This window comes from Cellulosimicrobium sp. RS, assembly GCF_046159675.1.
GTDB classification, from domain to species: Bacteria; Actinomycetota; Actinomycetes; order Actinomycetales; family Cellulomonadaceae; genus Cellulosimicrobium; species Cellulosimicrobium funkei.
Window position 1 is genome coordinate 401,991 of the sequence record NZ_JBJXVU010000001.1, and the last position, 57,671, is coordinate 459,661.

Here is a 57,671-nt window from a genome sequence, read left to right on the forward strand (position 1 = left end):
GGTCTGCTGCGCGAGCTGGACGGCGCGGCCGAGCTTGACGGTCGCCGTCGCCTCGTCGCCCGACGCCTTGGCCGCGAGGCCCTCCTGGATCGCCGCGGCGAGCTCGGTCTGGCCGGTGTAGTGCGCGACCTCGGGGTTGATGCGCGTGGTGAGCGACTCGTCGTCGGACCACTTCGCCTTGACCAGGCCCGAGGACACGACCTCGCCGTTCACGGCGAGCTGGACGCGCGCCGCGAGCTGCTCGGAGCCGACGGGCTTCGAGGCCACGCGCACCGCGACGTGGTAGTCGCGCGACTCGTCGCCCCACGACCCGGTGGGGTAGGCGCCCGTGAGCGGGTTGACCTCGGCCCGGCGGTGCGTGAGGTCCTCGACGGTCGGGGCGACCTGGCGCACGAACAGCACCTGCGAGCCCTGCGGGGCCCACACGCGCAGGTCGGCCGCGGCGACGCCGCGCGCCATCGACGTCTGCATGAGCTTCTCGAAGTCGGCGGCGATCTCGTTCGGGTCCGCGATGAGGTCCACCGTGCCGAGCAGCGCGGTCGAGATCTCGCGCAGCTCGTCGACCTGCCAGCGCGAGCCGACGCCGCGCGCGTCGCACTGGAAGTGGCCCGTGACGTCCCGCACCGCGGCTGAGAGGTTGGCGCGGGGCTCGGACTCGTTCTTGCCGTCGGTGAGCAGGATCGCGTGCCGCTGCGTCGCCTGCGGCACCGTCGCGAAGAGCTGGTCCGCGAGACGCAGCCACGTGCTCATCGCCGTGCCGCCGCCGGGCGTGAGCATCGAGATCGCGCGCTTCGCCTCGGCGCGCGCGCCCGGCTCCATCTGCACCATGGCCATGCGGGCGTTCGGGTAGGGGAACGCACGGTTCGCGACGTGGCTGCCGCCGACGATCGCGAACCACGTGCCGTCGAGGATCTGGTCGACCGCGACCTGGGCCGCGTGCTTCGCGGCCTCGATGTTGCGCCCCGACATCGACCCCGACGTGTCGACCATGATGATCTCGGCCACCCCGCCCGCGCCGCCGGCGCTCCCCGCGCTCCCGGCGCCGCGGCACGTCACGGTGACGATCGCGTGGACGTCCGTCGCGCCCTCGGACAGGAACTCGTTCTGGTAGACCTCGGCGGCGAACTCGGCCATGGGGGCTCCTTCGGTGGTGCGGGTGTTCGTGCAGGCTATCGGGTCGTCGGGGCCCGACGCGCGGTGCGCGTCAGGCGGTGGCGGGGTCCGCCGGGGGCTGCGGCGGGGTCGCGGACGACGCCCGGGAGAACCGGGCGAGCGTCGCCGTGATGTTGTCCCGGCCGCCCCGGGCGTTCGCCCAGTCGACGAGCGCGCCCGCGAGCACCTGCGGGTCGTCGCCGACGCGGTCCTGCGTGCTGCGCACGAGGGCCGCCAGGTCGGCCGCGGGGGAGCAGTAGTTCCACAGGCCGTCCGAGCACACGAGCAGCCAGCCGTCGCGGTCGGGCAGGGTCGCGGCCGTGCGGGCCACCGGGTCGGGGGCGTCGGGGCCGAGCCAGCGCGTGATCGCGTGCGCCTGCGGCGACGTCTCCGCCTGGGCGCGCGGCACGCCCTGCGCGATCATCTCCTGCGCCCACGAGTCGTCCACGCTGAGCTGGTGCGGGTCGCCGTCGTCCGGGATCCAGTAGGCGCGCGAGTCGCCCACCCAGCCCGCCACGACGAGCGGCCCGTCGACGACGGCCGCGACGAACGTGCACGACGGCGGGTTCTCGCGGTCGGCCATCGTGCCCACGGTCGCGAGGATCGCGTCCTGCGCGGCGCGCGACGCGTCGCCGAGGAGCGCGGACCACGCGCCCATGCGCGCCGAGGCCTCGCCGGTCACGGGGTCGGGCCCGTCGGGGCCGCGCGCCGCGAGCACGTCGCGCGCGGCGCGCGCCGCGGCGAGGCTCGCGACGTCGGAGTCGGGCGCGGAGGACACGCCGTCGCACACGACGAGCGCCGCGAACGACCGCTCGGCGGTCGCGGACGGGCTCGCCGCGAGGGCCATCGCGTCCTCGTTGCGCGAGTGCCGCACGCCCCGGTCGCACACGCCCGCGACCCAGCTCGCGGGCCGCTCGGCCCAGTGGTCGCGTTCCGACGCCGCGGGCTCGCCGCACTCGGTGCAGTACCCGTCCTCGGCGACCCGGCCGCCGCAGCGCACGCAGGGGCGCGCGCCGCTCTCGGTGCCGTCGGTCTCGGCGGAGGCCTCGCCGGACGGCACGGCGGTCCCGGTGTCGGTCCCGTCGTCGGGACCGGGCCCGCCGTCGCCGGTCCCGGCTCCTGCGGGGTCCCTCGCGGCGTCGGTCGCGAGGTCCGCGGCAGGTCCGGACCCGGGGGCCGGGTCCGTCGCCGTCGGGAGCGGGGCGAGCGGGGTGCCGCACGCCTCGCAGAACCGGGCGCCCTCGGGCGACGGCTCCCCGCACGCCGGGCACGCGAGCACGCCGCTCGGCTCCGCGACCGTGCCGCCGGGCGCGGGTGCGGGCGCGGGGGAGTCGCTCATCGGATCGTCCACCGGCGCACCTCGTTCGCGCGGTCCACGAGCGTGATGCGCTCGTCCCGCGAGTCGGTGAGCGACGCGAGCTCGCGGTACGCGCCCTCGAGCGCGTCGCGCAGCGCGGGCTCGTCGGCGGGCACGCCCGCGATGCGCGTGGTCGGCTCCGGGCCGGAGGCCGTCACGGTGTCGAGCGCGGAGCGCAGGACGCCCACCGCGAGCTCGGCCCGCTCGCGCGGCGCGATCGCGACGGTCGAGACGCTCGCCATGGCGTCGGCGAGCGCGGGCAGCCCGCGGCCCGAGGCGGCGAGCAGGTGCGCGCGGAGGGTGCGGGACTCGACGTACGACCCGCGCGTCGGGCCGACGAGGTCGAGCGCGTGCAGCGCGCCGTCGAGGTCGCCGCGCGCCTCGCGCACGCGCATGAGCCCGAACGCGGCCGGCGCGGTGTAGTTCGCGTCGGTGCGCGCGCAGATCACGTAGAGCGACTCCGCGATGTCGGGCTCGCCGCTGAGCTCGCAGGCCGCGGCGAGCGCGAGCTTGGGCGCGAGCTCGCCCGGTACCTGCCCGTAGACGGCGTTGAACGACGCGCGCGCCGCGACCGGGTCACCCTGCGCGAGCTCGCCGAGGCCGCCGATCCACGCGGCGCGCCACTCCCACGGGTCGTCCGCGAGGATGGTCGCGATCGTGTCGCGCAGCACGTCGAACCGCTCCGCCTCGATCGCCGCGCGCGCCCGGGCGAGGCGCACCTCGACCGTGTCCTCGGGTGCGTCGGCGAGCGCGGCGAGGCGCGCGTCCGGGTCCACGACGTTGACCCCGGCGAGCCAGCTCGCCATGGGGTCGTGGTCGTCGCGCCGCAGCGTCGGCAGCTCGTCCCAGGCGAGCGGGCGGGACGCGACGTCCGCGACCGGCGCCTCGAACAGGACCGAGGCCGCGGAGTGCAGCGCCGGGTTGCCCGGGCCGGCGTCTGCCGCCACGACCTCCCGCAGGACGCCGAGCAGCTGGGTGCGCATCTCGTCCGCGGTCGCGAACCGGTCGGCCGGGTCGAGCGCGCACGCCTTGGCGAGCAGGCGGTAGAACGAGTCGTACTGCTGGAACACCGGGGTGTCCGCGACGGGCGGGAGCGACGCGACGTACGTCGTCGTGTTCCCACGGAAGTCGAGGACGAGCGTCGCGAGGGTGCGGCCGATCGTGTAGATGTCGGACGCGACCGACGGCCCGACCTCCGCGACCTCGGGCGCCTGGTAGCCGACCGTGCCGAAGATGGCGGAGGTGAGGTCGTCGGTGCGGCGCACGCCGCCGAGGTCGATGAGCTTCACGCCGTCGCCCTGCTGGATGACGTTCTCCGGCTTGAAGTCGCAGAACAGCAGGTTGTGGTCGTGCAGGTACGCGAACGCGGGCAGGATCGCGAGCACGTAGGCGAGGGCCTGGTCCACGGGCATCGGGTCGATGACGCCGTTGTTGTCCTCCCGGCGCTGCTGGAGGATCTCCTTGAGCGACTCGCCGCCGACGTACTCCATGACGGTGTAGCCGGCGCCGTCGTGCATCGCGAAGTTGTAGATCTCGACGATGAGCGGGTGCTCGACCTCCGCGAGGAACTGGCGCTCCGAGATCGCCGCCGCGTAGGCGTCGGGGTCGCCGGAGTTGAGCAGGCCCTTGAGCACGACCCACCGGCCGGACACGTTCTGGTCGCGCGCGAGGTAGATCCAGCCGAGGCCTCCGTGCGCGAGGCAGCCCACGACCTCGTACTGGCCGCCCACGAGGTCGCCCGGCTTCAGCTGCGGCGTGAAGTCGAACCGGTTGCCGCAGTGGGGGCAGAACCCGGAGGTGCGGCCGGGCTGCCCGTCGCGCCCGCGGCCCACCTTCTCGCCGCACGCGGGGCAGAAGCGCTTGCGCTCGGCGACCTCGGGCACGGCCATGACGGACTGCAGCGGGTCCCGGACGGGCACCGACGGGACCGTCGTGAGGCCCGCGCCGAGGCCGCGGCCACGCAGCCGCGTCGAGGACGTCCCGACGCGGCGGGTCGCCTTGGAGCCGGTCGCGGCGGTGCGCGCGGAGCCGAGGGCGGTCGACGCGAGGCGGCTCGAGCTCGTGCGGCCGGTGCGCGTGGAGCGCTCGGCGTCGGGGTCACCCGCCCCGGCGGTGCCCGGGCGGCCCTGCACGAACCCGGTGCCGAGCATGGCGGACGGCGAGGCGGCGGCCGCGCTCCCGGGCGCGGGCACGCCGGTGGTGCCGCTCGCGGCGGGCGTCGGCGTGGTGCCGGAGCCGCCCGCGGGCGCGCCGCAGACGTTGCAGTAGCCGTCCTCGATGGTGCCCGGGCAGCCGGGCTCCGAGCACGGGACGGTCGCGGTGGTCGTCACGACGACGCTCCTTCCGGGGTGGGCAGGTCGCGGGTGAGGAACTGGTACTGCTCGACGAGGAACCGCGCGAGCGTCACGTCGCACGGCGTCGTCTCGACGGCCTCGCGCGCCTCGGCGAGGCCCGAGCGCACCGTGGGGGACGCCGAGCGGCCGTTCGCGTCGGCCCGCGCGGCGAGCCGCTCCAGGCTGTACCGCAGCTCGGCGCGGGCACGCAGGGGACGGGTGTAGGCGTCCTCGATGGTCTCGACGGCGCGGGCCACGGTCGCGAGCCGGGCCGCGTAGGCGTCGAGCTCGAACCGCGAGTCGGGCACGGGGCCGAGGCGCGAGACGTCGGGGACGGCGAGCCGCGGCGGGTGCGCGATCTCGCGGCGGCAGCGCGCGACGAGATCGCGCAGCGCGGGCTCGCGCGCCTCGAGCGCGGCGCGCTGCTCCTCGGTGCGGGCGCGGTCGCGGCGCAGCTCGCGACGCTGCGCGGACGCGACGATGAGGTCGCGCTCGGCGCGCGCGACCTCGGTCTCGAGCTCCGCCAGCGGGCCCGACACGTCGGCGCCGCGCGCGGCCTGCGCGACGAGATGGTCGAGGCGCCCGCGGAGGGTCTCGACGCGCCCGCGCGCGTCGGCGTCCGCGCCGGCGAGGTCCTCGCAGCGCACGAGCTCGGCGCGCACGCCGCGCAGCCGCGCCACCTGGTCGGCCGTGTGCGGGTCGAAGGACAGACGCGTGCGCAGCTGCACGACGAGCGCGTCGCACAGCTTGACCGCCTCGACGAGCGAGACGAGCGCGGCGCCCGAGCCCGAGTCGAGCCGGCCCCACAGGAGCTGGGAGATCTTCTCGCGCGCGACGGCGTCGGCCCGGCCCGAGTCCCACACGGGCCGGATCTCGTCGGCGCGCGAGCGGATCGCCTGCCACAGCGACAGCGCGAGCACGAGGTCGGCGGTGTAGGCGTCGGGCGTCGCGGCGGCCTGCGCGGCGGCGTCGAGCCGGTCGAGCTCGGTGCGGCGCTCGTCGAGCCAGGTCTCGAGCGCGCCGAGGTACGCCAGGAGGTCGGCGGCGGGGATCGCCTCGCCGAGCCGTCCCGGCGCCTCGGGTGCGGGGGAGCGCGTCACGGCGTGCGGCCGTACACCGCGGCCGGCGGGGTCGGGGCCGGGCCGAGGCCGCCGAGCCACTCGCCGTAGATCGCGGCCCAGCGCCCGTCGGCCTTCATCTGCTCCAGCACGCCGTTGACGAACCGCACCATGTCGACGTTCTGCGCCGGGATGCCGATGCCGTAGGGCTCGTCGCTGATCGCCTCGCCGACGACCTTCGCGTACGGGTCCTGGGCCGCGAAGCCCGCGAGGATCGTGTCGTCGCCGGTGATCGCGTCGACCTTGCCCTGCTGGAACAGCACGAGGCACTGCGTGTGCGTGGTCGCCGGGACGGGCTCGATGCCGGAGAACTGCTCGAGGCGCGTGAGCGTCGTCGTGCCCTCGGGCGCGCACACGCGCTGTCCCTCGAGGTCGGCGATCCCGTTCGCGGTCGAGTCGCGCGTGACGAGCACCTTCTGCCCCGCGTGGTAGTACTCCGCGGAGAACGCGATGGACTCCCAGCGCTCGCAGTTGATGGTGAACGCGCGCGCGACGAGGTCGACCTCGCCGTTCTCGAGCACCTCGAGCCGCTGCCCCGACGTGATGACGCGGAACTGCAGCCGGTCGGGGTCGCCGAAGATCGCGCGCGAGACCTCGTGCAGCACGGCGATGTCGAAGCCCTCGATCTGGCCGGTCAGCGGGTTCCGCGCGCCCATGAGCAGCGTGTCCGCCGAGACGCCGACGACGAGCGCGCCGCGGTCGCGGATCGCGGCCATGGTGCTGCCGCCGGGCAGGGCGTCCGGGCCGGGCAGCGCGCCCTCGGGCGCGTACGAGGCGAGCGGGTCGGCGCACTCGGCCGGTGCGGCGGGCGCCGCGGGGGACTCCGTGGCCGACTCGTCCTGCGGGGTGGTCGTCAGGCGGAGGTCCTCCGCGCCGGACGGCCCGGAGCACGCGCCGAGCGTCAGCAGCGCGACGAGCGCCGAGGCCAGCCCGGTCGTGACGACGCCGGCGCGGCGCGCGCGCGTGCCGGTGCGGCGGGTCCCGGCGGGCCGGGCGTGGGGGGCGGGCGTCGTGGTCACCGGTATTCCTCCAGTCGTGCCGTCACGCCGCGCCACGCGAGCAGCGCCGCGACGAGCCCTGCCGCGAGCAGCAGCCAGCCCGCGACGGTGGCCGTGGTCGCCGCGCTGTCGAGGCGGTCGCTCGTCGCGGCGGCGTGGGTCTCGATGTCGTCGCGCGCCGCGGCCGAGAACGCGTCGAACGCGGCGTTGGGGCTCTCGGGGTCGGTCGCGGTCGCGAGGGCGACCGCGTCGTCCCACTGGCCCGCGTCGTCGAGCGCGCGGATCTCGGCGTGCCGCGCGACCCAGGCGTCGAGCGCCTGCGCCGTCGTCCCGTCGAGGTTGCCCTCGGCCGCCGCGGTGTCGAGGCGTGCCGCCGCGTCGTCCGTCGCGGCGACGAACGACTCCTCGTACGTCTGCCCCGAGCCGCGCTTGATGAGCGTGAACGCCTCCATGGACTTCGCGTCGTTCGCGAGCGAGTACGCCTGCGACGCGGCGAGCGTCGCGGCGTACGGGCCGGTCCGCACGTCGTGCGCGCGGGCGCTCGCCTGGGACAGCAGGACCGTCGAGACGACGCCGACGACGAGCAGCACGGCCGTGGCGACGGCGAGCCCCACGTTGAGCACGCGGTGCGTGCGCCGCGCGAGCCAGACCTGGCTCGCGAGGAGCACGGCGAGGGCCAGCAGGCCGGCCGCGAGCACCCACAGCGCGTTGCGCACGCCCGAGAAGTCCGCGGCGACGCGGTCGGCGTCATCGAGCACGACCTCGTCGAGCGCGGGGAGCATCTGCTCGCGCAGGATCGTCGAGGCCTGGTCGAGGTACGCGGACCCGACGGGGAAGCCCTGCCGGTTGGTGGCGCGCGCCTGCTCGACGAGGCCCGTGTAGACCGTGAGGTCGGCGGCCACCTGACCCAGCAGCGCGGCGTCCGCCTCGTTGCTGCCCGAGAGCGTGGCGAGGCGGTTCGCGGCCTGGTCGACGAGCTCGTCGTACCGCGCGCGCTGGTCGGCGGGCTCGAGGCCCCCGACGAGGAACGCCCCGGTCGCGGTCGCGTCCGCGGCGACGAGCGCGTTGCGGACCTCCTGGACGCCGACGAGCTGGGCCGCGTCCTCGCTCGCCGCGGCGAGCGCGCGCGACTGGAGGCTGCCGGCCTGGAACCCGAGGACGCCGAGCGCGAGCGCGGCGAGCACGCACAGCGCCATGACGAGGCGCAGCTTGCCGGGCGTCCGTCGCAGCGCGCCGCGCGCACGGGACACGGCGGCGCCCTGCGACCCCTGCGGGACGACGGCGCCCCCGCCCGGGGCGGTCAGGGCACCGCCCGGCGCGGGGCCGCCGGCCGGGACGATCTGCTGGCCCGCCGGGCGGACCGGGGTGGTCGTCATGCGTTCTCCTCGGCGCTGGAGGGTGCGGTGTCTGGTGCGTCGTCGGTGCCGTCGGTGGTCTCGGTGGCAGAGGGCTCGGCCGGCGCGTCCTCGGGTGCGGGCGGCTCGAGCGTCGCGAGGAGCGCGGGAGCGCCCTCGCCGTCCACGAGGTCGACGGGCAGGAGCAGGCGCAGCTCGTCGATCGTCGGGGCGTCGACGTCCTTGAGCCGCCACGCGTGGCGCGCGATCGCGGCGTCGAGCACGTTGCGGGCCCAGCGGGCGTTGCCGAACCCCTCGGTGCGCGGCTGCGCCGCGGCGAGCCGCGCGAAGACGTCGAGCGCCTCGGGGGTCGGCTCGAAGTCCGCCCGGGAGGCCATGCTCGCGAAGATGTCGCGCAGCTCGGCGTCGGCGTAGTCCTCGAACGTGATGGTCGTGGAGAACCGCGACTCGAGGCCGGGGTTCGTCGCGAGGAAGTCGGCCATCGGGCCGGGGTAGCCCGCGACGATGACCACGAGCTCGTCGCGGTGGTCCTCCATGTCCTTGACGAGGGTGTTGATCGCCTCGGCGCCGTACTGGTCCTCCGCGAGCCCGTACGCCTCGTCGACGAACAGGACGCCGCCGAGCGCGGTCGCGACGACCTCCGACGTCTTCACGGCCGTCTGCCCGAGATAGCCCGCGACGAGCTCCGAGCGGTCGACCTCGACGAGGTGGCCCTTCTCGAGCAGCCCGAGCGCGCGGTAGATGCCCGCGACGAGCCGCGCGACCGTCGTCTTGCCCGTGCCCGGGTTGCCGAGGAACACGAGATGGCGCGTGAGCGTCGGGCGGGTCAGGCCCGCCTCGGTGCGCAGCTTCTCGACGCGCAGCAGCTCGGTCTGGCGGTGGATCTCGTCCTTGACGCGCGTGAGACCCGTGAGCGCGTCGAGCTCGGCGAGCAGCTCCTCGATCGAGCGCGCGGGCTCCTCCGCGACCGCCGCCTCGCCGGCGGTCTCGGTGGCCGTCTCCGCGCTCCCGGCGGTCGCGTCCGCCGTCGTGCCCGACGCCGGGGCGTGCGTCGTGCCGGACGGCGCGCTCCCGGGCCCGCTCCCGCGCGCCCCGAGCGCGTCGAGGATCGACGCGACGGACGGCACTTCGGGGGCCGGGCGGCGCAGCGCGTCGAGCGAGCCCTGCGCGGCGAGCAGGTCGCCGAGGTCGAACGGGTCTGCACCGCCCGTCGTGCGGGGCGCGGCGAGCGGGCCGCCCGCGGCGGGCGTCGGGCCTGATGGCGCGTGGGTCGCAGCGGGGGCGGCCACCGGGCCGGCTCCGGCCTGCTGGACGGCGGCCGTCGCGGCGGCGGCCCCGGCGACGTGCGGGCCGGGGGAGCCGAGGCGCGCGGCCGCGCGGGCGACGTCGGCGAGCGCCTGCCCGTACGCGGTCGCGTGCTTCGAGCGCGCCGCCCCGAGGGCGGCGAGGACGTCGGTCGGGGACGTGCGCCAGCGCCGGGCGCTCGACGCCGCGGTGAAGAACGCGCCCGTGGCCGCCGGGTCGTGGCCCAGCGCGGCGAGCCACGCCGCCGGGGCGCCGGGGGAGGACTCGGCGACGGCCGCGGCGAGGCGCGCGCCCTCGTCGCGGGCGGCCTCCTCGTCGACGCCCGCGGCACGCGCGGCGGCGTCCAGCGCGTCGAGCGCCGCCGCGAGGGTCGGGGTGTCCGGGGTGGTCACGGTGCCTCCAGTCGTCCGGGCTCCGACGGCGGACCAGGCTGCGGCGTGCCCCGGCCGGCGCCGGGGTCCAGCGCGATCGACGAGTCGCGGAACTTCTCCGCGAGGAACGCGCCGTGCGCGACGAGGGCCGCGGCGTCGGCCCGCGAGACGGCGTCGGAGATCTTGTCGAGCGTCACGCCGAGCAGGTCGAGCTGGTCGCACAGCAGCATGAGCGACGTCTTGCCCTGCGCGACGACCCGCCGGTCGGCGAAGTCGCGCGGCAGGCGCAGGTAGGCGCCGACGGCCTCGGGCAGGTAGCTCGTCGCCGTCGCGACGACCGTGTGCGCCTGCTGCGACCCGCCGCCGAGGCGGTCGAGGCGCGGGACCATCTCCTCGACCGTGCCGGTGATGCGGTGCACGCGCGCCGTCACGGCGGGCGGCACGCGCCCCTCGATCTGCTGCTCGACCCGCTCGACCGACGCGAGGATGTCGGTCGACGTCGGCGGGGCCGGGAGCTCGTGCTCGGGCTCGGGCGCGGAGGACCGGCCGCCGAGGCGGCCGATCACGTCGGAGAACCAGCCCATCTAGCTCGGGGTCCGATCTGTGGTGCGGGGAGGGGTGGTCGGGGGACGGCGCGTCACAGCCGACCGATGTCGAGCGAGCCGCTGCCCGCCTGCGACTGGTCGGAGCGGCGCGCGCGGTCCAGGTACTCGTTCGCCTTCGTCGTCTCGGTCTCCAGGACGCCGATCGTCTGCGCCATGGAGTCGAGGGCCTGCGTCTTGAACGTCGAGATCGAGTCGAGCGTCGCGTAGATGTTGGCGAACGCCTGCTGGAGCTGCGGGAGGCCGACGGTCGCGCTCGCGGCCTGCTGCTGGATGCTCGCCGACTGGTCCGCCAGCATCTTCGAGGTCGACGCGATCATGTTCGACGTCGTCGTGTTGAGCGCCGTGATCTGGTCGAGCACGAGCTTCTGGTTCGCGAGCGCCTGCGCCACGATGACGGCGGTGCGCAGCGCCGAGATCGTCGTGGTCGTCGCGCGGTCGACGCCCTTGATGAGCTCGAGGTTGTTCTTCATGATGATGTCCATCGCGAGGTAGCCCTGGATGGACACCGCGAGCTGCGTGAGCAGGTCCTGGTGCTTCTGGCGCACGTAGAACAGCACGTCCTCGCGCAGCGCCTGGGCCCGCTCCGGGTCGCTCGCCTCGATCTCCGCGATCTTCGTGGACAGCTCGGTGTCGAGGCGCTCGGCGATGAAGATGTACTGGTTGAGCCGCGCCATCGTGTCCCAGAGGTTCTGCTTCTCCAGGTTGAGCGCCGCGTTGTCCTTGCGGAGCTCGTCCTGGCCGTTGTACAGCGACTGGACGATCGCGTTGAGCTGCTTCTGCGAGCTCTCGTAGCGGCGGAAGTAGTCCTGGAGCTTCCCGCCGAACGGGATGAGGCCCAGGAACTTCTTGCCGACGCTCGCCTCGCTCGGGTCGAGGTCCTCCACGGTGCGGCGCAGCTCGAGCAGCGACTTGCTCACCTTCGAGCTGTCGGACACGCCGCCCTCGCGCAGCTCCTTGACCGGCATCTCCAGCATGCGGTTGGAGACGTCGGCCGCGGCGCGGATGTCCTTGTCGCCCATCTTGCGGACGTCGTCCGCCTTCGCGCCGAACTCGGGGGAGCGGGTGTCCGTGGTCAGGAGCTGGTCGAGGTAGGACGACACCTTCGACTCGAGACCCGGGATGGCTGCCTCGTCGATGCGCGGCGCGAGCGCCGGTGCCTGGGTCGCCGCGACGGGCTTGACGGGCTCCGGGGCGCTGAGCGTGAGCGTCTCCGTCGGGGCGGGGGGCTGGAGCGGTGCTGCCTCGGTCATGTCGGTCCTTCGCTCGTGCGTGCCGTCGGACGCCGTCGGTGGCGGGTGGAGGACGCCCTCGCGGGCTCCCCCTCGACCCGGGCGAACCGGGTGGAACCGGCCTGCGCCGGTCGGGCGAGTATATCTACGACCGGTGGCCGGATCTTTACCCTTTCCGGGGATCGGGAGGGTGAGAACTCCCCATGTCAGACCAACGTTCGGGCCGTCCGCGAGTTCCGCCCCTCGGCTCGTGCGTCGGTGCGTCGGGGTGCTCGGCGAGAGCGTGCGCGCGTCCTCAGCCGGGCGGCCGAAGGAAGTCCGCGGCGAGCTCTGCGGGGGTGGCGCCGGTGAACCCGGTGCCGTCCAGCGGTCGCGTGAGCTCCTGGGCGCGGGCGCCGTCGGTGATCGTCACGTGGAGCGTGTCCTCGTGCCAGCGGATCCGCGCGTAGGCCAGCGGCTGCCCGAAGTCGCGGAGCAGGTCCTCCCAGGTCCCCAGATCGACCAGGTAGGCGGCCCATCCGAGGCGCCGCGACCAGGGCGTGAAACCGCTCGCCCCCACTCCCGGGGCGGTCGGGCGTAGCCCGGGGACGCCGGCCGCGAGCGCGGCCCGGACGGCCCGCGAGTCCTGCGCCACGAGCAGGTCCACGCTCCCGCCCTGCACGGTCCGGACGCGCACGCCGCCCGGGAACGGCTCGAGCGCGAGCGTGACCGGGTCGGGGCCAGGCTGGCCCGCCTCGATCCGGCCGACCGTGGCGATCAGATCCCCGAGCGTGCTCACGTCCCTCTCCGTCCTGCGCCTCGCGCCGTCGCCGACCATGACCGGGTCCCGTGTCCCGTGTCCCGTCGTCCGTTCGGCGTCGGTGACCGCATTCTCCGCCTCGCCGGCCGAGGGTGAGTCCTGTCGCTGCGGGCTCGTGAAGGCCCCGATCACGAGCTCCGCCGCGCGCACGTTCTCCTGGGGCACGTGCCCGTCGTAGAACCAGGTGCGGCCTTCCCCGTCGAGCACGTGGCCGAGCTAGTGCCGCACCGTGGTGCGAACGTGCTGCTCGAGCATCTCTCCGTCGACGGTGTCGCCGTCGTCCGTAGGCGGCGACGTCCTCGACGATCCAGACCCGCAGCGCCTCCCCGGGCCGCACGGTCGCGTCGGAGAGCCCCACCACCCGACGCCGTGCGGGACGAACCGCCACCGCGTGTCGCACACCGGCAGCCCGCGTGTCCAGAGCCGCTCGATCTCCTCCCACGCGATCGCGTTGACGACTCCCGCGACGTCGTCGGGCACGCACGACGTCCCGGGCGTCACGGGGGAGTAGGCGGCGAAGCGGGGGACGGGACGGTCGCGGGCAGATCGGCGCTCGCGGTCGAGCCGACGGTCGTGGCCGGGACAGCCAGGACGAGCTGGCGCAGGCTCTGGGAGTGTCCCGGGTGCGGGGCGACCGCCGCGGCGGGGTGCGCCGACATCGGCCGATAGCAGTCCCACACGACCCCGATCGGCGGCCCCTTCGCGGCATTGGTCCGTCCGTCCAAGGGCGGCTAGATGAGTGCGATGAGTGCCGCACACACCGCACCGCATGTGCCGGCCCCGAGAACGGCCCATCGCTCGAAGGCCTCTCCGGTCGCCGACGCCACGTTTCGCCGACCCGATCTGCTCCTTCTCTCGAGGAGCTCAGTGACGAGCACAAGCACGGCGAACGCGCCGCAAGAGGCCCAGGCGAAGCCGCGCCCGAGTGGGGATCCCAGCAGGACGGCGAAGCCGACGAGCCATCCTCCAAGGCCTACGAGGATGAAGAGCGCCCCGACCACGTACATGGCAGCGACGGAACGTGGCCCGCGAAGCGACTTGACCCAGTAGCTTCCCACCCCGAAGAAGCCGAGTCCGCAGAGCGTCAGCCCTGTCACGGCAACGGCCTGGACGACGACCACCGACGACTTCCTCACCACATCAAACTCGCACGTTGCAGAAGGTCCTAGCGCGTCTGCCGAACACGATCGTGGTCCGTCCGTCCGTCCGCACGAGCACGGCTAGACCTCGGTGCACTCCTCGCCGTTCGACGTAGCAGATCGCCAGCAGCGGGCACTCCTGCGTGCCTCAGTGGTTCGGTGCTCGAGCCCTCGAACTGCTGGGATTCCGACGGTTCCGCGTGGTGCCCCGAGCAGGACTCGAACCTGCAACCTACGGATTAGAAGGCCGTTGCTCTATCCATTGAGCTATCGAGGCGCGCGCCCATCGTAGTGGGAGCCGGGCGTGCTCGGGAGGTGGGGCCGCGGTGGTGGAGCCGCAGGTCGGGTGGTCGTGCGTCGTCCGGCGCGTGCGTTTGGCGGGGCCCTCGACAGCGGTCACTATGAACCAGTGAGAACCCCAGACGCCGCCACGAGCGACGCGAGCGCCACCTCGGCCGGCCGGTCGCCGGGCTCGTGGCGTCCCGCTCAGGCGACCGAGGAGCTCGGTGTCACGGTCTTCGACGTCGCGCGCGACCTGCGCCGCGACGTGGCGGACGTGCGCCTCCCGCTCGCGATCGACGGCGCGACCGAGGCCGACGCCTCGCGCCGCCGTCTCCTCACCCAGCTCGACGAGCACCTGCTGCCGCGGCTGCGGGAGCTGTCGTCGCCCGCGATCGTGGTCATCGCGGGGTCGACGGGGGCGGGCAAGTCGACGCTGTACAACTCGCTGCTCGGCGAGGAGGTGTCGCAGGCCGGCGTGCTGCGGCCCACCACGCGCGAGCCGGTGCTCGCGTTCAACCCGCTCGACGCGGACGTCATCGTCGAGGGTCCGGTAACCCGCGTGGCGCGCGTGATCGACCACGACGGCGTGCCGCGCGGCACGGGCCTGCTCGACGCCCCGGACCTCGACTCGCTGCTGTCGGAGAACCGCGACACGGCCAGCCTGCTCCTCGAGGCGGCGGACCTGTGGCTGTTCGTCACGACGGCGTCGCGCTACGGCGACGCGCTGCCGTGGCAGGCGCTGTCGCGCGCGAAGGAGCGCGGGGCGAGCGTCGCGATGGTCCTCAACCGCGTCCCGCGCGAGACGCTCACGACGATCCGCGGCGACCTGCTCCAGCGGCTGCGCGACCACGGCATGGACGGCGTGCCGCTGTTCGTCGTGCCCGACGTCGGCCCGCACGAGGGTCTGCTCGACCGCTCGGTCGTCGCGCCGGTCGCGCGCTGGCTGACGATGCTCGCGGGCCCGGACCGCTCCCGCGCGGTGATCGTGCGGACGCTCAAGGGGTCGCTCGCGGCCCTGCCCGACTGGGTCACCGGCGTCTCGGACGCGGTGGAGGAGCAGGTCGAGGCCGCGGCGGACCTGCGTTCCGCCGTCGAGCGGGCGCTGCCGCCGGTGCAGGACGCCGTGCGCCGCACCGCGCTGGACGGCGCCGTCGCGCACGGGTCGCTCGAGGCGCGCTGGGCCCAGGTGACGGGCGCCGGGCGCGTCGACCGCGTCAAGGTGCGGGGCGGCGTCGTGCGGTCGTCGCGCCGCCGGGGCCGCGCGCGCGACCTGGTGCTCGCCCCGCTGCTCGACGAGACGCGCGACGCGGCGCGGCGCACGCTCGCCGCGGACGGCGTCCTCGCGTACGAGGCGCTGCGGGCGGCGCTCGACGGCGACCGCCCGCTGCCCGGCGGGGCCGACGTCCTGCCCGCCGAGGACGCCGCCGCCGCGCGCCGTGAGGCGTCCGCGACGACCCAGGTGCAGCAGTGGGCGACGCGCGCCGAGCACGTGGTGGCCGCGCTCGGGGCGCCGTCGGCGTCGGAGGCGGGCCGTGCCGCGGTGAAGGCGTTCGGGGAGACGGGCGTCGCGGCGCTGCTCCTCGCCGGCGCGGCAGGGAACGACGACGCCGCCCGGCTCGTGCGGACCGTGCTCGCCGACGAGGGCGACGAGGCGGTCGCCGCGCTGCGCGACGACATTGCCGACCGGGCCGCGACCATGGTCGAGCGGGAGGCGGAGCCCGTCCTCACGACGCTCGCCGACCCCGCGCTCGCCGCGGACGCCGCCGTCGGCCTGCGCCTACGACTCGCCGAGCTGAGGAGGCTCATGTGACGTCACACGACGCCCAGCTGCGCGCCCGGGTCGACGACCTCGCGCGCGCGGTGGACCTCGCGGGCGACCGCCTCGACCCCGCCGTCGCGGCCCAGGTGCGCGACGCGATCGGCGGCGTGCGCGAACGCCTCGCGCTCGGCGTCGACCACACCGTCGTCGCGCTCGCGGGCGGCACCGGGTCGGGCAAGTCGAGCCTCTTCAACCGGGTGTCGCGCCTCGACTTCGCGGACGTCGGCGTCAAGCGGCCCACGACGGCCCGGGTCACGGCGTGCTCGTGGAGCGACGCCGCGACAGCGCTGCTCGACTGGCTCGACGTCGACCCCGAGCGTCGCATCACGCGCGACGGCGAGCTCGACGCCGAGGACGAGTCGGCGCTCGGCGGCCTCGTCCTGCTCGACCTCCCGGACCACGACTCGATCGAGCCCGCCCACCGCGCGGTCGTCGACCGGGTGCTGCCGCTCGTCGACCTGCTCGTGTGGGTCGTCGACCCGCAGAAGTACGCCGACGACGCGCTGCACTCGGGCTACCTGCAGAAGTCGACGGGGCTCGAGGGCTCCATGGTCGTCGCGCTCAACCAGATCGACACCGTCCCCGGGGCGCGCCGCGCGTCGCTCGTCGAGGACATGGACCGCCTCCTGCAGGAGGACGGGCTCGACGGCGTCTACGTCACCACCGTCTCCGCGCGCACCGGCGAGGGCCTGGACGAGCTGCGCTCGCTGCTCGAGCAGGCGGTCGCGCGACGCAGCGTCGCCGCGAGCCGCGTCGCGGGCGAGCTCGACCGCGCCGGGGCGCTCCTGCTGGAGCAGCTCCCGGGCGACGTCCCGTGGACGATGAGCACGGCCGTCGAGGAGGAGGTCGACGCGCTCGCCGACGCGACGGGCCTCGCCGCGGTCGCGGGTCAGGTCGGCGCGGCCGTGCGCAACGGGTACGGGCGGCCCGAGTTCTCGCCGCCGCAGCCCGACGCCGTCGCCCTGTCGCGCTCGCGCTGGCTCGCGCGCGCGGGGCGCTCGCTGCGGTCCGGCTGGCAGAAGGCCCTCGACGAGGCCGTCGCGCCGTCTCCGCGCGTCGCCGAGGCGACGCGGTCCGCGCTCGCGAAGATCCCCCTCGACACGCGCGGGCCGTCGTCCTCGCGCCCCACGCGGCGCGCGGCCTGGTCGGCGCTCGCGGTCGGGGTCGTGGCGGGGGTCCTGGCGGTGCTCGGGTCGCTGCGCGTGCTCGACCTCGGGCGCACGCTCGTCACGGTGTGCGCGGTCGTGGCGGCGGTCGCCGTCCTGGGCGCCGTGGTCGCGTTCCTCGTCGCGCTCCAAGTGCGGCGCACGCTCGCCCGACGCCGGGAGCAGCAGGTCCTCGCCTCGGGGCGCGGTGCGATCGAGCGCGTCGTGCAGGACGCGATGGGCCGGCCCACCCAGGAGCTCCTCGACCTGCACCGGCAGGTGCGCGAGCTGGCGCAGTCCGCGCGGGACAAGACGCCCGCCGCGCCGCTCACCGGGGCGCTACGGCTACCCCCAGGCATGGACGGCGCAGGCTCGTCCACAGGCGAGGGCCCGACGCCGGACGGCACCGCCGCTCCCACCGCACCCTGAGGCGGTGGCCGGGACCAGCCCGGCCGTCGACCTCAGGAGGAACCATGCCCGGTGACGTCACGGTCACGCTGTCCGGCTTCGTCGCGACCACGCCCACGCTGTTCCGCTCGCAGTCGGGCAACGACTTCACGAGCTTCCGGATCGCCCAGACCCGGCGCTACCTCGACCGCGAGCGCGGCGAGTGGGTCGACGGCCGCACGCTGTGGTTCACGGTCAAGGTGTGGAAGAACACCGCGCGCAACGTCGCGCTCTCGCTCCACAAGGGCGACCCGGTCGTCGTCACGGGCCGGCTCTCGCTCGACGAGTGGGACGGCCCGGACGGCCCGCGCACGAGCCTCGTCGTCGAGGCGACGGCGCTCGGCCCCGACCTCACGCTCGGCGAGGCGCGGTTCACCCGCACGGTGCACCGCCGCGACGACGACGCCACGCGCCGCACCGAGGGCGGCCCCGCCGACGCGGTCGACGGCGTCCCACCCGCTGCGGCCGGCACGCTCGACCCGAGCGGCGTGCCTGACGCCGCGGGTGGGGGCGAGGCGGGCGCGGGGCCGGGCGCCGGCGGCGGTGAGCTCGATCCGGGTGATCCCGTGCGCGAGGAGCCCCCGGCCGACGACCCCTGGGCGACGGCGGACGTCGCGGCGGCGCTGGGCGGGGAGCCCGACGCGTCGGGCGCCCGTGCGCCGCGTGCTCGCACCGCCCGGAAGGGGAGCGCGACGGCGGCCGCCTGAGCCGTGGGACGGGGCGGCGTCGTGACCTTCGACCGGTCGCGGCGCCGTCGGGCGCGTCCCGGCGGCCCGACCGCGTAGGCTGAGTGGTCGACGAATCCCGTACCTCTCCCGACCGAAACGGTGGAACGACAGGCTGTGGCTGAGTTCATCTACTCCATGTACAAGGCGCGCAAGGCGCACGGAGACAAGGTCATCCTCGACGACGTCTCCCTGAACTTCCTGCCCGGCGCCAAGATCGGCGTCGTGGGCCCCAACGGCGCCGGGAAGTCCACGATCCTCAAGATCATGGCCGGCCTGGACACGCCGTCGAACGGTGAGGCGCGGCTCTCCCCGGGGTACAGCGTCGGCATCCTGCTCCAGGAGCCGCCGCTCAACGAGGAGAAGACGGTGCTCGGCAACGTCCAGGAGGCCGTGGCCGACATCCTCGCCAAGAAGCAGCGCTTCGACGAGATCTCCGCGCTCATGGCGGAGCCCGACGCGGACTTCGACGCGCTCCTCGCCGAGATGGGCACGCTCCAGGAGGCGATCGACGCCGCCGACGCGTGGGATCTCGACTCGCAGCTCGAGCAGGCGATGGACGCGCTGCGCTGCCCGCCGCCGGACGCCGACGTGTCGGTGCTCTCCGGTGGTGAGCGACGCCGCGTCGCGCTGTGCAAGCTCCTGCTCGAGAAGCCGGACCTGCTGCTGCTCGACGAGCCCACGAACCACCTGGACGCCGAGTCCGTGCTCTGGCTCGAGCAGCACCTCGCGACGTACCCGGGCGCGATCCTCGCCGTCACGCACGACCGCTACTTCCTCGACCACGTCGCGGAGTGGATCTGCGAGGTCGACCGCGGGCGCCTCTACCCGTACGAGGGCAACTACTCGACGTACCTGGAGAAGAAGCAGGAGCGTCTGCAGGTCCAGGGCAAGAAGGACGCCAAGCTCGCCAAGCGCCTGAAGGACGAGCTCGAGTGGGTCCGCTCGAACGCGAAGGGCCGCCAGACCAAGTCGAAGGCGCGTCTCGCCCGCTACGAGGAGATGGCTGCTGAGGCCGAGCGCACGAGGAAGCTCGACTTCGAGGAGATCCAGATCCCGCCGGGCCCGCGCCTGGGCAACCTGGTCCTCGAGGCGTCGAACCTCCAGAAGGGCTTCGACGGCCGCCAGCTCATCGACGGCCTCAGCTTCACGCTGCCGCGCAACGGCATCGTCGGCGTCATCGGCCCGAACGGCGTCGGCAAGACGACGCTGTTCAAGACGATCGTCGGGCTCGAGCCGCTGGACGGCGGCGAGCTCAAGGTCGGCGAGACCGTGTCGATCTCCTACGTCGACCAGTCGCGCGGCGGCATCGACCCGAAGAAGACGCTGTGGGAGGTCGTGTCCGACGGCCTCGACTTCATCAAGGTCGGCAACGTCGAGATCCCGTCGCGCGCGTACGTCGCGTCGTTCGGGTTCAAGGGCCCGGACCAGCAGAAGCCCGCGGGCGTCCTGTCCGGTGGTGAGCGCAACCGCCTCAACCTCGCGCTGACGCTCAAGCAGGGCGGCAACCTCCTGCTGCTCGACGAGCCGACGAACGACCTCGACGTCGAGACCCTGGGCTCGCTCGAGAACGCGCTGCTCGAGTTCCCCGGCTGCGCCGTCGTGGTGTCCCACGACCGGTGGTTCCTCGACCGCGTGGCGACCCACATCCTCGCGTACGAGGGCACCGAGGAGAACCCGGCGAGCTGGTACTGGTTCGAGGGCAACTTCGCCTCCTACGAGGAGAACAAGGTGGAGCGTCTCGGCGCGGAGGCGGCCCGTCCGCACCGCGTGACGTACCGCAAGCTCACGCGCGACTGACCACCGTCGTCGCACGGCTCGGCCACGACGCCGGGCGGGACCCGTTCCCGCCCGGCGTCGGCGCGTCCGGGCCCGTCCTGGCCGCCGCCCGAGGAGGTGCTGGGGCGTCACCCTCTGCCGCGCGACGTCGAGCCCGACGCCGTGACCTCCTACCTCGCCGCGCTGACCGGCTACTTCCTCAAGTCCTCGCTCGACCCGGCGCCGCCGGGCATCCCGCACCTGCGCGCGTTCCAGCGGGCGCAGGCCGAGGTCGGGGTCGCGTGGCTCCGGCACCGCCTGGGGGAGTGACCCTCCGCGAGACCGGCTCGTGCGGTCGCGGTCGACCCTCGCAGGGGCGGTCTCGACCCTTGCGCGTCGATGTCGGGGGGTGCGGGGACGGTCCTCTCGTGTCCCATCGGGCCTGGCCAGCGGCATTCCGGCAGACTGACGGGATGACGGCCAGCGGTGACTCCGGAGACGACGCGGTCCGTCCGGACGCGCCGACCCCCGACGGCACGCGCCCCGACGGACCGCGCGCCGGCGGGGTCGCGGCGAGCGCCTCGGCGACCACGGGGCTCGTCGAAGCGCTGGAGATCCTGCGGGGGCGGCTCGCCGCCACGCGGCTCCCGCTCGACCTGCCCGGCGCGGCGCTCGCGCGCGAGGACCTCGGCCTCGCGGTCCACCAGCTCGACGACTACCTGCTGCCCCGGCTGCGCTCGCACGCGGCGCCGCTGCTCGTCGTCGTCGGCGGGTCGACCGGAGCGGGGAAGTCGACGCTCGTGAACTCGCTCCTCGGCGAGCACGTCTCAGCGCCCGGCGTGCTGCGCCCGACGACGCGCGCGCCCGTCCTCGTCCACCACCCGCTCGACGAGCGCTGGTTCTCGACCGACCGCGTGCTGCCCGGGCTCGCGCGCGTGAGCGAGCACGGCACCCGGTCCGCCGCCCCCGGCACCCCGACCGGCACCGCGACCGGTCCCGGTACCGGGACCAGGCCCGGCGAGCCCGCCACGCCGCCCGACCCGACGCGCACGCTGCGCCTCGTCGCGAGCGACGCGCTGCCGCAGGGCCTCGCGCTCGTGGACGCGCCCGACGTCGACTCCGTGGAGACGGCGAACCGCGAGCTCGCCGCGCAGCTCCTCGCCGCGGCCGACCTGTGGCTGTTCGTCACGACAGCCGCCCGCTACGCCGACGCCGTCCCGTGGGACCTCCTGCACCGTGCCGCCGAGCGCCGCGCGCAGGTCGCGATGGTCCTCGACCGGGTCGACCCGGGCACCGAGGCCGTCGCGGACGACCTGCGCCGGATGATGGACGAGAACGGCCTCGACGCCGCGACGCTCTTCGTCGTGGGGGAGTCCGAGCTCGTCGACGGCTTCCTCCCCGAGCGGGCGGTCGCCGCGGTGGCGTCGTGGCTCTCCGCGCTGGGTGCGGACGGCGACGAGCGGGACCGGGTCGCGACCGCGACGCGCGACGGGGTCGTGGACGACCTCGTGCGCCGGGCGGTCCTCGTGGCGGGCGCGGCCGACGCGCAGGCGGCGTCGGACGCGCGCCTGCGCGGCGTCGTCGAGCGCGCGTACGACGAGGCGGCGACGACCGTGGACGCCGCGACGAGCGACGGCGCGCTGCTGCGCGGCGAGGTGCTCGCGCGCTGGCAGGACTTCGTGGGCACGAGCGAGCTGTTCCGCTCCGTCGAGCAGGGCGTCGGCCGGGTCCGCGACGCGCTCGCGGCGTTCTTCCGCGGGCGTCCGGCGCAGGCGCCGCAGGTCGAGCAGGCGATCGCGCACGGGCTGGAGGCGGTGATCCTGGACGCGACGGACGTCGCGGCCGAGCGCGCCTACGGCGGGTGGCGCGCGGACCCCGCGGGGTCGGCCCTGCTCGACGGGCTCGACCTGGCGCGGTCGTCCGCGGGCGTGCGGGCGCGCGTCGCGGAGGAGATCCGGGGCTGGCAGTCCGACGTCCTCGACCTCGTGCGCGAGCAGGGTGCGGGCAAGCGCGGCGCCGCGCGGGCGCTGTCCTTCGGGATCAACGGGCTGGGGCTGAGCCTCATGGTCGTCGTGTTCGCCTCGACCGGCGGCCTGACGGGCGCCGAGGTCGGGATCGCGGGCGGGACGGCGATCCTCGCGCAGAAGCTCCTGGAGGCCGTGTTCGGCGACGACGCGGTGCGGCGCCTCACGCGGACCGCGCGCGAGCGGCTCGCGGAGCGGGTGCGCGTGGTGCTCGACGACGAGTCGCTGCGCTACACCGCGCAGCTCGACGCCCTCGGGACGGCCGACGCCGACGAGACCGCCCGCTCGGTCCTCGAGGCGGCGCGCGCGGTCGAGGCCGCGGCCCGGGTCGAGCGGTCCGCACGCCCCGCCGTCGCGGCCGGTGCGGACGGCGGCCGGACCGCCGTGGGTCGGCACGCCGCGCGTCTCCTGCGCGGCGCGGGGTGGACCCCGCCGCCTCCGGACGAGTCCGCGGTCGCGCCGGGGGACGAGGCGGCAGAGCCGGCCCGGCGGCCGGGGTTCTGGCGCCGCCTGCTGGGGGGTGAGCAGGCATGACGATCGACCTCGCGGCGCGCACGACCGCGCTGGAGACCGCCGTGCGCGCGGGGGAGGGGCGCGTCGACGCCGACCTGCTCGCCGACGCGCGGACCGTCGTCGCCCGCGCGCGCGAGCGGGCCGGGCTGTCGGCCGACCACACCGTCGTCGCGCTCGCGGGTGCGACCGGCTCCGGCAAGTCGTCGGTGTTCAACGCGCTCGCGGGCACCGAGCTCGCGACGGTCGGGGTGCAGCGGCCCACGACGTCCCACCCGCTCGCCGCGGTGTGGGGCGCGTCGGGACCCGCCGCCGGCCCGGCGGGACCGGCCGCCCTCCTCGACTGGCTCGAGGTGCGGCGACGGCACGAGATGGGCACCCCGCTCACCTCCGGGGACCCGGGCGACGCGCGCGCGGGCGGCGGCCTGCGCGCGCTCCTGCGCGGTCGCCGCGCGGGCGAGCTGACGAGCGGCCTCGTGCTGCTCGACCTGCCCGACCACGACTCGGTCGTCGTCGAGCACCGCGTGCGCGCGGAACGCCTCGTCGAGCGCGCCGACCTGCTCGTGTGGGTCGTCGACCCGCAGAAGTACGCGGACGCCGCGCTGCACGAGCGCTACCTGCGCCCGCTCGCGGGGCACGGGTCGGTCGTCGTCCTCGTGCTCAACCAGGTGGACCGGCTCACGCCCGCCGACGCCGACGCGTGCCTCGCCGACCTGCGCCGGCTCGCGGCCGAGGACGGGCTCGCCGACGCGCGCGTGCTCGGTGTCTCGGCCCGCACCGGCCAGGGCCTGGACGAGCTGCGGGGGCTGCTCGCGGACGCCGCGGCCCGGCGTCGTGCGTCCAACGACCGGCTCGCGGCCGACGTGCGCGCGGTCGCGCGCCGCGTCGCGGCGGCGTGCGGGGAGCCCGTCCCGGAGCGCGCGGCGCGACGGGCACGTGACGGCCTCGTCGACGCCCTGGAGGCCGCGGCGGGCGTCCCGACGGTCGTCGCCGCCGTGCGCGGCTCGGCCGTGCGGGACGCGCGCGCCGCGACGGGCTGGCCCGTGACGCGCTGGGTCGGCCGGTTCCGGCCCGACCCGCTGCGCCGCATCGGGCTGCGCACCGGGCCCGCCCCGGGCTCGGCGCGCGCGCGGGCGGCGAAGGAGCTGGGCACGGCCGAGACCGCGAGCCGGCCCGAGCTCGCGCGGACCTCGCTCCCGGCGGTCGGTGCCGCGCTGCGGGCCGGCGCGCAGACGGCGGTGCGCGACTACGCGGCCGAGGCCACCGCGGGCGTGCCGGACGACTGGGCGCTCGCCGTGCGCCGTCGGGCGTCCGAGGGCGCGGCGGACCTCGCCGACGCGCTCGACCAGGCCGTCGCGGGGACCGAGCTCGAGGCGGCCCGCCGTCCGGTGTGGTGGCGCGTCGTCGGCGCGTTCCAGTGGCTCGTGCTCGCGGCGCTCGTCGTGGGCCTGCTGTGGCTCGCCGCGCTGTGGGGGTTCACCTACCTGCGCCTGCCCGAGCCGCCGACGCCGGTCCTCACGCTCGGCGGCCCGGGCGCCCCGGAGCTGCCGTGGCCGACGCTGCTCGCCCTCGGCGGGATCGTCGTGGGCGTGCTCGTCGCGCTCGTCTCGCGCGCCGCGGCCGCGGTGGGCGGACGACGGCGGGCGGCGCGCGCCCGACGGCGGCTGCGCGACGCCGTCGGCCAGGTGGCCGACCGACTCGTGCGGCTCCCCGTGGGCGAGGAGCTCTCCGCGCTAGCGAGCTGCCGCGCCGCGGCTCTCGTCGCCGCGTCCTGACCGTCCGACCTCCAGTCGCCGAGCACGAGGTTGCTGTCGTCCTGGGCGCCAGGACGACGGCAACCTCGTGCTCGGCGCGGAGGAGCCTCGTGGTCGGCGGGCCGGTGGAGAATGGACCCGGTCCGGTGACCGGGGCACCTGTCCCGCCGGTCGCGCCGGGCCGCACCGTCGAGCGAGAGGACCCTCCATGACCCGTCTGCACGTCCCCGTCTCCCTGCGGTGGTCGGACCTCGACGCGTACGCGCACGTCAACAACGTCGAGATGTTCCGCCTGCTGGAGGACGCCCGCATCACCGCGTTCTGGACCCACCCGGACGCGGGCGAGGACGCCTGGCCGACGGCCGTCCTGGAGACCGGCCCCCACGCGACGAGCCACACGCTCGTCGCGCGCCAGGAGATCGAGTACCTGCGCCCGCTCGGCTTCACGCGCACGCCCGTCCGCGTCGAGCTGTGGATCGGGCACCTCGGCGGGGCCAGCCTGGAGGTCTGCTACGAGGTGCACGACGGCGCAGCGCGCTTCGAGCGTACCGGCCCCACCTCGGGCGGCGCCCCGTACGCGAAGGCCGCGACGACGATCGTCGTGGTCGACGCCGCGACGGGCTCGCCCCGGCGCATCAGCGAGGCCGAGCGCGCCGCGTGGGAGCCGTTCGTCGAGGAACCGCTGACGTTCCGCCGCCGCCGCTGAGCCCCCGGAGCGGCGGCGTGCGTCGCCGCTCCGGTCAGCCCGGCTCTCGGTCGTCCCGCGGCCGGTCCGCGGAGGGGCGACCGCTGCGCGCGGCGCGCTCGGCGGCCTCGGCGACGTTGCGCTGCATCCCGCCGAACACCACGCCGTGGAACGGCTTGACGGCCCACCAGTAGAGCTGGCCCGCGAGCCCGTGCGGGTGGAACAGCGCGCGCTGCGCGAAGTAGGTCCGGCCCGGCCCGCTGGCGTCCTCCGGCGAGGGACCCGGCGCGTCGGGGTCCGTCGCGTCGGGGAGCTCGGCCGCCGCCTCGTCGACGCGCAGCTCGAGCCACGCGAGGCCCGGGAGCCGCATCTCGGCACGCAGCAGGAGCCGGCGCCCGGGCTCGATCGCCTCGACGCGCCACCAGTCGAGCTCGTCGTCCACGCGGAGGTAGCGCTCGTCGCGCCGGCCGCGGCGCAGGCCCGGCCCGCCGACGACCCGGTCCATGAGGCCCCGCACGCGCCACGCGAGCGACCACGAGTACCAGCCGCCCTGCCCGCCGATCTCCTCGATCACGCGCCAGAGCACCTCGCGCGGCGCGTCCACGACGGTGCGGCGCTCGTCCACGTAGAGCGAGCCGCCCGCCCAGTCCGGGTCGCTCGGCAGCGGGTCCGACGGCGCCCCGGGCACCGACGCGGACGACCAGCGCGTCGTGACCTCGCCGTCGTGGATGCGCTCGAGCGCGAGCTCGACGGCCCGGTCGAACCCGATGAGCCCTTCGGGCGGGTCGGGCACGTACTGCGCGATGTCGTGCTCGTGGCACACGACCTCGTGCTGGAGCGACTCGACGAGGGGTCGGGCGATGCCGCTCGGCACGGGCGTGACGAGCCCGACCCAGTGCGACGACAGCCGGGGCGTGAGCACCGGCACGCTGACGATGCGCCGCCGGGGGAGGTTCGCCACGCGCGCGTACCGCTGCATCATGTCGCGGTAGGTGAGCACGTCGGGGCCGCCGATGTCGAAGCCGCGCGACACGTCGTCGGGCATCGAGGCCGAGCCGACGAGGTAGCGCAGCACGTCGCGGATCGCGATCGGCTGGATGCGGTTGTCGACCCACTTCGGGGTCGTCATGGCCGGGAGCCGCTCGGTGAGGTACCGCATCATCTCGAACGACGCCGAGCCCGAGCCGAGGATGACCGCGGCGCGCAGGACCGTCGTCGGGACGCCCGACGCGAGCAGGATCTCCCCGACCTCCTTGCGCGACGCGAGGTGCGGCGACAGCTCGCCCTCCGGCACGTCGGGGAACAGCCCGCCGAGGTAGACGATGCGCCGCACGCCGGCCTCGCGCGCCGCGCGCGCGAACGTCAGCGCGGTGCGCCGGTCGCGGACCTCGAACGTGCGCCCGGTGCCGAGCGAGTGCACGAGGTAGTACGCCACGTCGGCGCCCTCGAGCGCCGCCCGGATCTGGTCCAGGTCGCTCGCGTCCGCCTCGACGAGCTCGACGTCGTCCGCCCACTCGCGGCCCGCGAGCCGCTCGGGGTGCCGGGCGAGCGCACGGACCTCGAAGCCGGCGCGGAGCAGCTCGGGCACGAGCCGCCCGCCGACGTACCCGGTGACCCCGGTGACCGCGGCCCTCATCCGAGGAGCTCCAGGACCTCGCGCTCGGCGCGCGTCTGCGAGCGCGTCGACCCGATGGTCTCGCCCCGCTCCCACAGGTCGAACAGCCGCGGGTCGATGTACGACGACCGCGCCACGGCGGGCGTGTTCCCGAGCTCCTCCGCGACGTCCTTGACGACCCCCGTGACGACCCGGCGCCGGGCGCGATCGGACGCGGGCGCCGTGCCGGCGTCGGCCAGGGCACGCGCCGCGAGCACCGTCGCGTGCCACGTGCGGAAGTCCTTGGGCGTCGCGTCGTCGCCCAGGCGCTCCTTGATGCCGGCCTGGACGTCGGCGCTCGTGACGTCGTGCCACACCGCGCTGCCGGTCGCGTCCGCGTCGCGCCACGCGAGCAGCTCGACGCCGCCCCGGCGTCGCTTGAGCGTCGTCACGAGCTCGGCGACCACCGGGTCCTCGACGACCACGTCACGCACCTGGCCCGACTTCGCCGGGTAGTGGAAGTGCACGCTCCCGTCGCGGCGGACGCGCGCGTGCTCCTTGCGGATCGTGGCGAGGCCGTAGCTGTTGTTCTGCTTCGCGTAGATCTCGCCGCCCGCCCGGAAGTACGCGAGGTCGAGCAGCCGGAACGCGAGCGCCAGCACCTTCTCGCGCGGCATGCCGGGGAGCTCGAGCTCGCGCGCGACCCGGCGCCGGGCGGCAGGCAGGCGACGGCCGACGTCGAGCACGTGGTCGTGCTTGCGGCGGGCCCGCCGCACCTGCCACTGCTCGTGGTAGAGGTACTGGCCGCGCCCGGCGACGTCCCGGCCGAACGCCTGGATGTGCCCGTTGGGGTACCGGCAGATCCAGACGTCGGACCACGCGGGCGGGACGGCGAGGCGCTCGCAGCGCGCGACCTCCTCCTCGTCGGCCAGGGGCAGGCCCTCGACGTCGAGGAACACCCACGCGTCGCCCTTCGGGCGGCGGGTGTACCCCGGCGAGGTCACGGTCACGCGGCGCAGTCGCACCAGGACAGTGTCGGGCCGACGCGCGTCCGTCGCCCGTCAGAGCGCGGGGAGGCGGACCATTCCCTCCTGGGCGATCGACGCGACGAGCGTGCCGTCCTGCGCGAACACCCGCGCGGCGCCGAGCCCGCGGCCGCCCTGGGCGCTCGGGGCCGACTGCACGTAGAGCAGCCACTCGTCCACGCGCACGTCGCGGTGCCACCACATCGCGTGGTCGAGGCTCGCGATCGACATGTCGGGCGTGACCCAGCTCGTGCCCGCCTGGCGCAGGATCGGCTCGAGCATGACCTGGTCGCACGCGTACGCCATGAGCGCTCGGTGCAGCAGCTGGTCGTCGCCGACGTCGCCCCGCGCCCGCATCCACACCATCTGGTGGTCCTTGGGCTCGTGGTCCGGGTGCAGGTAGAGCGACCCGCCCACGTGCCGCAGCTCGAACGCCGAGTGGTGCGACCAGAACCGCGCGATGGGGTGGTCGATGCCGCCGAGCACGTCGAGCGCGGACGGCACCTCCTCGGGGGCCGGGGCGTCGGGCATCTCGGACGCGTGCTCGATGCCGCCCTGCTCCTCCTGGAACGAGGAGATCATCGACAGGATCGGCTTGCCGTGCTGGATCGCGTGCGTCCGGCGGGCGCTGAACGAACGCCCGTCGCGCAGCCGCTCGACCGCGAAGTCGATCGGCACGTCGAGGCCGCCGGGTCGCAGGAAGTACCCGTGCAGGGAGTGGGGGAGCCGGCCCTCGGGGACCGTGCGGCCCGCGGCGAGGACCGCCTGCGCGAGCACCTGCCCGCCGTAGACGCGGCCCGTCGGCTGGTGCACGGAGACCCCGCGGAAGTGCTCCGGGTCGGCGGCCGACCCGTCGCCGTCGCCGACCCGCTCGAGGCGCAGCACGTCGAGGAGGTGGTTCAGCGGGTTCGGGACCTGCTCGCGCGGGGCGGCGTCCGACGTCGGGCCGGGGGAGGCCGAGGAGGTCGACGGCGGGGTGGGCTCGGGGGTCACGGGTGGGGGCTCCTTCGCTCGGGCGGCGGGTCGGTCAGTCCTCGAAGGTGTTGAGGAGGGAGTGCGCCGCGCGCTCCAGATAGTCCCACAGCGTCGCCTCCTGGATCGGCGGCAGGTCCAGGGTGTCGACGGCGGCGCGCATGTGCGCGAGCCAGCGGTCGCGCGCGTCGGGGTTGACCTTGAAGGGCGCGTGCCGCATGCGCAGGCGCGGGTGGCCGCGCTGCTCGCTGTACGTCGTCGGGCCGCCCCAGTACTGCTCGAGGAACGCGGTGAGCCGCCAGCGCGCCGGGCCGAGGTCCTCCTCGGGGTACATGGGCCGCATGACCGGGTCGTCCGCGACGCCCTCGTAGAACGCGTCGACGAGGCGCACGAACGTCTCGTGCCCGCCGACCTCGTCGTAGAACGTGCGGCTCGGGCGGACCGGCGCGGTCGCGCCCGCGGGGCCGGCCGGCGCGCCGTTCGACAGTCCGGCGACGGGCAGCGTCGGGCGGGGGGTGGGCTCGGTCGTCACCGGCCCATCATCGCACCGGCGGCGGCGCGCTCCCGAGCCCGGAGCCGCCGCCCGGGGCGGTCCGGGCGCACGTCACAGCCCGAGCTCGGCGAGCACCGGCAGGTTCTCGCGCACGACGGCGCGCGCCTGGGCCGCGCTCTCCGCGTCGACCGCGAGGCGCGCGAGCCGGCGGCACTCGTCGACGTCGACCTCGCGCAGGAGCGCCGCGACGTCGGGGATCGCACGCGCTGTCATGGACAGCGACGACACCCCGAGCCCGACGAGCACGACGGCGAGCACCGGCTGGGACGCCGCCTCGCCGCACACGCCCACGGGCCGGCCCTGCTGGGCCCCGCCCGCGCACGTCGCCTCGACGAGCCGGAGCACGGCGGGCTGCCACGGGTCGCTCAGCTCCGCGAGCGACCCGAGGAGGCGGTCCGCGGCCATCGTGTACTGCGTGAGGTCGTTGGTGCCGATCGACGCGAACGCCGCGCGCGCGAGGATCGGCCCGGAGAGCAGGGCGGCGCTCGGGACCTCGACCATGACGCCCGCCACGTCGAGGCCGTGCGCGCGGCAGCGCTCGACGAACCACTCGGTCTCCCCGACGGTCGAGACCATGGGCGCCATGACCCACACCTCGGCCTCCTCGGCCGCGGCGGCCTGCGCGATCGCGTCGAGCTGCTGCTCGAGCAGCTCCGGCCAGCGCGCGGCGGTGCGCAGCCCGCGCACGCCGAGCGCCGGGTTCTCCTCGTCGTCGACGGTGAGGAAGTGCAGCGGCTTGTCCGCGCCGGAGTCGAGGGTGCGGATCACGACCTTGCGCCCGCCGAACTCGCGGAAGACGGTGCGGTAGGCGGCGACCTGCTCCTCGACCGTCGGCGGCTGCTCGCGGTCGAGGAAGCAGAACTCGGAGCGGAACAGCCCGACGCCCTCGGCGCCGGACGCGGCCGCCGCCGCGGCGCCCGCCGGGTCGCCGACGTTCGCGAGGAGCTGCACCCGGTGCCCGTCGCGCGTGCGGCCCGTGCCGTCGAACGTGCGCACCTGCTGCGAGCGGGCCCGCGCCGCGGCCACCTGCTCGGGCGACGGGTGCACGACGACCGTCCCGGCCGCGCCGTCGACCAGCACGACGTCCTCCGGTGCGAGCGCCGCGCTCGCTCCCGTGGCCGCGACGACCGCGGGGATGCCCTTGGCGTTCGCGACGATCGCGGTGTGCGACGTCGGCCCGGCGCCGTCGGTGACGATCGCCAGCACGCGCGCGGGGTCGAGCGCGGCCGTGGCCGACGGCGCGAGGTCGTACGCGACGAGGACGAACGGCTCGGTGTGCTCGGGCACCCCGGGCGCGGGACGGTCGGTGAGGGCCGCGACGAGCCGGTCGCGGACGTCTGCGACGTCGCGGGCGCGCTCGGCGAAGTACCCGCCGAGCTCGGTGAACTGCCGCACGACCTCCTCCGCGGCCTCCCACACCGCGCGCTCGGGGACGAGGTGCTCGTCGAGCACGCGGCGCCGCGCGTCGGCCGCGAGCGTGGGGTCGGCCGCCATGGCCGCCGTCGCCTCGAGGACGTCGCGCGCGTCGCCGTCGGCGGCGTCCGCGGCGCGCTGGAGGTCGCCCGCGACCTGCTCCGCCGCGGCGTCGACGCGCCGCGCCTGCGCCTCGTGGTCCTCGCGCGGGCCCATGCGCAGCCCCGGTGCCGGCTCGTCGATCGCCTCCGGCATGAGCACCACCGGCCCGACGACCGTGCCGGGGCACACGCCGATGCCCGTGATGACCTGCCGTGCCTCGTCCTCGGTTCCGCCCGTCACGACCCTCGCTCCTCGTCCGCCTCGGGCGTGCGACCCGGGTGCCCGGGCCGGTGCGCACGCGTGCCCGTCACGGTCCGACCGCCAGGCCGCCGTGCACGTCCCTGTTGCGGGGGCGTTGCGGGGCCGCGTCGATCCGGTGACAACCTCGCCAGGAGACTAGGCTGTTCCCAGGTGCTCGGCACCCCGACACCCCGGATCCCCCGCGCGGATCCCCACCCGCGACTCGCCTCAGGAGACACTTTCGATGAGCACCCCCTCGGACCAGAAGGCACAGAACATCCTCGACGCCCTCGGGGGTCAGGGCAACGTGGTCGACCTCGAGCCGTGCATCACGCGCCTGCGCGTCGAGGTCACGGACCCGCAGCTCGTCGACGAGGCGCGCCTCAAGGCGACGGGCGCGTTCGGCGTCGTGCGCTCGGGCCGCGTCGTCCAGGTCATCGTCGGCCCGGAGGCCGACAACCTCGCCGCGGAGCTCGACGGCCTGCGCTGAGTCCCCCCGGGTCCCTCCGTACGGAGGGACCGGCGCCGTCGTGGTCGTGCCCGACGGCGCCACGCGGCTCAGGACGCCGGGCCGCCCGCCACGTCCTGCACCACGGTCGCCGCGGCGGCGCCGCGCCTCTCGCGGGCCGCCTGCGCGGACCGGTCACCCGTGTCGTCGGGACGGTCGTCGGGCCGCGCGTCGGTTCGGTCGTCGGCCCGGTCGTCGGGCAGCGACGGCGAGTGGTCGAGGACGACCACCTGCTGCGCCCCGGCCAGCGGGACGCGGGCGTCGGACAGCGCCTGCCGGACGCGCGAGCGCAGCGCGCGCGCCACCTCCCACTGCATCGCGGCCTGCGTCTTGACCTGCACCCTGAGCTGCAGCGCCTCGGCCGTCATGGCCTCGATGCCCGTGACCTCGGGCGGCTCGAGGAAGTACGTGCCGAGCACCGGGTCGCTCCCGACCTCCTCCGCGGCCGCGAGCAGCGCCGCGCGCACGGCCTCGACGTCGGCCCAGTACGCGACGCGCACGTCCACCACCGCGCGACCCCACTCCTGGGTCTTGTTGCCCGTCCGCAGGATCTCGCCGTTGCGGACGAACCACAGCGTGCCGTTGCCGTCGCGGACCTTCGTCACGCGCAGCGCGACCTCCTCGACGGTGCCCGTGACCTCGCCGAAGTCGACCGTGTCCCCGACGCCGTACTGGTCCTCGAGGAGCATGAACGTGCCCGAGAGGAAGTCCTTCACGAGGCTCTGCGCGCCGAAGCCCAGCGCGACGCCCGCGATGCCGGCCGACGCGAGGAACGGCGCGATGTTCACGCCGAGCTCGGTGAGCACCATGAGCACGATCGTCGCGCCGATGACGATGTTCGCGGTCGAGCGCAGCACCGAGCCCACGGTCCGCGCCCGCTGGGCCCGGCGGGCGCTCGCGAGCGGGTTCGCGCGCAGCAGCACGCTGCCGACCTCGGAGCCACCGAGGCCCTTGAGCCGCTTGCCGCGGAGCGTGGGCGTGCCCTCGGCGATGTGCTCGGAGACGCGGCGGATGAGCCGGCGCACGACCGCGAGGACGAGCGCCCCGATCACGACGATGAGCAGCACGCGCAGCGGGAGGCCGACGAACCACTCGAACCAGTCGTCGGGGTTGCTCGCGTCGAAGCCGTTGGCGAGCTCCTCCGGGACCTCCGCGGGCGCGCGCACGGCAGGAGCGAGAAGGGGGAGGGACATGCGGGCAGGGTACCCGGGGCACATGAGAGCGACCCGGGCACGCCGGGCGATCGTCCTGCCCGCAAGGCCCTGGTCTGGCAGGATGCAGGCGTGAGCGAACCCCCGCAGACGGACCTGCCCGAGCCGTTGGTGCAGCTGGCCGACGCCCACGGTGTCGCGTCCGACTTCTGGGACTTCGACGGGACGCGCCGCCAGGTCCGGGCCTCGACCCTCGTCGCCGTGCTGGAGGCCCTCGGCGTCCCCGCGTCGTCCCCGGAGAAGGTCGCCGTCAGCCTCGAGCACTCGCGCGACGACGCGTGGCGGCAGATGCTGCCCCCGACCGTCGTCGTCCGGCAGGGCGACGCCGTGCCGGTCCCCGTGCACGTGCAGGACGGCGCCGCCGTCGACGTCTGGGTCGAGCTCGAGGCGGAGCAGGGCCGCTCCGGCGTCGCCGGGCACCACGCCGCGCGCGCCCCCCGGGAGCGCCGCCACCTCGGCCAGCTCGACGTGTTCGTCGAGCCGCGCACCGTCGACGGCCGGCGCGTCGGCCGCGCGACGTTCGAGATCCCGGCCGACCTGCCCCTCGGGTGGCACGACCTGCACGCCGAGAGCGACGGCGCCCACGCGCGCGCGACGCTCGTCGTGACGCCGCAGCGGCTCGAGCTGCCCGCCGCCGTCGCGGAACGGCGCGCGTGGGGCTTCATGGCCCAGCTGTACTCGGTGCGCTCGCGCGCGTCGTGGGGCGTCGGCGACCTGGCCGACCTCGCCGACCTCGCCTGGCTCGCCGCGCACGAGGCCGGCGCGGACTTCGTCCTCGTCAACCCGCTGCACGCCGCCGAGCCGCGCACGCCGATGACGCCCTCGCCCTACCTCCCGACGAGCCGCCGCTTCGTCAACCCGCTGTACATCAGGGTCGAGGACATCCGCGAGACGGGGTACCTGTCCGCGGCCGACCGCTCGCTGGTCGAGTGGGCGTTCGACCCGGTGCGCGACCTCGACACCGACCCCGGTCCCATCGACCGCGACGCCGCGTGGGAGGCCAAGAAGGCGGCGCTGGAGGTCGTGTTCACCGCGCCCCGGTCCACCGCCCGCCAGGCGTCGCTCGACGCGTTCCGCGCCGAGCAGGGCAAGGGGCTCGAGGACTTCGCCACGTGGTGCGCGCTCGCCGACCACTACGGCGACCGGGACTGGCCGCCCGGCGCGTCCGACCCGAACGGCCCGACCGTCGCGGCGCTGCGCGAGCAGCTCGCCGACCGCGTCGAGTTCTACTGCTGGCTCCAGTGGGTCGCCGACGAGCAGCTCCGCGTCGCGCAGCGCACCGCGCGCGAGGCGGGCATGTCGGTGGGGATCATGCACGACCTCGCGGTCGGCGTGCACCCCGAGGGCGCCGACGTCTGGTCGCACCGCGGCGTGCTCGCCACCGGGGTGTCCGTCGGGGCGCCGCCGGACATGTACAACCAGCAGGGCCAGAACTGGTCCCAGCCGCCGTGGCACCCGCGGGCGCTCGCGCGGGCCGGGTACGCCCCGTACCGCGACATGCTGCGCACCGTCCTGCGGCACGCGGGCGCGATCCGGATCGACCACGTCATCGGCCTGTTCCGGCTGTGGTGGATCCCGGGCGGGGCGCGTGCCGACGCGGGCGCGTACGTCCGCTACGACCACGAGGCCCTCGTCGGCATCCTGTGCCTCGAGGCGCACCGCGCGGGCGCGATGGTCATCGGCGAGGACCTCGGCGTGTTCGAACCCTGGGTCCGTGACTACCTCGCGGACCGCGGCGTCCTCGGCACGTCCGTCCTGTGGTTCGAGAAGACCGACGACGGCCGTCCGCTGCCCCCGGAGGACTACCGGCGCCTCGCGCTCGCGACCGTCACGACGCACGACCTGCCGCCCACGGCGGGTTACCTCGCGGGCGAGCACGTCGAGCTGCGGGACCGTCTGGGCGTGCTCACGGAGGACGTCGCCGACGTGCGGCGGGCCGCGCGCGCCGAGCGGGACGCGATGATCGCGTTCCTGCGCGAGCGGTCGCTCGTGGGCGAGGACCCGTCCGAGCGCGAGCTCGTCGAGGCCCTGCACCGCCTCGTCCGCAGCACCCCGGCGGTGCTGCTCGGCGTCTCGCTGGCCGACGCCGTGGGGGAGCGCCGCTCGCAGAACCAGCCGGGCACGGACCAGGAGTACCCGAACTGGAAGGTGCCCCTCGGCGACTCGTCGGGCAACCTCGTCCTGCTCGAGGACCTTTTCGACTCCGCCCGCCTGCGCTCTCTCGCCAAGGCGATGAACGACTCCCTCTGACCGGCCGAGCAGGCCGTCCTGGCCCGTCCCGCTCGCCGCACGCGCCGGGATCGCCTGCTCGCCGCGCCGGTACCACCTGGTCGCGGACCCGCGCGGGACGACGAGCGCCGGGCCGCTCCGTCGGACGGAGCGACCCGGCGCGCGGTCGTGAGGGGTGCTGACCGAGGGGTCAGGCGTCGGCGGCCTGGGCCGCGAGGGCGCGCTCGACGCCGGCGAGGTTCTCCACCACGAGCCGGCGCAGCGCCGGGGCGGCGTCGGCGTTGGCGTCGAGCCACTCCTGCGTCGCGTCGCGCAGCACGGTGCTCGCGAGCGGGGCCGGGTAGAGGCCCGTGACGAGCGCCTCGGCGATGTGGTACGACCGCTGGTCCCACAGGGGGAGCAGCGCGTCGAAGTACGCGCCGACGAGCGGGGCGAGCGACTCGGGGTCGTTGACGTGCTGGAAACCGAGCGTGGTGGCGCGGACGATCGCGTTGGGGGCGTCGTCCGAGCCGACGAGGCGGTCGAACGCGGCGCGCTTCGCCGCGGCGGTGGGCACCGTCGCGCGGGCCCGCGCGGCGGACTGCTGGCCCGTCGCGGTCGAGTCGGCGTCGAGCGTCGCCTCGATCTCGGCGTCGTCCGCGAGGTCGAGCAGGACGAGCCCCTCGAGGATCTCCCAGCGCAGGTCGGTGTCGATCTCGAGCCCGTCGAGGGCAGCGGAGCCGTCGAGCAGCGACCGGAGCGCCTCGCCGTGCGCGGGCGTCGACGCGAGGTGCGCGAAGAACTTCACGAGCTGGAACTGCAGGTCCGAGCCGGGGGCCGCGTCCTGCGCGAGCGACCAGAGCACGTCGCCGACGTGCGCGAGCGTCTCCTCGCGGCGCTCCGGGGCCACGTACGTCTTCGCGGCGAGCGCGAGCTGGTTGAGGGTGGTGCGGATCGTCGTCGACTCGGTCTCGCGGGCGATGTTGCCCAGCACGAGGCGCACGTAGTCGCTGGCCGGCGTCTCGCCGTCGCGCGTCGCGTCCCACGCGGAGCCCCAGACGAGCGAGCGGGCCAGCGGGTCGGCGAGGTCCGCGAGGTGCTCGGTCGCGACCTGGAGGGACGCGGGGTCGAGGCGGATCTTCGCGTACGCGAGGTCGTCGTCGTTGAGCAGGACGAGCTGCGGGCGGTCGAGGCCGAGCAGCTCGGGGATCTCGGTGCGCGGCCCGGCCACGTCGACCTCGGTGCGGTGCACGCGCGTGAGCACGCCGTCAACGAGGTCGTAGAAGCCGATCCCGAGCCGGTGCGGACGCAGCGTCGGGTGGTCGGCCGCCGCCGTCTGCACCACGGAGAACGTGGTGAAGCGGCCGTGGGCGTCGAGGTCGAACTCGGGCCGCAGGGTGTTCACGCCCGCGGTCTCGAGCCACAGCGCGGACCACTCGGTGAGGTCGCGGCCGCTCGTGGCCTCGAGCTCGACGAGCAGGTCGCGCAGCTCGGTGTTGCCCCACGCGTGCTTGCGGAAGTACGCCGCGACGCCGGCGAGGAACTGCTCCTTGCCGACCCACGCGACGAGCTGCTTGAGCACCGACGCGCCCTTGGCGTAGGTGATGCCGTCGAAGTTGACGAACACGTCCTCGAGGTCGTTGATCGTCGCGACGATGGGGTGCGTGGAGGGCAGCTGGTCCTGGCGATAGGCCCAGGACTTCTCCATCGCGGCGAACGTCGTCCACGCCTCGCGCCACTCGGTCGCCTCGGCGGTCGCGAGCGTCGACGCGTACTCCGCGAACGACTCGTTGAGCCACAGGTCGTTCCACCACTTCATGGTCACGAGGTCGCCGAACCACATGTGCGCGAGCTCGTGGAGGATGGTCACGACGCGACGCTCCTTGACGGCGTCGGTGACCTTGGACCGGAACACGTACGTCTCGGTGAACGTCACGCACCCGGCGTTCTCCATCGCGCCCATGTTGTACTCGGGCACGAAGAGCTGGTCGTACTTGTCGAACGGGTACGGGTGCTCGAACGCGGACTCGAAGAACGCGAAGCCCTCGCGCGTCTTGTCGAACACGTAGTCGGCGTCCATGTGGTCGGCGAGCGACGCGCGGCAGAAGACCCCGAGCGGGATCGTGCGGCCGTCGGACGACGTGAGCTCGCTGCGCTCCACGACGTACGGCCCCGCGACGAGCGCGGTGATGTACGACGAGATGCGCGGCGTCGGCTCGAACGCCCAGCGCGCGACCTCGACGTCGCCGGCGCCCGTGCCGGTCGGGTCGGCCTTCGTGCCGAGCGCCTCGGGCGCGGGCGTCGGCTGGTTGCTCACGACCTCCCACGCCGCGGGCGCGGTGACCGTGAACGCGAACGTCGCCTTGAGGTCGGGCTGCTCGAAGACGGCGAACACGCGCCGCGAGTCCGGGACCTCGAACTGCGTGTAGAGGTAGACCTCGCCGTCGACCGGGTCGACGAACCGGTGCAGGCCCTCGCCCGTGTTGGTGTACGCGCAGTCGGCGACGACGCGCAGCTCGTTGTCGGCCGCGAGGCCGTCGAGCGCGATGCGCGAGTCGGCGAACACCTGCGCCGGGTCGAGCGCACGGCCGTTGAGCACGACCTCGCGCACGGTCGGCGCGACGAGGTCGACGAACGTGCTCGCGCCCTCGGTCGCGGTGAACCGCACCACGGTCGTCGACGCGAACGTCGTCGCCCCCGTCGTGAGGTCGAGGTCGACCTCGTAGGACTGGATGTCGACGATCGCCGCGCGCTCGCTCGCCTCGGCGCGGGTGAGGTTCTCTCCGGGCACTGCATCTCCTCGGTCTCGTGGTCGGGCCGGTCGGCCTCGACGGCGGCCTGTGGGCCACGGACGATCATCCCACGCGTGCCCGCGCCCGCTCCCGGGAATACGCTGCGGTCGCGCGGTGTCGGAACGGGGTGGGGACGCCGTCGGCCCGGCCGCCGCGCCCCGGCGACCCGGACCCCGGGCGCGCCCGACGACGAAGGAGACCGCCCCGTGACGCTCACCGCGACGACCGACCCCACCGCTACCGAGGACGACCTGCGCGTCGCCGACTTCTGGTTCGACCCCGTGTGCCCGTGGGCGTGGATGACGAGCCGCTGGATGGGCGAGGTCGAGCAGGTGCGCGACGTCACCGTCCGCTGGCACGTGATGAGCCTCGCGGTGCTCAACGAGGGCCGCGACCTGCCGGAGGAGTACCGCGAGCTCATGGCGAAGGCGTGGGGCCCGGTGCGCGTGGTCACCGCCGCGCGCGTCGAGCACGGCGAGGATGTCGTCAAGCCCCTCTACGACGCGATCGGGACGCGCCTGCACCCGGGCGGCCGCACCGACTACGACGCGGTGCTGCTCGAGGCGCTCGCGGAGGTGGGCCTGCCCGCGTCGCTCGCCGACGCCGCGGGCTCCGACGCCTACGACGAGCAGCTGCGCGCGTCGCACGCCGAGGGCATCGGTCGCGTCGGCGAGGACGTCGGGACGCCCGTCGTCGCGTTCGGCGGGACGGCGTTCTTCGGTCCCGTCGTGACGCCCGCGCCGAAGGGCGAGGCCGCCGGGCGGCTGTGGGACGGGTGCGTCCTGGTCGCGAGCACGCCGGGCTTCTTCGAGCTCAAGCGCACGCGCACCCAGGGTCCGGTCTTCGACTGACGTCGGGCACGGCGCCGCCGTCGCGCGGACGCCGTGCGGACGTCGTGCAGACCCCGGGGGCGAGGGCGTCGTGGGGCTCCCGGGGTTCGACCGGTGCGGGTGGCTCGTGCCATGCTTCGTCAGTTCGCGGGCGGTGTCAGGAGCGCCCGCCGCCCGGTCGCGCCGGGCGAGTCCGCCGAGGAAGCCCGCGAGGAGCCGAGCATGTCCCCGAACGCACCCGTGCCACCGCCGCCGCCGCCCCCCGGCGGCGTCCCGGGGGCCGCGGTCGGTCGTGACGACGCCCAGCCGACCACGGCGTTCGCCCCCGTGCCCGCGCACGCGACCTCGGGGCCGCCCTCGTTCGCCCCGACGAGCGGCCCGACGGCCCAGGCGCCGCGCGCGACGCCCGCGGACGGCCAGCCGACCGTCGTCGCGTCGGCGGCGTCCTTCCAGGCGACGACGGTCCAGCACGTGACGCCGATCACCCAGCTCCCGACGGCCGCGCAGCCCGCGGTCCCGGCGCCCTCGCCGTCACCGGTGCCGCCGCAGCGCGTGCGCTACGCGACCGAGCAGAACGGGTTCGGCGTCGCGGCCCCGGTCGGGACGGCCGCGGGCCGTCCCGGCTACGCGCCGGGTGACACGGCAGCCGGTCACGCCGCGGCCGGTCCGTACGCGGGCGGGACGGCGGCGTACGAGCCGACCGCCCAGCCCGCCTACGCGGCCGCCACGCCGCCCGCGCAGCAGCCCGCCTACCACCCGCCGGCCTCGGCAGCCCCGGCCGCCGCCGCCCCGCGAGCCTCGTCGGGAGGGACGGGCGCCCCGTCCGGCCCGTCGACCGGTCGGCGCGACGGGCGCGGCGGGGACGGCGGCGGTCGCGGCTCGAACCGGCTGGGCGCGGGGTGGATCGCGTTCATCGTCGTCGACGCGCTGCTCGTCCTCGGGGCGATCGTCTTCGCGATCTCGCTGCTCGGCGGCGGCGACGAGGAACCGCTCGGCGGGGCGTCGACGTCCCCGGCGGCGACCGCCACGGACGGTGCCGAGGAGCCGGCGCCTGCCGAGCCCACGGTGTCCGAGACGTTCGCGTCGGAGTCGCGGAACATCACGTGCGAGGTGACCGACGTCAGCGCGACGTGCGTGATCGCCCAGCTCGGCACGCAGCCCGCCCCGGTGGACGGGTGCGACGGCACGGTCGGCTACAAGGTCGTCCTGGACGCCGACGGCAGCGTCGACCAGCCGTGCGTGCCCGCGGCCGAGCAGCCGCAGCCCGCGCCGGGGGACACCGCGATCCTCGACTACGGCACCTCCAAGACGGTCGGCCCCTTCACGTGCGACAGCGCCGAGACCGGCATGACGTGCCGCGACGACGCCACGGGCAAGGGCTTTACGATCGCGCGCGCGGGCATCCGGACGCTCTGACCGGCCCGACCACCACGCAGGAGGGCCCGCGGCGGGACGACCCGCCGCGGGCCCTTCGTGCGTCCGGCGTCACCAGATGCGCACGCGCTCCTCGGGGGCGAGGTAGAGCGCGTCCCCCGGCTGCACGTCGTAGGCGTCGTAGAACTCGTCCACGTTGCGCACGACCCCGTTGCAGCGGAACTCGTTGGGCGAGTGCGGGTCGGTCGCGATGCGGCGCACGACCTCCTCGTCCCGGCCCTTCGACTGCCACACCTGGGCCCAGCCGAGGAACACGCGCTCGATGCCCGTGAGCCCGTCGACGACGGGCGCGTCCTCCAGGGGACGGCCGAGCGCGATGCGGTACGCCTTGAGCGCGATCGACAGGCCGCCGAGGTCGCCGATGTTCTCACCGATGGTCAGCGCGCCGTTGACGTGCGGGCCGTCCTCGCCGAGCTGGGCGGGGCGGTACGCGTCGTACTGGGCGACGAGCGCCGTCGTGCGCTTCTCGAACTCCTCGCGGTCGCGCGCCGTCCACCAGTCCTCGAGGCGGCCCGCGCCGTCGTACTTGGAGCCCTGGTCGTCGAAGCCGTGACCGATCTCGTGGCCGATCACCGCGCCGATGCCGCCGTAGTTCACGGCGTCGTCGGCCTCGGGGTCGAAGAACGGGGGCTGCAGGATCGCGGCGGGGAAGACGATCTCGTTCATGCCCGGGTTGTAGTAGGCGTTGACCGTCTGGGGCGTCATGAACCACTCGTCGCGGTCGAGCGGGCGCCCGATCTTGCCGAGCTCGCGGTCCTGCTCGAACGCGTGGGCGCGGCGCACGTTGCCCACGAGGTCGTGCGCGTCGACGACGAGCGCCGAGTAGTCGCGCCACCGCACGGGGTAGCCGATCTTCGGCGTGAAGGCCTCGAGCTTGGCGAGCGCCTTCTCCTTCGTCTCGTCCGTCATCCAGTCGAGCGTCGTGATCGACTCGCGGTAGGCGGCCACGAGGGAGGCGACGAGCTCCTCCATGCGCGCCTTGTGCGCGGGCGGGAAGTGCCGCGCGACGTACTGCGCGCCGACGGCCTCGCCGAGCGCGCCCTCGACGACGGAGACGGCGCGCTTCCAGCGCTCGCGCACCTCCTGCGCGCCCGACAGCGTGCGCCCGTAGAAGTCGAAGTTCGCCTCGACGAGGTCGTCGGAGAGGTAGGGCGCCCGGGCGGTGACGAGGTGGTACACCATCCACAGCTTCCAGTCCTCGAGCGGCTCGCTCGCCCAGAGCTCGGCGAACCCGGCCGCGAAGTCCGGCTCGCGGACCACGACGTCGTCGAGCGAGCCCTGCGGCGCGCCGAGCGCGAGGACCCAGGCGCGCCAGTCGAACCCGGGGGCCTCCGCGACGAGCGCGGCGAGCGTCCGCGGGTTGTACGTGAGGTCGGCGTCGCGGTCGCGCACGACGTCCCAGTGCTTCGCGGCGAGCCTCGTCTCGAGCGCCATGATCCGCTCGGCGGCGTCCTCGGGCGTCGCGCCCCACGTCTCGGACGTGACGCCCGCCAGCGCGAGCATGCGCGCGACGTGCGGCACGTACTTCTCGCGGACGGGGGCGTACTGGTCCTCGCGGTAGTACGCCTCGTCCGGCAGGCCGAGCCCGGACTGGTAGAGGTAGGCGACGTACCGCTCGGGGTCCTTCGCGTCGTTGTCGACCCAGAAGCCGACGGCGCCCGCGCCGCCCGTGCGCTGGAGGGCGCCGAGCGCCCCGGTGAGCTCGGCCTGCGTCGTGGCGGACGCGATGAGCGCGAGGTCGGGCTGCAGCGGCGTGGTGCCGAGCGCCTCGATCCGCTCGGTGTCCATGAAGCTCGCGTAGAGGGCCCCGACCTTCGCCGCGTCCGGCCCGACGTCCGCGCCGCCCGCCGCGACCTGCTCCCCGAGGTCCGTGATGATCTCGCGGACGTGCACCTCGGCCTGGTCGTGGAGCGCCCGGAACGCGCCGTCCATCGCGCGGTCGGCGGGGATCTCGTGCGTCGCGAGCCAGCGGCCGTTGACGTGGCGGTACAGGTCGTCCTGCGGGCGGACCGCGGGGTCCAGCGCGTCGAGGTCGATGCCGGAGCGCGCCGCGTCGGCCGGGCCGGACGAGGACGGAGGCGTGGACGTCGGGGAGGTCTGTGTCATGCGTCTCAGGCTACGGCCTCACCCCGGCGGCGAGGGGGCCCGCTGGGGCATGATGAGCCCATGCGCGTTCACATCGCCGCGGACCACGCCGGCTACGAGCTCAAGACCCATCTCGTCGAGCACCTGGGGGCGGCGGGTCACGACGTCGTCGACCACGGTGCCCACACCTACGACGCGCAGGACGACTACCCGTCGTTCTGCTTCGCGGCGGGCGAGGCGGTGGCGGCGGAGCCCGGCTCGCTGGGCGTCGTCATCGGCGGCTCGGGCAACGGCGAGCAGATCGCGGCGAACAAGGTCGTCGGCGTGCGCGCGGCGCTCGCCTGGAACCTGGAGACCGCGCGCCTCGGGCGCCAGCACAACGACGCGAACGTCGTCGCGGTGGGCGCGCGCCAGCACTCGGTGGACGAGGCGGTCGCGCTCGTCGACGCGTTCCTCGCGGAGCCGTTCAGCGGCGACCCGCGCCACCAGCGCCGCATCGACCAGCTCGCGGCGTACGAGGCGGCGCGCGGCACCTCGGCCTGACGTGCCCGAGGGCCACACCGTCCACCGCCTCGCGCGCGCCTTCGGCGAGCTGTTCGCGGGCGAGCCGCTCGCGGTGAGCAGCCCGCAGGGCCGGTTCGCCGCGGGAGCCGCCCTGCTCGACGGCCGCGTGCTCGTCGCGAGCGAGGCGTGGGGCAAGCAGATGTTCCTCGGCTTCGCTGGGCCGGGCGGCGCGTCCGACGACGTCCGCTGGCTCCGCGTGCACCTCGGCCTCTACGGGGCGTGGACGTTCGCGGGCGACGGCAGCACCGCCGTCGTGCACGCGATCGGCGCGCCGCGGCGCCGGATCGGTGAGCGCGAGACCGTCCCGGCGGGCCCGGGGGAGGTGCCCGGCGCGCCCGACGACGGCTGGTCGCCCCCGCCGCCGCGCGGCGCCGTGCGCGTCCGGCTCGTCGGCGCGCACGCGGTCGCGGACCTCACCGGCCCGACGGCGTGCGAGGTCGTCACGGACGACGAGAAGCGTGCGGTCGAGGACCGGCTCGGGCCGGACCCGATCCGCGACCCGGGCCCCGGCGAGCCCGACCCGCGCGACGCGTTCGTCGCCGCGGTGCGGCGCTCGCGCAGCCCCGTCGGGCTGCTCCTCATGAACCAGGACGTCGTCGCGGGCGTGGGGAACATCTACCGCGCGGAGGCGCTGTTCCGGGCCGGGCTCGACCCGATGCGCCCCGGTCGCGACGTGCCCGCGGAGGACCTGCGGACGTTGTGGGACGACCTCGTCGTGCTCATGCACGACGGCGCGCGCACCGGCGCGATCGTCACGACGCGCCCCGAGCACCGCGACGACGGCGCGGGGGAGGCCCCCGACGAGGCGGCGACCGGGCGGCGGCGCGTGCGGCAGAACACGGACGTCGCTCCCGGCGCCGTGCCCGCGGACGAGGCGTTCTACGTGTACCACCGCGACGGGCTGCCGTGCCGGGTGTGCGGCACGCCGGTGCTCCTCAAGGAGCTCGCGGGGCGCAACCTCTTCTGGTGCGGCGTCTGCCAGGCGTGACGGCGGGCGCACCCGGGACCCGGGTGCGCCCGACCGGTCAGAACACCCAGCTGCACACCGGGGCGACGGGCCAGCCGAGGGCCGCGCTCGTGCGCGCGAGCGCGCCGGGGGAGTGCTCGGTGACGAGACCTGCCGCGCCGAGGGCCGCGAGCGACGTCCCGCCCAGGTAGGTCGCGCCGAGCTCGCGCACGTCGAGGGAGACGTCCGCCGCGTCGTCGGTCCGCTCGGCCGTCGCCGGGCCGAAGGCCTCGGCCCGCAGCCGCCAGCGCCCCGCGTTGTCGGGCAGGCGCTCGTCGGTCACGTGCAGCACGACGTCGACGTCCGCCGCGTACCGGCGCGCGGCGAGCGCGCCGGGCACGTCCACGACCCGCACCCAGAGGTTGTCCGCGAGGCGCGGCGACGCGGAGCGCGGGTCCACGAGCAGGCTCGTGACGACGTCGTCCACCGGCAGCATGAAGGGCGTCACCTCGTGCGTGAGGTCGAGGTCGGTGAGCACGCCCCACAGAGCGCGGGCGGCCGCGGCGTCGAGCGCGACGACCTCGCCCGTGCTCACCGGGCCGCGCGGGCCCGTGGCCTCCCACGAGAGCTTGCGGTGGAAGCGCGCGTACCCGCGCGGCTCGCCGTCGAGCTCGACGATCGCGATGCGCGTGGGCTCGCGGTCCTTGCGCCAGACCTTGGCGTCGTCCCAGAACGTCGCCTGGAGCTCGGGGGTCTCACGCGTCGCCCACCCCGGACGGTTGATCCCCGCGCCCTGGCCCGTCGGGTCCGCGCCCGCGCGCTCGTGGATCGACGCGACGAGCTCGCCGTGCCGCGCGCGGTCCGCGCGCTCGATCCGGACGGTGTGCCGCTCCGCGCCCGGGACGTCGCGCAGCGCGACGCCGCGCGGGACGGTGAGGCGCACGTCGTCGGCCGCCTTGCCGTACCCGAACCGGCCGTAGATCGCGGCCTCCGCCGCGAAGAGCGCCGAGACCGGCTCGCCCCGCTCGCGGCACCGGGCGAGGTGCGTGTCGATCATCGCGCTGAGGATGCCGCGCCGCCGGTGCGCGGGGTGGACGCCCACCCAGGTGAGGCCCGCGACCGGCGCGGTCGCGCCGGGGACCGGGAAGCGCGCGAACGGGTACGACGCGTGCATCCCCACGAGCTCGCGCCGCACGGGGCGCGCGCCGTCGACGGGCGGCGTGTCCGCGTCCTCGCGCTCGACCGTCACGCCGAGCGCGCGCTCCCAGGTCAGCGGGAACGGGAGGTCGACGAGCTCGTCGACCTCGACGGGCGAGGGGAACGTGGTGGTGTCGAGGTCGAGCACGTCGCGCAGGTCGGCGGACGTGAGGGGGACGAGCTCGTAGCCGTCGGGGAGGCGTGCGGGTCGGTGGTCGCTCATGCCCCCGATCCTCCTGTCCCGGGCCGTGCTCGCGCCAGGACATTCGCGACGGCTAGGGTCGGGCGCCATGGCACGACGCACCCCCGGACGCGGCGGCGACGACGACCGCGCCGACCCGCGCGCGCTCGCGCAGGAGTACGCGACCGCGGTGCTCGACCTCGTGCGGCGCGTCCCGCCCGCACGGGCCATGACCTACGGGCTCGTCGCGGAGATCGTCGCGGAGTCGCTGGGGCGGGGCGGCCCGCGCCAGGTCGGGCAGGTGCTCGCCGGGTCGTCCGGGGTGGACGACGACGGCGCCCCGGTGCCGTGGTGGCGGATCGTCAACGCGGCGGGGTCGCCGCCCGCGCACCACCTCGACGCGGCGCTCGCGGAGCTCCGCGCCGAGGGGTGCCCGCTGTCGCGAGACGGGCGTCGCGTGGACCTGCGCCGGGCCGTGTGGTTCCCGGACGCCGACGGCTGACCGCGCGGCGCCCGTCCGGTCAGCCCGGGGTCGGTGCCGCGAGGAGCGGGGCGAGCGTCTGCACGGCCGTCGCGTCGCCCTGGACGAGGAGCGTCGTCACCGCCGTCTCCCGCCACGCCGCGAGGTCGCGCGCGATCTTCTCGGGCGGGCCGACGAGCGCGACGTCCTCGACCATCGCCGTCGGGACGGCGGCGGCCGCAAGGTCCTTGCGGCCCGCGAGGTAGTGCGCCTGGATCTCGTCGCACGCCTCGGCGTACCCGAGGCGGTCGAGCGCGTCGCGGTGGAAGTTCGCCCCCTTGGCGCCCATCCCGCCGACGTACAGCGCGAGGAACGGGCGCACCTGGTCCGCGGCCTGCTCGACGTGCTCGCGCACGACGACGGGGACGGTCGCGCTCACCTCGAACGCGGACTCGGGCGAGCGCTCCGGCGCGCGGCGCGCGAAGCCGTCCGCGAGGAGCTCGCGGAACGTCGCGTCCATGCGCGGCGAGTAGAACAGCGGGAGCCACCCGTCCGCGATCTCGGCGGCGAGCGCGATGTTCTTGGGCCCCTCGGCCGCGAGGTGGATCGGGAGGTCGGCGCGCAGCGGGTGGACGGTCGAGCGCAGCGGCTTGCCCAGTCCCGTCCCGACGCCGTCGGGCAGGGGGAGGGGGTAGTGCGGGCCGGACGACGTCACGGGCGCCTCCCGGCGCAGGACGTCGCGCACCACCTGCACGTACTCGCGGGTCCGTGCGAGCGGCCTCGCGTACGGCTGGCCGTACCAGCCCTCGACCACCTGCGGCCCGGAGACGCCGAGGCCGAGGACGAACCGGCCGCCCGAGAGGTGGTCCATCGTCAGCGCGGCCATCGCCGTCGCGGTCGGGGTGCGCGCGGAGACCTGCGCGACGGCGGTCCCGAGGCGGATGCGGGTCGTGCGCGAGCCCCACCACGCCAGCGGCGTGAACGCGTCGGAGCCGTAGGCCTCCGCGGTCCAGACCGAGTCGACGCCGAGGCGGTCGGCCGCGACGACCGCGTCCTGGATGCCGTCGGGGGGACCGGCGGACCAGTAGCCGGTGTGGATGCCGAGGCGCATGCGCGCTCCTCCTCGTCGAGGGTCGTGGTGCCGGGACCGGCTGCCACGGACGGGCGGCTGCGGCCGGCGGTGAGCGGGCGGTACCCGAGGACGCACCGGGCAGGGGGTATCCGGTACGCGCGGTCTCAGGTACCGCCCACGACCACACTAGCCGATCCGGGGCCGCCCCCCGGCGTCCTCCTCAGATGACGTACTCGATGAGGAGCGAGGGGTCCTCGACGGCCTCCCGCGCGGCGGGCGCGCCCGCCGGCATCCGGACGGTGGCCGGCACGCCGACGGCGACCGCGCCCGCGGGCACGTCCTTGACGACGACGGCGTTGGCCCCGACCTGGACGTCGTCGCCGACCCACACCGGGCCGAGGATCTTCGCCCCGGCGCCGACGACGACCCGGTCGCCGAGCGTGGGGTGCCGCTTGCCCCGCTTCATCGAGCGCCCGCCCAGCGTCGACGTGTGGAACAGCACGACGTCGTCGCCGACCACGGCCGTCTCGCCCACGACGACGCCCATCCCGTGGTCGATGAACAGGCGTCGGCCGATGCGCGCGCCGGGGTGGATCTCCACGCCGGTGAGTGCACGCGCCGCCTGCGACACGAGCCGCGCCGGCAGGCGCAGCAGCGGCTCGCGCCACATGCGGTGCGCGAGCCGGTAGGCCCACACGGCGTGCACGCCGGGGTACGCGAGAGCGACCTCGAGGCGGCTGCGCGCGGCGGGGTCCCGCCGTCGGGCCGCCTCGAGGTCCTCGCCGAGCACGCGCACGAACCGGCGCAGCCGGTGGCCGGCCGTCCGTGCGCGGGGGTGGGGGTCGGTCACGTCAGTCCAGCAGGTCGGCGTAGAGGACGGAGGACAGGTAGCGCTCGCCGAACGACGGGATGATCGTCACGATGAGCTTGCCCGCGTTCTCGGGACGCGCGGCGAGCTGCAGCGCGGCCGCGATCGCGGCGCCCGACGAGATCCCGACGAGCAGGCCCTCCTCCTTGGCGGCGCGGCGCGCGTACTCGACGGCGGTCTCGGCGTTGACGTCGATCACCTCGTCGTAGACCGAGGTGTCGAGGATCTCGGGCACGAAGTTCGCGCCGATGCCCTGGATCTTGTGCGGGCCGGGCTGGCCGCCGTTGAGGATGGCCGACTCCTCCGGCTCGACGGCGACGATCTGCACGCCGGGCTTGCGCTCCTTGAGCACCTGGCCGACGCCCGTGATGGTGCCGCCCGTGCCGATGCCCGCGACGACGATGTCGACCGCGCCGTCGGTGTCGGCCCAGATCTCCTCGGCCGTCGTGCGGCGGTGGATCTCCGGGTTCGCCTCGTTCGCGAACTGGCGGGCGAGGATCGCGCCCTCGCGCTCGGCGACGATCTCGTCCGCGCGGCTGACCGCGCCCTTCATGCCCTCGGAGCCCGGCGTGAGGATGAGCTCGGCGCCGAACGCGCGCAGCAGCGCGCGGCGCTCCTTCGACATCGTCTCCGGCATCGTGAGCACGACGTCGTACCCGCGCGCCGCACCCACCATCGCGAGCGCGATGCCGGTGTTGCCGGACGTCGCCTCGACGATCGTCCCGCCCGGCTTCAGCTCGCCGGACGCCTCGGCGGCGTCGATGATCGCGACGCCGATGCGGTCCTTGACCGAGTTGGCGGGGTTGTAGAACTCGAGCTTGCCCACCACGGTGGCGCCGAGGCCCTCGGTGAGCTTGTTGAGCCGGACCAGCGGGGTGTTGCCGACGAGCTGCGTGACGTCGTCGTAGATGCGTGCCATGTCTTCCTCTTCTGTCGACGGCTCGGGGTGAGCCGGGTGGGGGGTACCGATGGGGGGCGGGACGCGCCCGGTGGCCGGGGTCCAGCGTCTCGCGGGGGCGGCGCGGGCGCGCGCGGGCGACGGGACGGGCTCGGGCGGGACGAGGGGCGTGCGCGAGCGTGCCGGGGCACGCGGGGACGGCCGTCGTCAGCGGCAGCCGAGACAGCGACAACAGGAGGTGCGCGGCGCGGCGCGGTGCAGCGATGCAGGACGCGCGGTCGTCGCGGTCATTCCTCGCTCCTCCTGGTCGGTCGCGCCGGGGGAGTCGCCCGGAGCTCCGGGCGGGCCGACGGCGCGCGTGCCCCGAGGCTATCGGTCCGCGGCGCGGCCCTGCAACGCCGTCCGCGGCGCCCGGGAACGACGACGGGCGCCGCGCCGGGGAGGCGGGGCGCCCGTGGGGTCGTGGGACGAACGGAGCGGGCGACGGGAATCGAACCCGCGTAGCCAGTTTGGAAGACTGGGGCTCTACCATTGAGCTACGCCCGCGCGGGCCTCGGCTCGCCCGGCGGTCGGCCTGTGCGGCCGCCCGGGACGGCGTGCCACCGACCTGCGGCCGCCACCCTAGCAAACGTCGGCGGGCCGCCCGTGCCGCGGCGTTCCCCGCGCGGCGGCCCGTCGGTCGCGCCCCGTCCCGCCAGTACACTTGCCCCTGGTCCGCGCGCCGTGGCGGACGACGGGGTGTGGCGCAGGTTGGTAGCGCGTCCGCTTTGGGAGCGGAAGGTCGCAGGTTCAAATCCTGTCACCCCGACCTTCGCGCGGCGCCCTGCGGGGCGCCGCGGGACGTCGTCGACGTCCGGGCCGCCCTGGCGGTCCCGTCCCCGGGGAGGTGCCCGTTGACCCCGTCCTCCGCGACCGCCGGTCCGGCGGCCCGCGTGACCCTCGCCGCGCTCGTCGCCGCGGGCAGCGGTGCGGTCCTCTCGCTCCAGGGACGCCTCAACGGCGACCTCGGGGCGGCGGGCACGGGGCCCGTCCTCGCCGCGTGGCTCTCCTACGTGGGCACCCTCCTCGCGACCGTGCTCGTGGTGGTCGCCCGCCGCCGCGTCCGGTCCACGCTCGCCGTCGTGCGCTCGTCCGCCTCGTGGTGGTGGTTCGCCGTCGGGCTGTGCAGCGTGCCGATCGTCGTCGCCATGGCTGCCGGCATCCCCCTCGTCGGGGTCGCGGTCGCGTCCGTCTGCTCCGTGGCCGGCCAGACCGTCGCCGGGCTCGCGCTCGACGCGCGAGGCGTCGGGCTGCCCGCGCCGCTGCGGCTCACGCCGCGCCGTGCGGGCGCCGGCCTCGCGGCGCTCGCCGGTCTGGGCATCGCGGTGCTCGGGAGCAGCGCGGGCGGTCCCGGGTGGGCGGTCGTCGCGGCCGGTGCGGCGCTCTTCGTGGGCGGCGCGGTGCTGTGCGGGCAGCAGGCGGGCAACGGCCGCGTCACGCAGCTCACGGGCGACCCGGTCGTGGCGACCCTCACCTCGGTCACGGGCGGGCTCGCCGGGATCACGCTCGTGTGCGCGCTCGGCGTCCCGTTCGGCGTGCTCGACGGCGTCGTGCTGCCCCCGCAGTGGTGGCTCTACCTGGGCGGGCCGCTCGGGACGGTCGTCACCGTCGCGGCCGCGTTCGCCGTGCGCCACCTCGGCACGTTCGTCCTGACGCTGACCGTCGTCGGGGGCCAGATGGTCATGGCGGTCCTGCTCGACGTGCTCGGCGTCGTGGGGCTGCGCTGGCCGACCGTCGTCGCGACCGCGGTCGTCGCGCTCGCGGTGCTGCTCGTCGTGCCCCGGCCGGGACCACGGCCCGGATCGGGGTGAGGATCGAGGTCGGGATCGAGGGCAGGGTCGGGGTCAGGATCGAGGTCGGGTCCGCGCGTCGGGCGCGCTTGACCGCTCGCGTACGATGGGACGGTTGCCCGTACGCCCGCGTGCGGTGCCGTCCCCGGCCGCCCGCGGCCCGCCCCGATCAGTTGGAGATCATCGAAGTGAAGAGCGCCGTCGAGACCCTGGACCCCACCAAGGTCAAGCTGACCGTCGAGGTGGAGTACGACGAGCTCAAGCCGAGCATCGACCACGCCTACAAGCACATCGCGGAGCAGGTGAACATCCCCGGCTTCCGCAAGGGCAAGGTCCCGCCCCGCGTCATCGACCAGCGCGTCGGCTGGGGCGCCGTGATCGAGCACGCCGTCAACGACGCGCTCTCCGGCTTCTACCGCCAGGCCGCGAGCGAGGAGAACCTGCGCCCCCTCGGCCAGCCCGAGGTCGAGGTCACCGAGATCCCGGCGAAGGCCGGCGAGGGCCAGCTGGTCTTCACCGCCGAGGTCGAGGTCCGCCCCGAGATCACGCTGCCCGCGCTCGACTCGCTCGCGATCACCGTCGAGCCCGCCGAGGTCACGGACGAGGACGTCACCGAGCGCCTCGACGCGCTGCGCGAGCGCTTCGGCACCCTCGTCGGCGTCGACCGTCCCGCGGCCGAGGGTGACTTCGTCGTGCTCGACCTGAAGGCCGAGATCGACGGCGAGGAGGTCGACTCCGTCTCCGGCGTGAGCTACCAGATCGGCTCGGGCAACATGCTCGAGGGCCTCGACGAGGCGCTCACCGGCCTGTCGGCCGAGGAGACGACCACGTTCAACGCGCCGCTGGCCGGCGGCGAGCACGAGGGCAAGGAGGCCGCGGTCACCGTCACCGCCACCTCCGTGAAGCAGCGCGACCTCCCCGAGGCCGACGACGACTTCGCCCAGCTCGCCTCCGAGTTCGACACGCTCGAGGAGCTCACGGCGGACCTGCGCGAGCAGGTCGCGAGCATCAAGACGTCGAACCAGGCCGTCGCCGCGCGCGACGAGCTCCTCAAGGCGCTCAACGACGCCGTCGAGATCCCCGTCCCCGCGGGCGCCGTCGAGGCGGAGGTGCACCGCCACCTCGAGTCCGAGGGCCGCCTGGAGGACGACACGCACCGCGCCGAGGTCACGGTCGAGGCGACCGACGCCCTGCGCAACCAGATCCTGCTCGACACCCTCGCCGAGCAGCTCGAGATCAAGGTCGCGCAGAACGAGCTCCTCGAGTACCTCGTGAGCGCCTCGCGCCAGTACGGGATGGACCCGAACCAGTTCATCCAGTCGCTCGACCAGGGCGGGCAGATCCCCGCGATGGTCGGCGAGGTCGCGCGCTCCAAGTCGCTCGCCGTCGCGCTGCGCCAGATCGAGGTCAAGGACACCGCCGGCAACGTCGTCGACCTGACCGAGTTCATCGGCTCGGACGACGAGGACGCCGCCGCGGACGAGCCCGTCGAGGACGTCGCGGGCGAGCCGGTCGAGGAGGCGCTCGTGGACGACTCGGCCGCCCCCGCCGCCGACGCCCCGGTCGAGGACGACGAGAAGGACGCGACGAAGGCCTGACGCGTCGCCGGCCCCCGGCCGGACGGTCCCCACGACGGCCCGCACCCTCCGCGCGAGGGTGCGGGCCGTCGTCGTCGGCGAAGGGCGTGGTGCCTGGTGCGCCGTCAGCGAAAACGCGGCCTGCCGGGACGAACGGAGGGCACGGACCGCGTTAGGGTCACTGCAGCACGGCTGGACCGGGACGCCGTCCCGGCCGGCCAGGGCAGCGCAGGCGGGGGCGACCCGCGGGAGCGACGAAGGAGATGGATGTGAACGAGCTGTACCTGCCGTCCGACGCGACGGCCCCGGTGAACCGCGCCGAGGGTCCGGGCCTCGGACTCAACGACTCCATCTACAACCGGCTCCTCAAGGAGCGCATCATCTGGCTCGGCTCGGAGGTGCGCGACGAGAACGCGAACGCCATCTGCGCCCAGATGATGCTGCTCGCCGCGGAGGACCCGGACAAGGACATCTGGCTCTACATCAACTCGCCCGGCGGCTCGATCACGGCCGGCATGGCGATCTACGACACGATGCAGTACATCCAGCCCGACGTCGCGACGATCGCCATGGGCATGGCGGCGTCGATGGGGCAGTTCCTGCTCTCGTCCGGCACCAAGGGCAAGCGGTACGCGACGCCGCACGCGCGCGTCATGATGCACCAGCCGTCCGGCGGCATCGGCGGCACGGCGACCGACGTGCGCATCAACGCGCAGCTGATCATGCACATGAAGCAGGTGCTCTCCGAGCTCACGGCCGAGCAGACCGGCAAGCCGCTCGAGCAGATCCTCAAGGACAACGACCGGGACAGCTGGTTCACCGCGCAGGAGGCGCTGGAGTACGGCTTCATCGACCACGTCGTCACCAACGCGTCGTCCGTGACCGGCGGCGGCGGCACCACGGGTTCCTGACCCCGCACCGGACACCAGACTTCACCGAGGAGAACCCGTGAGCTTCAGCGCCGAGTCCCAGTACCTGTCCACCGCCCAGCGCCTCGCCGGCCCTGCGGCCCGCCCCGGCGGCATCGCCCTGCCGGGCGGTGCGCCATCCGCCCGCTACGTGCTCCCGCAGTTCGAGGAGCGCACCGCCTACGGCTTCAAGCGCCAGGACCCCTACACCAAGCTGTTCGAGGACCGCATCATCTTCCTGGGCGTCCAGGTCGACGACGCGTCCGCGGACGACGTCATGGCCCAGCTCCTCGTGCTCGAGAGCCAGGACCCGGACCGCGACGTCATCCTCTACATCAACTCGCCGGGCGGGTCGTTCACTGCGATGACCGCGCTCTACGACACGATGCAGTACATCAAGCCCCAGATCCAGACGGTCTGCCTCGGCCAGGCGGCCTCCGCCGCGGCCGTGCTGCTCGCCGCGGGCCAGCCGGGCAAGCGGCTCGCGCTCCCCAACGCGCGCGTGCTCATCCACCAGCCCGCGATGGAAGGTGGCGGCTACGCGCAGGCGTCCGACATCGAGATCCACGCGAACGAGCTCATCCGCATGCGCGAGTGGCTCGAGGACACCCTCGCGCTGCACTCGGGCAAGTCGGTCGAGCAGGTCCGCCAGGACATCGAGCGCGACAAGATCCTCACCGCCGAGCAGGCGAAGGAGTACGGCCTCGTGGACCAGGTCCTCGAGAGCCGCAAGGCTGTCGCGGTCAACAAGCCGTGACCCGGTCCGCCTGACCACGCGCCGCGCCGCCGTCCCCGCCGGGGTCGGCGGCGCGACACGTTGCGCCCCGTCCGGAGAGCCCACCTGACAACGGGGGCCCCGTGGTGTGGAATGGGGAGCAGGACCCGCTCGGCCGTGCCCGGGCCCCGCGCCGTCGAACCCGACGGGCGGAGGACCGGTCACCGGGACAAGGAGACGCGTAGTGGCTCGTATCTCAGACGGTGCCGACCTGCTGAAGTGCTCGTTCTGCGGCAAGTCGCAGAAGCAGGTCAAGAAGCTCATCGCGGGCCCCGGCGTGTACATCTGCGACGAGTGCATCGACCTCTGCAACGAGATCATCGAGGAGGAGCTCGCCGAGGCGACGGAGCTCGGTCTCACGGAGCTGCCCAAGCCCAAGGAGATCTTCGAGTTCCTCGAGCAGTACGTCATCGGCCAGGACGCCGCGAAGCGGGCCCTGGCCGTCGCCGTCTACAACCACTACAAGCGCGTGCAGGCGGGCGAGCAGGCCAAGCCCTCGAACCCGGACGACGCGGACTACGTGGAGCTGGCGAAGTCGAACATCTTGTTGATCGGTCCGACGGGGACGGGCAAGACGTATCTGGCGCAGACGTTGGCGCGGATGTTGAACGTGCCTTTCGCGATCGCGGACGCGACGGCGCTCACCGAGGCGGGGTATGTCGGTGAGGACGTGGAGAACATTCTGCTGAAGCTGGTGCAGGCGGCGGACTTCGACGTGAAGAAGGCTGAGACGGGCATCATCTACATCGATGAGATCGACAAGGTGGCGCGGAAGGCGGAGAACCCCTCGATCACGCGGGACGTGTCGGGTGAGGGTGTGCAGCAGGCGTTGTTGAAGATCATCGAGGGCACGTCGGCGTCGGTGCCGCCGCAGGGTGGTCGTAAGCATCCGCACCAGGAGTTCATCCAGGTGGACACCTCGAACGTGCTGTTCATCGTGGCGGGGGCTTTTGCGGGGTTGGACGACATCGTGGCGGCGCGGGCGCGCAAGCGGGGTGTGGGTTTTGGTGCGCCGATCGAGACGGGTGCGGGGGAGGACCTGTTCGCGCAGGTGCGCCCGGAGGATCTGCACCGGTTCGGGTTGATCCCGGAGTTCATCGGGCGCCTTCCGGTGATCGCGTCGGTGGCGGCGTTGGACCGGGAGGCGTTGGTGCGGATCCTGACCCAGCCGCGGAATGCGTTGGTGAAGCAGTATCAGCGGATGTTCGCGATCGACGGGGTGGAGCTGGAGTTCACCGCGGGTGCGGTCGAGGCGGTCGCGGAGCAGGCGTTGTTGCGTGGGACGGGGGCGCGGGGGTTGCGCGCGATCATGGAGGAGGTGTTGCAGCAGGTGATGTTCGACGTGCCGTCGCGTGATGACGTGGAGCGGGTCGTGATCACGCGCGAGGTCGTGCTGGACAACGTCAATCCCACGATCGTGCCGCGCACCACGACCGCGCGCGCCCGCACCCCGCGCGAGAAGTCCGCCTGACCCCGACGACCGCCGACCAGGCGATGTAGCTCGGCCGAGCAGGTGGTCCTGGTCCGTCCGGTCACCCGGACGCACCAGGACCACCTGCTCGGCCCGTGACCGGGGCCGACGGTGGGGCTTCAGGCGTCGGCGGCGACCTTCGAGCCGTAGAGCGTGTCGATCGTGTCGGCGAAGTCGTCGATGACCAGGCGGCGCTTCACCTTGAGCGACGGCGTGAGGTAGCCGTTCTGCTCGGTGAAGTCCGTCGTGAGCACGGTGATCTTGCGGATCGACTCGGCTCGGGAGACGGCCTCGTTGGCGTGCGCGACGGCGCGGTCGAGCGCGGCGAGCACGTCGGCGTCGTGCGCGGCCGTCTCGACGTCCATCGGACGCAGGCCGTGCGTCGCGAGCCAGCCCGGCAGCATCTCGGCGTCGAGCGTGACGAGGGCGCCGATGAAGGGGCGCTGGTCGCCCACGACGACGACCTGGCTCACGAGCGGGTGCGCGCGCAGCCGGTCCTCGAGCACGGCCGGCGCGACGTTCTTGCCGCCGGCGGTCACGATGATCTCCTTCTTGCGGCCGGTGATGCGCAGGTAGCCGTCGTCGTCGAACGCGCCGAGGTCGCCGGTGCGGAACCAGCCGTCCTGGAGCGCCTCGGCGGTGAGCTCGGGCTGGTTGCGGTAGCCGCGGAAGATGTGGTCGCCCTTGACCAGGAGCTCGCCGTCCGCGTCGATGCGCAGCGACGTGCCGGGGAACGCGGGCCCGACCGTCCCAATCTTCGTCAGGCCGGGCAGGTTCACGGCCGTGGGGGCCGTGGTCTCGGTGAGGCCGTAGCCCTCGAGGATGCGCAGCCCGACACCGCGGTAGAAGTGGCCGAGCCGCTCGCCGAGCGGCGCGCCGCCGGAGATGGAGTACGTGAGCCGGCCGCCCATCGCGGCGCGCAGCGTCGAGTAGACGAGCCGGTCCGCGACGGCGTGCTGGAGGCGCAGCCCGAGCGCGGGGCCGCCCGGGGCGTCGAGCGCCCGGGACCAGGTGATGGCGACCTTGGCCGCCCAGTGGAAGATCTTGCGCTTGGCGCCGGTCCCGGTCTTCTGCTCGGCGGTGTTGTAGACCTTCTCGAACACGCGCGGCACGGCGAGCAGGAACGTCGGGTGGAACGAGCCGAGGTCCGCGACGAGGTTCTTCGTGTCCCAGGAGTGCGCGAGGACCGCGTTCGACGCGACGACGACGACCTGGATGAACCGGGCGAACACGTGCGCGAGCGGCAGGAACAGCAGGGTGCGTGCGCCGTCGGCGTCGAGGATCTCGGCGAGGCCGGCCCGGCCGTTGAGCGCGAGGTGCACGAAGTTGCGGTGGGTGAGCTCGACGCCCTTGGGGCGCCCGGTCGACCCGGACGTGTAGATGACCGTCGCGAGGTCGTCGACGCGCTGCGCGGCCCGACGGCGCTCGACCTCCGCGGCCGGGACGTCGGCCCCGGCGGCGCGCAGGGCGTCGACGGCGCCGTCCTCGACGACGAGGACGTCCTCCAGGCCGGGCAGGCGGTCGCGCACGGTCGCGACCTCGGCCGCGTGGGCGGCCGTCTCGACGACGGCGAGCCGGACGCCCGCGTCCGACAGGATCCAGTGCACCTGCTCGGCGGACGATGTCTCGTAGACGGGGACGGGCACGGCACCCACGGCCCAGGCGGCGAAGTCGAGGAGGGTCCACTCGTAGCGGGTGCGCGACATGATCGCGACGTGGTCGCCGGGCTCGATGCCGCGCGCGAGGAGGCCGCGGGCGACCGCGACGACGTCGTCCTCGAACTCCTGCGCGGTGACGCGCTCCCACGGACCGTCGGCGGTGGTGCGGCGCTCGACGAGCGTCGCCCGGGGGTCGCGCGCGACACGGTCGGTGAGGAGGGTGCTGATGGTCGCCGTGGGGGAGACCTCGACGAGGCTCGGCGACGTGTGTTCCGTCATGAAACTCTCCGCTGAGTGGGACGGTAGGGAGGGACGGCGAGCCACTTTACTCCGTACTCCGAGTATCGAGTTCCTCGACGCCCGACGGGCACCCCTAGGATCGGTGGGTGACGAACGACCCCGGGCAGCCCGCCGTCCCCGACGAGATCCTCCGCCTGCGCGACAGCATCGACAACATCGACGCGGCGCTCATGCACCTGCTCGCGGAGCGGTTCAAGTTCACGCGCCGCGTGGGCGAGCTCAAGGCGCAGGGCGGGCTCCCGCCCGCCGACCCGGACCGGGACCGCCAGCAGATCGCCCGGCTCACGGGCATCGCGAGCTCCGCCGGTCTCGACCCGGAGTTCGCCGAGCAGTTCCGCGCGTTCATCGTCCACGAGGTCCTCCGCCACCACGAGCGCATCGCCGCCGAGCACGCCGCCGCGGGCGAGGGGACCCCGGTCCTCGACACCTACTCCTGACGGCCCGGCAGCGGGCCGGGCGAGGGTCCGGAGGCCGGCGCGAGGCGCCTCCCGGGCCCGACGCGCGGTGGCGACCCCCGTCGATCTGACGGACCCTGGTGGGGACCCAGGGCGGGCCCCCGGCGTCGGCACCGCCGCGTCGGGCGGCCCTCCCGCCACGCCGACGGACGTCATGAGGTGTTCGCATGAAGATCGATTGGCTCAAGCCCCTCCTCGGCCATCCTGGCCCCTTCGCGACGGTGTACATCGACGCGACGCGCGCCAACGAGGCCGGGGACCGCGAGGTCGAGAACCGCTGGAAGGGAGTGCGGCGCCAGCTGCACCAGGAGGGCGCGCCGGACGCGGTCCTCGACGACCTCGAGGAGGTGGTGCTGCGGCCGACGCGGGTCGGGGGCACCCACGGGCGCGTGCTGATCGCCGACGACACGGGCGTGCTCGTCGACCGGGTCGTCAAGGACCCGCCGGCGCTCACGAAGGGCTCCTGGGGGCCCGTGCCCGCGCTGCTGCAGGCGGCCCGCGCGGCGGACGAGTCGGTCGACTACGTGCGCGTCGTCGTCGACCGGCAGGGCGCGGACCTCACGTGGTCCGTCGCGGGCGGCCACCTGCCCTACTCGGAGCCGGAGACGGTCGAGGGTGGCCACGACGTCATCAAC

General features: G+C 74.9%; 47 protein-coding genes and 3 tRNA genes (2 of these 50 cut by a window edge). 23 read left to right on the forward strand and 27 right to left on the reverse strand.

The features are described from left to right. From ACI769_RS01820 to ACI769_RS01875, 12 genes are all read right to left on the reverse strand, one after another. On the reverse strand, positions 1–1,134 hold the 5' portion of the coding sequence (locus tag ACI769_RS01820) for a VWA domain-containing protein (RefSeq protein WP_085388175.1). Its footprint begins 150 nt before the window's first position; only the first 1,134 of its 1,284 coding nucleotides appear in the window; the start codon lies at positions 1,132–1,134; its stop codon lies beyond the left edge, outside the window. Between the two features lie 70 nt (positions 1,135–1,204). After that, a complete protein-coding gene (locus ACI769_RS01825) occupies positions 1,205–2,491 on the reverse strand; it encodes a PP2C family serine/threonine-protein phosphatase (RefSeq protein WP_409141091.1) in 1,287 nt (428 codons plus the stop codon). Next, positions 2,488–4,839 (reverse strand): serine/threonine-protein kinase, encoded by a 2,352-nt coding sequence (locus ACI769_RS01830; protein ID WP_085388173.1) that lies wholly within the window; start codon positions 4,837–4,839, stop codon positions 2,488–2,490. The genes ACI769_RS01825 and ACI769_RS01830 overlap by 4 nt, the downstream gene beginning before the upstream one ends. Beyond that, a complete protein-coding gene (locus tag ACI769_RS01835) occupies positions 4,836–5,942 on the reverse strand; it encodes a hypothetical protein (RefSeq protein ID WP_409141092.1) in 1,107 nt (368 codons plus the stop codon). Before ACI769_RS01835 ends, ACI769_RS01830 begins: the two co-directional genes overlap by 4 nt. After that, positions 5,939–6,979 carry a glutamate ABC transporter substrate-binding protein gene (locus ACI769_RS01840; RefSeq protein WP_396051026.1) on the reverse strand — a complete coding sequence of 347 codons (1,041 nt, stop codon included), beginning with the start codon at positions 6,977–6,979 and terminating at the stop codon, positions 5,939–5,941. The genes ACI769_RS01835 and ACI769_RS01840 overlap by 4 nt, the downstream gene beginning before the upstream one ends. Beyond that, positions 6,976–8,334 (reverse strand): hypothetical protein, encoded by a 1,359-nt coding sequence (locus ACI769_RS01845; protein ID WP_409141093.1) that lies wholly within the window; start codon positions 8,332–8,334, stop codon positions 6,976–6,978. The genes ACI769_RS01840 and ACI769_RS01845 overlap by 4 nt, the downstream gene beginning before the upstream one ends. Beyond that, positions 8,331–10,010: an AAA family ATPase gene (locus tag ACI769_RS01850; RefSeq protein ID WP_409141094.1), complete on the reverse strand. Its 1,680-nt coding sequence runs from the start codon at positions 10,008–10,010 to the stop codon at positions 8,331–8,333. The genes ACI769_RS01845 and ACI769_RS01850 overlap by 4 nt, the downstream gene beginning before the upstream one ends. After that, the gene (locus tag ACI769_RS01855) at positions 10,007–10,573 is read right to left on the reverse strand and encodes a hypothetical protein (RefSeq protein WP_061268560.1); all 567 of its coding nucleotides are present in this window, start codon (positions 10,571–10,573) and stop codon (positions 10,007–10,009) included. The genes ACI769_RS01850 and ACI769_RS01855 overlap by 4 nt, the downstream gene beginning before the upstream one ends. 53 nt (positions 10,574–10,626) lie before the next feature. Continuing rightward, on the reverse strand, positions 10,627–11,844 hold the full coding sequence (locus ACI769_RS01860; RefSeq protein WP_021482025.1) for a toxic anion resistance protein: 1,218 nt from the start codon (positions 11,842–11,844) through the stop codon (positions 10,627–10,629). 274 nt (positions 11,845–12,118) lie between these two features. Then, positions 12,119–12,601, reverse strand: coding sequence for a hypothetical protein (locus tag ACI769_RS01865; RefSeq protein WP_144722776.1), 483 nt, complete (start codon positions 12,599–12,601; stop codon positions 12,119–12,121). A gap of 752 nt (positions 12,602–13,353) precedes the next feature. Further along, the gene (locus tag ACI769_RS01870) at positions 13,354–13,743 is read right to left on the reverse strand and encodes a hypothetical protein (RefSeq protein WP_043659524.1); all 390 of its coding nucleotides are present in this window, start codon (positions 13,741–13,743) and stop codon (positions 13,354–13,356) included. Positions 13,744–13,962: 219 nt separating this feature from the next. Then, a tRNA-Arg gene (locus ACI769_RS01875) sits at positions 13,963–14,038 on the reverse strand. A gap of 132 nt (positions 14,039–14,170) precedes the next feature. Between ACI769_RS01875 and ACI769_RS01880 the strand changes: the two genes are divergently transcribed. From ACI769_RS01880 to ACI769_RS01915, 8 genes are all read left to right on the forward strand, one after another. Further along, positions 14,171–15,853, forward strand: a complete 1,683-nt coding sequence (locus ACI769_RS01880; protein WP_085388167.1) for a GTPase — start codon at positions 14,171–14,173, stop codon at positions 15,851–15,853. Beyond that, positions 15,850–17,436, forward strand: coding sequence for an ABC transporter (locus ACI769_RS01885; RefSeq protein ID WP_043658887.1), 1,587 nt, complete (start codon positions 15,850–15,852; stop codon positions 17,434–17,436). Before ACI769_RS01880 ends, ACI769_RS01885 begins: the two co-directional genes overlap by 4 nt. A gap of 44 nt (positions 17,437–17,480) precedes the next feature. Next, positions 17,481–18,161, forward strand: coding sequence for a single-stranded DNA-binding protein (locus tag ACI769_RS01890; RefSeq protein ID WP_051028524.1), 681 nt, complete (start codon positions 17,481–17,483; stop codon positions 18,159–18,161). Positions 18,162–18,296: 135 nt separating this feature from the next. Then, complete coding sequence (ettA, locus tag ACI769_RS01895; RefSeq protein ID WP_021483138.1) at positions 18,297–19,979, forward strand: energy-dependent translational throttle protein EttA; 1,683 nt, start codon at positions 18,297–18,299, stop codon at positions 19,977–19,979. A 141-nt stretch (positions 19,980–20,120) separates the two neighbouring features. Continuing rightward, entirely contained in the window at positions 20,121–20,267 is a 147-nt protein-coding gene (locus ACI769_RS01900) for a hypothetical protein (RefSeq protein ID WP_157446645.1), read from the forward strand. Positions 20,268–20,410: 143 nt separating this feature from the next. Next, positions 20,411–22,495 (forward strand): GTPase domain-containing protein, encoded by a 2,085-nt coding sequence (locus ACI769_RS01905; RefSeq protein ID WP_085388166.1) that lies wholly within the window; start codon positions 20,411–20,413, stop codon positions 22,493–22,495. Beyond that, the gene (locus ACI769_RS01910) at positions 22,492–24,246 is read left to right on the forward strand and encodes a GTPase (protein ID WP_085388165.1); all 1,755 of its coding nucleotides are present in this window, start codon (positions 22,492–22,494) and stop codon (positions 24,244–24,246) included. Before ACI769_RS01905 ends, ACI769_RS01910 begins: the two co-directional genes overlap by 4 nt. A gap of 187 nt (positions 24,247–24,433) precedes the next feature. Continuing rightward, a complete protein-coding gene (locus ACI769_RS01915) occupies positions 24,434–24,931 on the forward strand; it encodes a thioesterase family protein (RefSeq protein ID WP_043658693.1) in 498 nt (165 codons plus the stop codon). Positions 24,932–24,965: 34 nt separating this feature from the next. On the opposite strand, the gene ACI769_RS01920 is transcribed toward ACI769_RS01915, so the two are convergent. The 5 genes from ACI769_RS01920 to ptsP all read right to left on the reverse strand — a co-directional run bounded on the left by ACI769_RS01920 (position 24,966) and on the right by ptsP (position 30,809). Next, positions 24,966–26,546 carry an SDR family oxidoreductase gene (locus ACI769_RS01920; RefSeq protein WP_043658691.1) on the reverse strand — a complete coding sequence of 527 codons (1,581 nt, stop codon included), beginning with the start codon at positions 26,544–26,546 and terminating at the stop codon, positions 24,966–24,968. Next, on the reverse strand, positions 26,543–27,532 hold the full coding sequence (locus ACI769_RS01925; RefSeq protein WP_085388164.1) for a DNA topoisomerase IB: 990 nt from the start codon (positions 27,530–27,532) through the stop codon (positions 26,543–26,545). Before ACI769_RS01925 ends, ACI769_RS01920 begins: the two co-directional genes overlap by 4 nt. A gap of 33 nt (positions 27,533–27,565) precedes the next feature. Further along, the gene (locus ACI769_RS01930) at positions 27,566–28,414 is read right to left on the reverse strand and encodes an acyl-CoA thioesterase II (protein ID WP_232322803.1); all 849 of its coding nucleotides are present in this window, start codon (positions 28,412–28,414) and stop codon (positions 27,566–27,568) included. Positions 28,415–28,556: 142 nt separating this feature from the next. Continuing rightward, positions 28,557–28,988, reverse strand: coding sequence for a globin (locus tag ACI769_RS01935; protein WP_044144497.1), 432 nt, complete (start codon positions 28,986–28,988; stop codon positions 28,557–28,559). A gap of 117 nt (positions 28,989–29,105) precedes the next feature. Next, on the reverse strand, positions 29,106–30,809 hold the full coding sequence (gene ptsP / locus ACI769_RS01940; RefSeq protein WP_051028506.1) for a phosphoenolpyruvate--protein phosphotransferase: 1,704 nt from the start codon (positions 30,807–30,809) through the stop codon (positions 29,106–29,108). 208 nt (positions 30,810–31,017) lie between these two features. On the opposite strand from ptsP, the gene ACI769_RS01945 reads away from it, so the two are divergent. Further along, positions 31,018–31,299 (forward strand): glucose PTS transporter subunit EIIB, encoded by a 282-nt coding sequence (locus ACI769_RS01945; RefSeq protein WP_255181276.1) that lies wholly within the window; start codon positions 31,018–31,020, stop codon positions 31,297–31,299. Between the two features lie 68 nt (positions 31,300–31,367). On the opposite strand, the gene ACI769_RS01950 is transcribed toward ACI769_RS01945, so the two are convergent. Next, a complete protein-coding gene (locus ACI769_RS01950; RefSeq protein ID WP_409141095.1) occupies positions 31,368–32,510 on the reverse strand; it encodes a mechanosensitive ion channel family protein in 1,143 nt (380 codons plus the stop codon). A gap of 90 nt (positions 32,511–32,600) precedes the next feature. On the opposite strand from ACI769_RS01950, the gene malQ reads away from it, so the two are divergent. Next, positions 32,601–34,778, forward strand: a complete 2,178-nt coding sequence (gene malQ / locus ACI769_RS01955) for a 4-alpha-glucanotransferase (protein WP_085388161.1) — start codon at positions 32,601–32,603, stop codon at positions 34,776–34,778. Positions 34,779–34,947: 169 nt separating this feature from the next. Here malQ and pepN read toward each other — a convergent pair whose 3' ends face one another. Continuing rightward, positions 34,948–37,527, reverse strand: coding sequence for an aminopeptidase N (pepN, locus tag ACI769_RS01960; protein ID WP_085388160.1), 2,580 nt, complete (start codon positions 37,525–37,527; stop codon positions 34,948–34,950). A gap of 207 nt (positions 37,528–37,734) precedes the next feature. Between pepN and ACI769_RS01965 the strand changes: the two genes are divergently transcribed. After that, positions 37,735–38,379 carry a DsbA family protein gene (locus tag ACI769_RS01965; RefSeq protein ID WP_369824871.1) on the forward strand — a complete coding sequence of 215 codons (645 nt, stop codon included), beginning with the start codon at positions 37,735–37,737 and terminating at the stop codon, positions 38,377–38,379. A gap of 119 nt (positions 38,380–38,498) precedes the next feature. Here ACI769_RS01965 and ACI769_RS01970 read toward each other — a convergent pair whose 3' ends face one another. Then, positions 38,499–38,843, reverse strand: a complete 345-nt coding sequence (locus tag ACI769_RS01970; protein ID WP_085388159.1) for a hypothetical protein — start codon at positions 38,841–38,843, stop codon at positions 38,499–38,501. Between ACI769_RS01970 and ACI769_RS01975 the strand changes: the two genes are divergently transcribed. Continuing rightward, positions 38,830–39,774, forward strand: coding sequence for a hypothetical protein (locus ACI769_RS01975; protein ID WP_085388158.1), 945 nt, complete (start codon positions 38,830–38,832; stop codon positions 39,772–39,774). The genes ACI769_RS01970 and ACI769_RS01975 overlap by 14 nt on opposite strands. 69 nt (positions 39,775–39,843) lie before the next feature. Here the strand turns inward: ACI769_RS01975 and ACI769_RS01980 are convergent, their stop codons facing one another. Next, the gene (locus ACI769_RS01980) at positions 39,844–41,898 is read right to left on the reverse strand and encodes a M13 family metallopeptidase (protein ID WP_409141096.1); all 2,055 of its coding nucleotides are present in this window, start codon (positions 41,896–41,898) and stop codon (positions 39,844–39,846) included. Positions 41,899–41,958: 60 nt separating this feature from the next. Here ACI769_RS01980 and ACI769_RS01985 point away from each other — a divergent pair, with 60 nt between their 5' ends. Further along, entirely contained in the window at positions 41,959–42,420 is a 462-nt protein-coding gene (locus ACI769_RS01985; protein WP_021482425.1) for a ribose-5-phosphate isomerase, read from the forward strand. Between the two features lies 1 nt (position 42,421). Then, complete coding sequence (locus ACI769_RS01990) at positions 42,422–43,429, forward strand: Fpg/Nei family DNA glycosylase (RefSeq protein ID WP_085388156.1); 1,008 nt, start codon at positions 42,422–42,424, stop codon at positions 43,427–43,429. Positions 43,430–43,466: 37 nt separating this feature from the next. Here ACI769_RS01990 and eis read toward each other — a convergent pair whose 3' ends face one another. Further along, on the reverse strand, positions 43,467–44,807 hold the full coding sequence (gene eis / locus ACI769_RS01995) for an enhanced intracellular survival protein Eis (RefSeq protein ID WP_085388155.1): 1,341 nt from the start codon (positions 44,805–44,807) through the stop codon (positions 43,467–43,469). 67 nt (positions 44,808–44,874) lie between these two features. Here eis and ACI769_RS02000 point away from each other — a divergent pair, with 67 nt between their 5' ends. Further along, positions 44,875–45,267: an MGMT family protein gene (locus tag ACI769_RS02000; protein ID WP_085388154.1), complete on the forward strand. Its 393-nt coding sequence runs from the start codon at positions 44,875–44,877 to the stop codon at positions 45,265–45,267. Between the two features lie 19 nt (positions 45,268–45,286). On the opposite strand, the gene ACI769_RS02005 is transcribed toward ACI769_RS02000, so the two are convergent. The 4 genes from ACI769_RS02005 to ACI769_RS02020 form a co-directional block, all read right to left on the reverse strand. After that, positions 45,287–46,336 carry an LLM class F420-dependent oxidoreductase gene (locus ACI769_RS02005; RefSeq protein WP_085388153.1) on the reverse strand — a complete coding sequence of 350 codons (1,050 nt, stop codon included), beginning with the start codon at positions 46,334–46,336 and terminating at the stop codon, positions 45,287–45,289. A gap of 181 nt (positions 46,337–46,517) precedes the next feature. Beyond that, positions 46,518–47,147, reverse strand: a complete 630-nt coding sequence (gene epsC / locus ACI769_RS02010) for a serine O-acetyltransferase EpsC (RefSeq protein ID WP_051028395.1) — start codon at positions 47,145–47,147, stop codon at positions 46,518–46,520. A gap of 1 nt (position 47,148) precedes the next feature. Beyond that, a complete protein-coding gene (gene cysK / locus ACI769_RS02015) occupies positions 47,149–48,084 on the reverse strand; it encodes a cysteine synthase A (RefSeq protein ID WP_021482934.1) in 936 nt (311 codons plus the stop codon). A 454-nt stretch (positions 48,085–48,538) separates the two neighbouring features. Beyond that, positions 48,539–48,609, reverse strand: a tRNA-Gly gene (locus ACI769_RS02020). A 188-nt stretch (positions 48,610–48,797) separates the two neighbouring features. Between ACI769_RS02020 and ACI769_RS02025 the strand changes: the two genes are divergently transcribed. From ACI769_RS02025 to clpX, 6 genes are all read left to right on the forward strand, one after another. Next, positions 48,798–48,871: transfer RNA gene (locus ACI769_RS02025), tRNA-Pro, on the forward strand. 85 nt (positions 48,872–48,956) lie between these two features. Further along, a complete protein-coding gene (locus ACI769_RS02030; RefSeq protein ID WP_085388152.1) occupies positions 48,957–49,913 on the forward strand; it encodes a DMT family transporter in 957 nt (318 codons plus the stop codon). A gap of 167 nt (positions 49,914–50,080) precedes the next feature. Then, positions 50,081–51,490, forward strand: a complete 1,410-nt coding sequence (gene tig / locus ACI769_RS02035) for a trigger factor (protein ID WP_085388151.1) — start codon at positions 50,081–50,083, stop codon at positions 51,488–51,490. A gap of 242 nt (positions 51,491–51,732) precedes the next feature. After that, positions 51,733–52,380, forward strand: a complete 648-nt coding sequence (locus ACI769_RS02040; RefSeq protein ID WP_044144211.1) for an ATP-dependent Clp protease proteolytic subunit — start codon at positions 51,733–51,735, stop codon at positions 52,378–52,380. 37 nt (positions 52,381–52,417) lie between these two features. After that, complete coding sequence (locus ACI769_RS02045; protein ID WP_021482022.1) at positions 52,418–53,134, forward strand: ATP-dependent Clp protease proteolytic subunit; 717 nt, start codon at positions 52,418–52,420, stop codon at positions 53,132–53,134. A gap of 202 nt (positions 53,135–53,336) precedes the next feature. Continuing rightward, on the forward strand, positions 53,337–54,623 hold the full coding sequence (clpX, locus tag ACI769_RS02050; protein ID WP_409141097.1) for an ATP-dependent Clp protease ATP-binding subunit ClpX: 1,287 nt from the start codon (positions 53,337–53,339) through the stop codon (positions 54,621–54,623). A 119-nt stretch (positions 54,624–54,742) separates the two neighbouring features. Here the strand turns inward: clpX and ACI769_RS02055 are convergent, their stop codons facing one another. After that, a complete protein-coding gene (locus ACI769_RS02055; RefSeq protein ID WP_085388149.1) occupies positions 54,743–56,560 on the reverse strand; it encodes a long-chain fatty acid--CoA ligase in 1,818 nt (605 codons plus the stop codon). Between the two features lie 107 nt (positions 56,561–56,667). On the opposite strand from ACI769_RS02055, the gene ACI769_RS02060 reads away from it, so the two are divergent. Both ACI769_RS02060 and ACI769_RS02065 read left to right on the forward strand, forming a co-directional pair. Beyond that, positions 56,668–57,018, forward strand: coding sequence for a chorismate mutase (locus ACI769_RS02060; RefSeq protein WP_085388148.1), 351 nt, complete (start codon positions 56,668–56,670; stop codon positions 57,016–57,018). Between the two features lie 185 nt (positions 57,019–57,203). Then, on the forward strand, positions 57,204–57,671 hold the 5' end (the start) of the coding sequence (locus ACI769_RS02065) for a Vms1/Ankzf1 family peptidyl-tRNA hydrolase (protein ID WP_034655925.1). 732 nt of this gene lie beyond the right edge of the window; 468 of the gene's 1,200 nt are visible here — the first part of the coding sequence; its start codon is at positions 57,204–57,206; the stop codon falls past the right edge of the window.

Coding starts and splice junctions, on each gene's coding strand:
- ACI769_RS02000 (WP_085388154.1), top strand. CDS start 44,875: ATGGCACGACGCACCCCCGGACGCGGCGGCGACGACGACCGCGCCGAC.
- ACI769_RS01860 (WP_021482025.1), bottom strand. CDS start 11,844: ATGACCGAGGCAGCACCGCTCCAGCCCCCCGCCCCGACGGAGACGCTC.
- ACI769_RS01920 (WP_043658691.1), bottom strand. CDS start 26,546: ATGAGGGCCGCGGTCACCGGGGTCACCGGGTACGTCGGCGGGCGGCTC.
- ACI769_RS02055 (WP_085388149.1), bottom strand. CDS start 56,560: ATGACGGAACACACGTCGCCGAGCCTCGTCGAGGTCTCCCCCACGGCG.
- ACI769_RS01845 (WP_409141093.1), bottom strand. CDS start 8,334: ATGACGACCACCCCGGTCCGCCCGGCGGGCCAGCAGATCGTCCCGGCC.
- ACI769_RS01855 (WP_061268560.1), bottom strand. CDS start 10,573: ATGGGCTGGTTCTCCGACGTGATCGGCCGCCTCGGCGGCCGGTCCTCC.
- ACI769_RS02005 (WP_085388153.1), bottom strand. CDS start 46,336: ATGCGCCTCGGCATCCACACCGGCTACTGGTCCGCCGGTCCCCCCGAC.
- ACI769_RS02040 (WP_044144211.1), top strand. CDS start 51,733: ATGGATGTGAACGAGCTGTACCTGCCGTCCGACGCGACGGCCCCGGTG.
- ACI769_RS01950 (WP_409141095.1), bottom strand. CDS start 32,510: ATGTCCCTCCCCCTTCTCGCTCCTGCCGTGCGCGCGCCCGCGGAGGTC.
- ACI769_RS01980 (WP_409141096.1), bottom strand. CDS start 41,898: ATGACACAGACCTCCCCGACGTCCACGCCTCCGTCCTCGTCCGGCCCG.
- ACI769_RS01905 (WP_085388166.1), top strand. CDS start 20,411: ATGACGGCCAGCGGTGACTCCGGAGACGACGCGGTCCGTCCGGACGCG.
- ACI769_RS01910 (WP_085388165.1), top strand. CDS start 22,492: ATGACGATCGACCTCGCGGCGCGCACGACCGCGCTGGAGACCGCCGTG.
- ACI769_RS01825 (WP_409141091.1), bottom strand. CDS start 2,491: ATGAGCGACTCCCCCGCGCCCGCACCCGCGCCCGGCGGCACGGTCGCG.
- ACI769_RS01890 (WP_051028524.1), top strand. CDS start 17,481: ATGCCCGGTGACGTCACGGTCACGCTGTCCGGCTTCGTCGCGACCACG.
- ACI769_RS01985 (WP_021482425.1), top strand. CDS start 41,959: ATGCGCGTTCACATCGCCGCGGACCACGCCGGCTACGAGCTCAAGACC.
- eis (WP_085388155.1), bottom strand. CDS start 44,807: ATGAGCGACCACCGACCCGCACGCCTCCCCGACGGCTACGAGCTCGTC.
- cysK (WP_021482934.1), bottom strand. CDS start 48,084: ATGGCACGCATCTACGACGACGTCACGCAGCTCGTCGGCAACACCCCG.
- ACI769_RS01915 (WP_043658693.1), top strand. CDS start 24,434: ATGACCCGTCTGCACGTCCCCGTCTCCCTGCGGTGGTCGGACCTCGAC.